Source organism: Tateyamaria omphalii (assembly GCF_019802125.1).
In the GTDB taxonomy this organism is placed as follows: Bacteria; Pseudomonadota; Alphaproteobacteria; order Rhodobacterales; family Rhodobacteraceae; genus Tateyamaria; species Tateyamaria omphalii_B.
Map to the genome: position 1 here is coordinate 1 of NZ_JAHVHT010000007.1, position 56,577 is coordinate 56,577.

Annotated in this window: 55 protein-coding genes (1 of these 55 only partly in view); 29 read left to right on the forward strand and 26 right to left on the reverse strand. The window is 62.9% G+C overall.

The window, feature by feature from the left end; genetic code table 11:
* The coding region (locus tag KUV51_RS20700; RefSeq protein ID WP_222523366.1) for a TetR/AcrR family transcriptional regulator at positions 1-601 on the reverse strand (601 nt) is incomplete at its 3' end.
* 70 nt (positions 602-671) lie between these two features.
* Here KUV51_RS20700 and KUV51_RS20705 point away from each other — a divergent pair.
* Positions 672-1,241 (forward strand): NAD(P)H-dependent oxidoreductase, encoded by a 570-nt coding sequence (locus tag KUV51_RS20705; protein ID WP_222523367.1) that lies wholly within the window; start codon positions 672-674, stop codon positions 1,239-1,241.
* Between the two features lie 40 nt (positions 1,242-1,281).
* The gene (locus KUV51_RS20710; RefSeq protein ID WP_222523368.1) at positions 1,282-2,382 is read left to right on the forward strand and encodes an acetoin utilization protein AcuC; all 1,101 of its coding nucleotides are present in this window, start codon (positions 1,282-1,284) and stop codon (positions 2,380-2,382) included.
* Positions 2,383-2,425: 43 nt separating this feature from the next.
* Here the strand turns inward: KUV51_RS20710 and KUV51_RS20715 are convergent, their stop codons facing one another.
* Both KUV51_RS20715 and KUV51_RS20720 read right to left on the reverse strand, forming a co-directional pair.
* A complete protein-coding gene (locus tag KUV51_RS20715; RefSeq protein ID WP_222523369.1) occupies positions 2,426-2,821 on the reverse strand; it encodes a cupin domain-containing protein in 396 nt (131 codons plus the stop codon).
* A 107-nt stretch (positions 2,822-2,928) separates the two neighbouring features.
* Positions 2,929-4,380 carry an ABC transporter substrate-binding protein gene (locus KUV51_RS20720; protein WP_261385988.1) on the reverse strand — a complete coding sequence of 484 codons (1,452 nt, stop codon included), beginning with the start codon at positions 4,378-4,380 and terminating at the stop codon, positions 2,929-2,931.
* 162 nt (positions 4,381-4,542) lie between these two features.
* Between KUV51_RS20720 and panB the strand changes: the two genes are divergently transcribed.
* Both panB and panC read left to right on the forward strand, forming a co-directional pair.
* Positions 4,543-5,376 (forward strand): 3-methyl-2-oxobutanoate hydroxymethyltransferase, encoded by an 834-nt coding sequence (gene panB, locus KUV51_RS20725; protein WP_222523371.1) that lies wholly within the window; start codon positions 4,543-4,545, stop codon positions 5,374-5,376.
* Positions 5,373-6,227: a pantoate--beta-alanine ligase gene (gene panC / locus KUV51_RS20730; protein WP_222523372.1), complete on the forward strand. Its 855-nt coding sequence runs from the start codon at positions 5,373-5,375 to the stop codon at positions 6,225-6,227. The genes panB and panC overlap by 4 nt, the downstream gene beginning before the upstream one ends.
* Before the next feature lie 40 nt (positions 6,228-6,267).
* Here the strand turns inward: panC and KUV51_RS20735 are convergent, their stop codons facing one another.
* From KUV51_RS20735 to KUV51_RS20755, 5 genes are all read right to left on the reverse strand, one after another.
* A complete protein-coding gene (locus KUV51_RS20735; RefSeq protein WP_222523373.1) occupies positions 6,268-7,542 on the reverse strand; it encodes an acetylornithine deacetylase/succinyl-diaminopimelate desuccinylase family protein in 1,275 nt (424 codons plus the stop codon).
* A gap of 104 nt (positions 7,543-7,646) precedes the next feature.
* Positions 7,647-8,522, reverse strand: coding sequence for an MBL fold metallo-hydrolase (locus tag KUV51_RS20740; protein ID WP_222523374.1), 876 nt, complete (start codon positions 8,520-8,522; stop codon positions 7,647-7,649).
* The gene (locus KUV51_RS20745) at positions 8,519-8,917 is read right to left on the reverse strand and encodes a rhodanese-like domain-containing protein (RefSeq protein ID WP_222523375.1); all 399 of its coding nucleotides are present in this window, start codon (positions 8,915-8,917) and stop codon (positions 8,519-8,521) included. Before KUV51_RS20745 ends, KUV51_RS20740 begins: the two co-directional genes overlap by 4 nt.
* Before the next feature lie 90 nt (positions 8,918-9,007).
* Positions 9,008-9,397, reverse strand: coding sequence for a type II toxin-antitoxin system VapC family toxin (locus KUV51_RS20750; protein ID WP_222523376.1), 390 nt, complete (start codon positions 9,395-9,397; stop codon positions 9,008-9,010).
* Positions 9,394-9,639, reverse strand: coding sequence for a type II toxin-antitoxin system Phd/YefM family antitoxin (locus KUV51_RS20755; RefSeq protein WP_222523377.1), 246 nt, complete (start codon positions 9,637-9,639; stop codon positions 9,394-9,396). Before KUV51_RS20755 ends, KUV51_RS20750 begins: the two co-directional genes overlap by 4 nt.
* Positions 9,640-9,781: 142 nt before the next feature.
* On the opposite strand from KUV51_RS20755, the gene KUV51_RS20760 reads away from it, so the two are divergent.
* Positions 9,782-10,477 (forward strand): fumarylacetoacetate hydrolase family protein, encoded by a 696-nt coding sequence (locus KUV51_RS20760; protein WP_222523378.1) that lies wholly within the window; start codon positions 9,782-9,784, stop codon positions 10,475-10,477.
* Here KUV51_RS20760 and glpK read toward each other — a convergent pair.
* The 9 genes from glpK to KUV51_RS20805 form a co-directional block, all read right to left on the reverse strand.
* Positions 10,474-11,946 carry a glycerol kinase GlpK gene (glpK, locus tag KUV51_RS20765; RefSeq protein WP_222523379.1) on the reverse strand — a complete coding sequence of 491 codons (1,473 nt, stop codon included), beginning with the start codon at positions 11,944-11,946 and terminating at the stop codon, positions 10,474-10,476. The two genes, KUV51_RS20760 and glpK, sit on opposite strands and share 4 nt — an antisense overlap.
* Positions 11,943-13,478 (reverse strand): glycerol-3-phosphate dehydrogenase, encoded by a 1,536-nt coding sequence (gene glpD / locus KUV51_RS20770; RefSeq protein WP_222523380.1) that lies wholly within the window; start codon positions 13,476-13,478, stop codon positions 11,943-11,945. Before glpD ends, glpK begins: the two co-directional genes overlap by 4 nt.
* A 68-nt stretch (positions 13,479-13,546) precedes the next feature.
* Complete coding sequence (locus tag KUV51_RS20775) at positions 13,547-14,173, reverse strand: LysE family translocator (protein WP_222523381.1); 627 nt, start codon at positions 14,171-14,173, stop codon at positions 13,547-13,549.
* Positions 14,170-14,712 (reverse strand): isopentenyl-diphosphate Delta-isomerase, encoded by a 543-nt coding sequence (gene idi, locus KUV51_RS20780; protein WP_222523382.1) that lies wholly within the window; start codon positions 14,710-14,712, stop codon positions 14,170-14,172. Before idi ends, KUV51_RS20775 begins: the two co-directional genes overlap by 4 nt.
* Positions 14,709-15,887 carry a geranylgeranyl diphosphate reductase gene (locus KUV51_RS20785; RefSeq protein ID WP_222523438.1) on the reverse strand — a complete coding sequence of 393 codons (1,179 nt, stop codon included), beginning with the start codon at positions 15,885-15,887 and terminating at the stop codon, positions 14,709-14,711. Before KUV51_RS20785 ends, idi begins: the two co-directional genes overlap by 4 nt.
* Positions 15,888-15,894: 7 nt before the next feature.
* Positions 15,895-17,160, reverse strand: coding sequence for an MFS transporter (locus KUV51_RS20790; RefSeq protein WP_222523383.1), 1,266 nt, complete (start codon positions 17,158-17,160; stop codon positions 15,895-15,897).
* The gene (chlG, locus tag KUV51_RS20795; protein ID WP_222523384.1) at positions 17,157-18,056 is read right to left on the reverse strand and encodes a chlorophyll synthase ChlG; all 900 of its coding nucleotides are present in this window, start codon (positions 18,054-18,056) and stop codon (positions 17,157-17,159) included. The genes KUV51_RS20790 and chlG overlap by 4 nt, the downstream gene beginning before the upstream one ends.
* A gap of 51 nt (positions 18,057-18,107) precedes the next feature.
* Positions 18,108-19,523 (reverse strand): transcriptional regulator PpsR, encoded by a 1,416-nt coding sequence (gene ppsR, locus KUV51_RS20800; RefSeq protein WP_222523385.1) that lies wholly within the window; start codon positions 19,521-19,523, stop codon positions 18,108-18,110.
* Entirely contained in the window at positions 19,520-20,302 is a 783-nt protein-coding gene (locus tag KUV51_RS20805) for a cobalamin B12-binding domain-containing protein (protein ID WP_222523386.1), read from the reverse strand. Before KUV51_RS20805 ends, ppsR begins: the two co-directional genes overlap by 4 nt.
* 305 nt (positions 20,303-20,607) lie before the next feature.
* Here KUV51_RS20805 and bchF point away from each other — a divergent pair, with 305 nt between their 5' ends.
* The 17 genes from bchF (at position 20,608) to KUV51_RS20890 (ending at position 39,354) form a co-directional block, all read left to right on the forward strand.
* Complete coding sequence (gene bchF, locus KUV51_RS20810) at positions 20,608-21,108, forward strand: 2-vinyl bacteriochlorophyllide hydratase (protein ID WP_222523387.1); 501 nt, start codon at positions 20,608-20,610, stop codon at positions 21,106-21,108.
* Positions 21,105-22,391 carry a ferredoxin:protochlorophyllide reductase (ATP-dependent) subunit N gene (locus KUV51_RS20815; RefSeq protein ID WP_222523388.1) on the forward strand — a complete coding sequence of 429 codons (1,287 nt, stop codon included), beginning with the start codon at positions 21,105-21,107 and terminating at the stop codon, positions 22,389-22,391. Before bchF ends, KUV51_RS20815 begins: the two co-directional genes overlap by 4 nt.
* A gap of 91 nt (positions 22,392-22,482) precedes the next feature.
* The gene (gene bchB / locus KUV51_RS20820; RefSeq protein ID WP_222523389.1) at positions 22,483-24,036 is read left to right on the forward strand and encodes a ferredoxin:protochlorophyllide reductase (ATP-dependent) subunit B; all 1,554 of its coding nucleotides are present in this window, start codon (positions 22,483-22,485) and stop codon (positions 24,034-24,036) included.
* Positions 24,026-27,583, forward strand: coding sequence for a magnesium chelatase subunit H (locus KUV51_RS20825; RefSeq protein WP_222523390.1), 3,558 nt, complete (start codon positions 24,026-24,028; stop codon positions 27,581-27,583). Before bchB ends, KUV51_RS20825 begins: the two co-directional genes overlap by 11 nt.
* Before the next feature lie 94 nt (positions 27,584-27,677).
* On the forward strand, positions 27,678-28,577 hold the full coding sequence (gene bchL / locus KUV51_RS20830; protein WP_039688759.1) for a ferredoxin:protochlorophyllide reductase (ATP-dependent) iron-sulfur ATP-binding protein: 900 nt from the start codon (positions 27,678-27,680) through the stop codon (positions 28,575-28,577).
* The gene (bchM, locus tag KUV51_RS20835) at positions 28,577-29,257 is read left to right on the forward strand and encodes a magnesium protoporphyrin IX methyltransferase (protein WP_222523391.1); all 681 of its coding nucleotides are present in this window, start codon (positions 28,577-28,579) and stop codon (positions 29,255-29,257) included. The genes bchL and bchM overlap by 1 nt, the downstream gene beginning before the upstream one ends.
* A complete protein-coding gene (locus tag KUV51_RS20840; protein ID WP_222523392.1) occupies positions 29,254-30,678 on the forward strand; it encodes a PucC family protein in 1,425 nt (474 codons plus the stop codon). The genes bchM and KUV51_RS20840 overlap by 4 nt, the downstream gene beginning before the upstream one ends.
* Positions 30,679-30,703: 25 nt before the next feature.
* Positions 30,704-31,474, forward strand: a complete 771-nt coding sequence (gene puhA, locus KUV51_RS20845) for a photosynthetic reaction center subunit H (protein ID WP_222523393.1) — start codon at positions 30,704-30,706, stop codon at positions 31,472-31,474.
* Positions 31,475-31,542: 68 nt separating this feature from the next.
* Positions 31,543-32,175, forward strand: coding sequence for a photosynthetic complex putative assembly protein PuhB (gene puhB / locus KUV51_RS20850; protein ID WP_222523394.1), 633 nt, complete (start codon positions 31,543-31,545; stop codon positions 32,173-32,175).
* Between the two features lie 4 nt (positions 32,176-32,179).
* Positions 32,180-32,707 (forward strand): photosynthetic complex assembly protein PuhC, encoded by a 528-nt coding sequence (gene puhC, locus KUV51_RS20855; protein ID WP_222523395.1) that lies wholly within the window; start codon positions 32,180-32,182, stop codon positions 32,705-32,707.
* On the forward strand, positions 32,691-32,987 hold the full coding sequence (locus KUV51_RS20860) for a hypothetical protein (RefSeq protein WP_039688750.1): 297 nt from the start codon (positions 32,691-32,693) through the stop codon (positions 32,985-32,987). The genes puhC and KUV51_RS20860 overlap by 17 nt, the downstream gene beginning before the upstream one ends.
* On the forward strand, positions 32,984-34,096 hold the full coding sequence (gene acsF, locus KUV51_RS20865) for a magnesium-protoporphyrin IX monomethyl ester (oxidative) cyclase (RefSeq protein WP_222523396.1): 1,113 nt from the start codon (positions 32,984-32,986) through the stop codon (positions 34,094-34,096). The genes KUV51_RS20860 and acsF overlap by 4 nt, the downstream gene beginning before the upstream one ends.
* A 133-nt stretch (positions 34,097-34,229) precedes the next feature.
* Positions 34,230-35,033: a putative photosynthetic complex assembly protein PuhE gene (gene puhE, locus KUV51_RS20870; RefSeq protein WP_222523397.1), complete on the forward strand. Its 804-nt coding sequence runs from the start codon at positions 34,230-34,232 to the stop codon at positions 35,031-35,033.
* A complete protein-coding gene (hemA, locus tag KUV51_RS20875; protein WP_222523398.1) occupies positions 35,023-36,237 on the forward strand; it encodes a 5-aminolevulinate synthase in 1,215 nt (404 codons plus the stop codon). Before puhE ends, hemA begins: the two co-directional genes overlap by 11 nt.
* A gap of 113 nt (positions 36,238-36,350) precedes the next feature.
* A complete protein-coding gene (locus tag KUV51_RS20880; protein ID WP_222523399.1) occupies positions 36,351-36,797 on the forward strand; it encodes a c-type cytochrome in 447 nt (148 codons plus the stop codon).
* Positions 36,798-36,968: 171 nt separating this feature from the next.
* On the forward strand, positions 36,969-38,537 hold the full coding sequence (locus KUV51_RS20885) for a glucan biosynthesis protein (protein ID WP_222523400.1): 1,569 nt from the start codon (positions 36,969-36,971) through the stop codon (positions 38,535-38,537).
* A gap of 268 nt (positions 38,538-38,805) precedes the next feature.
* Positions 38,806-39,354, forward strand: coding sequence for a hypothetical protein (locus KUV51_RS20890; protein WP_222523401.1), 549 nt, complete (start codon positions 38,806-38,808; stop codon positions 39,352-39,354).
* 217 nt (positions 39,355-39,571) lie between these two features.
* Here KUV51_RS20890 and KUV51_RS20895 read toward each other — a convergent pair whose 3' ends face one another.
* Positions 39,572-40,042, reverse strand: a complete 471-nt coding sequence (locus KUV51_RS20895) for a DinB family protein (RefSeq protein WP_222523402.1) — start codon at positions 40,040-40,042, stop codon at positions 39,572-39,574.
* Positions 40,043-40,064: 22 nt separating this feature from the next.
* Positions 40,065-40,748: a hypothetical protein gene (locus tag KUV51_RS20900; protein ID WP_222523403.1), complete on the reverse strand. Its 684-nt coding sequence runs from the start codon at positions 40,746-40,748 to the stop codon at positions 40,065-40,067.
* Positions 40,749-41,236: 488 nt separating this feature from the next.
* On the opposite strand from KUV51_RS20900, the gene KUV51_RS20905 reads away from it, so the two are divergent.
* Both KUV51_RS20905 and KUV51_RS20910 read left to right on the forward strand, forming a co-directional pair.
* Positions 41,237-42,541 (forward strand): AAA family ATPase, encoded by a 1,305-nt coding sequence (locus KUV51_RS20905; protein ID WP_222523404.1) that lies wholly within the window; start codon positions 41,237-41,239, stop codon positions 42,539-42,541.
* On the forward strand, positions 42,538-43,599 hold the full coding sequence (locus KUV51_RS20910; RefSeq protein ID WP_222523405.1) for a ParB/RepB/Spo0J family partition protein: 1,062 nt from the start codon (positions 42,538-42,540) through the stop codon (positions 43,597-43,599). The genes KUV51_RS20905 and KUV51_RS20910 overlap by 4 nt, the downstream gene beginning before the upstream one ends.
* Before the next feature lie 106 nt (positions 43,600-43,705).
* On the opposite strand, the gene bchO is transcribed toward KUV51_RS20910, so the two are convergent.
* The 4 genes from bchO to crtA all read right to left on the reverse strand — a co-directional run bounded on the left by bchO (position 43,706) and on the right by crtA (position 48,076).
* Complete coding sequence (gene bchO, locus KUV51_RS20915; RefSeq protein WP_222523406.1) at positions 43,706-44,572, reverse strand: alpha/beta fold hydrolase BchO; 867 nt, start codon at positions 44,570-44,572, stop codon at positions 43,706-43,708.
* Positions 44,573-44,575: 3 nt separating this feature from the next.
* Complete coding sequence (locus KUV51_RS20920; RefSeq protein WP_222523407.1) at positions 44,576-46,219, reverse strand: magnesium chelatase subunit D; 1,644 nt, start codon at positions 46,217-46,219, stop codon at positions 44,576-44,578.
* A 145-nt stretch (positions 46,220-46,364) separates the two neighbouring features.
* Positions 46,365-47,372 (reverse strand): magnesium chelatase ATPase subunit I, encoded by a 1,008-nt coding sequence (gene bchI, locus KUV51_RS20925; RefSeq protein ID WP_222523408.1) that lies wholly within the window; start codon positions 47,370-47,372, stop codon positions 46,365-46,367.
* Positions 47,369-48,076, reverse strand: coding sequence for a spheroidene monooxygenase (gene crtA / locus KUV51_RS20930; protein ID WP_222523439.1), 708 nt, complete (start codon positions 48,074-48,076; stop codon positions 47,369-47,371). Before crtA ends, bchI begins: the two co-directional genes overlap by 4 nt.
* Before the next feature lie 97 nt (positions 48,077-48,173).
* On the opposite strand from crtA, the gene KUV51_RS20935 reads away from it, so the two are divergent.
* Genes KUV51_RS20935 through tspO form a run of 3 tightly spaced genes read left to right on the forward strand, consistent with a single transcriptional unit; the run spans position 48,174 to position 51,249 of the window.
* Positions 48,174-49,712 carry a phytoene desaturase gene (locus tag KUV51_RS20935; protein WP_222523409.1) on the forward strand — a complete coding sequence of 513 codons (1,539 nt, stop codon included), beginning with the start codon at positions 48,174-48,176 and terminating at the stop codon, positions 49,710-49,712.
* A 14-nt stretch (positions 49,713-49,726) separates the two neighbouring features.
* Complete coding sequence (gene crtB / locus KUV51_RS20940) at positions 49,727-50,761, forward strand: 15-cis-phytoene synthase (RefSeq protein WP_222523410.1); 1,035 nt, start codon at positions 49,727-49,729, stop codon at positions 50,759-50,761.
* A gap of 5 nt (positions 50,762-50,766) precedes the next feature.
* Positions 50,767-51,249, forward strand: a complete 483-nt coding sequence (tspO, locus tag KUV51_RS20945) for a tryptophan-rich sensory protein TspO (RefSeq protein WP_222523411.1) — start codon at positions 50,767-50,769, stop codon at positions 51,247-51,249.
* A gap of 82 nt (positions 51,250-51,331) precedes the next feature.
* On the opposite strand, the gene KUV51_RS20950 is transcribed toward tspO, so the two are convergent.
* The 3 genes from KUV51_RS20950 to crtD all read right to left on the reverse strand — a co-directional run bounded on the left by KUV51_RS20950 (position 51,332) and on the right by crtD (position 54,670).
* Positions 51,332-52,063 carry a leucine-rich repeat domain-containing protein gene (locus KUV51_RS20950; protein ID WP_222523412.1) on the reverse strand — a complete coding sequence of 244 codons (732 nt, stop codon included), beginning with the start codon at positions 52,061-52,063 and terminating at the stop codon, positions 51,332-51,334.
* Between the two features lie 199 nt (positions 52,064-52,262).
* The gene (crtC, locus tag KUV51_RS20955) at positions 52,263-53,135 is read right to left on the reverse strand and encodes a carotenoid 1,2-hydratase (protein ID WP_222523440.1); all 873 of its coding nucleotides are present in this window, start codon (positions 53,133-53,135) and stop codon (positions 52,263-52,265) included.
* Entirely contained in the window at positions 53,132-54,670 is a 1,539-nt protein-coding gene (crtD, locus tag KUV51_RS20960; RefSeq protein ID WP_222523413.1) for a 1-hydroxycarotenoid 3,4-desaturase CrtD, read from the reverse strand. Before crtD ends, crtC begins: the two co-directional genes overlap by 4 nt.
* A 96-nt stretch (positions 54,671-54,766) precedes the next feature.
* Here crtD and KUV51_RS20965 point away from each other — a divergent pair, with 96 nt between their 5' ends.
* Positions 54,767-55,648, forward strand: a complete 882-nt coding sequence (locus KUV51_RS20965; RefSeq protein ID WP_222523414.1) for a polyprenyl synthetase family protein — start codon at positions 54,767-54,769, stop codon at positions 55,646-55,648.
* Positions 55,645-56,577, forward strand: the 5' portion of a protein-coding gene (locus tag KUV51_RS20970; RefSeq protein ID WP_222523415.1) for a methyltransferase. 183 nt of this gene lie beyond the right edge of the window; the window shows 933 of its 1,116 coding nt (coding positions 1-933); its start codon is at positions 55,645-55,647; its stop codon lies beyond the right edge, outside the window. The genes KUV51_RS20965 and KUV51_RS20970 overlap by 4 nt, the downstream gene beginning before the upstream one ends.

A 56,577-nucleotide genomic window follows, 5' to 3' on the forward strand; every position in this document is an offset into this window, starting at 1 on the left:
CCGTCAGCGCGCCCAGGTCGCGGGCGATGGTGGCCATGGCAAGACCACGGATCGTGGCGATGTAGCAGTCCTGTGACCAGCCGCAGGTTTGGGTCAGGTTCTCCCAATTGCGGACCGAGAGCAGCGTCCAGAGCAGGTCGGTGGCCTGTTCGATGTCGGTGTCCGGGGGCAAGGAGCCGTCCTCGGCCAGCGCGTTGATGGCGGCGGCGCAGCCCTCGCGCATGTCCTGCATGCGGGTGTTCCAGGCTGCGGCCGCCTCGGCATCCGTGTCTGTCACCGCCATGATGGCCCGCGCCACGCCATAGATCTTGGGGATGTAGTTGCCCCATGCGGTGACAAAAGCGTCGAGCCGTTCTGCACCCGATCGAGCGCCCCGGCTGGGGGCGAGAGCGGCGTCCACCTGGTTTTGCCGGTCCTGATAGCGTGTCGCAGCGACCAGCAGGTCGGTGCGGCTGGGAAAATGCAGGTAGACCGCCTGCCGACTGATCCCTGTCGCCCGCGCAATGTCGGACATCGTGGGCAGCTTGGCGCCCGGTGTTTCCAGCAGGCGTAGCGCCGCTTCGAGAATTTTGGTCGGGGTATCGATTGTTTCACTTGACATGGTGTCAAGAAGCACATAGTTGACACGCTGTCAATTGACACTGTGTCAAGCAAGCGATGGAGTTTTCGAAATGACCAAACGTGTTTTCATCTGGGTGGCGCATCCAAAGGCCGGATCGCTGAACGCTGCACTGGCCGAGCGCTATGCCAAGGGCGCCCGCGCCAAGGGAGCGGAGGTGCGGATCATGCACCTGTCGGACATGGCGCCCGAAGCAGGCTACAGCGAGGGGCAGGACCTCTCACCCGACATCCAGGTTTGGCAGGACAACATCCGCTGGGCGGATCACGTGATGATCGTGCACCCTTACTGGTGGGGCGCGATGCCTGCGCAGGCCAAGGCCGTGATGGACGCGGGCCTGCAATCGGGCTTTGCCTACAAGTACCACGGGCGCGGCCTTGGCTGGGACAAGCTGCTGGATGGACGGACGGGTGATGCGATTATCACGGCGGATACGCCGACTTGGCTCGACACTTTGCTCTATCGCAGCCCGGGGCGTCGCGTGATGCGCAACCAGGTGATGAAGTTCGTAGGTGTCAAACCCCGGAACGTCGTGCTGTTCGGGTCCGTCAAACTCGCCAAACCTGAAAAGATCGACCGCTGGTTGTCGCGCGCCGAGACCATGGGCGCCGCGGCGGCTTGATCCCCCTCGTTTTGAGCGGCGCAGCCCCTATCTATGGGCGATGCTGCCCCGCCCGCTGTTCATCGGATCGGAGATCTATCGCGGATCGTCCTATGGCCCGTGGCACCCGCTCAGGGTGCCGCGGGTGTCGACCGTCATCGACCTGAGCCGGGCCATGGGGTGGTTGCCACGCGACGCCTATGTCCCCAGCCCGCGGGCGAAGCCCGATACCCTGACGATCTGGCACACACCCGACTATGTTGCAGCGCTTCACGCGGCAGAGGCGGCACAGGCCGTAACTGCCGATGTCAGATCGCGGCATGCGCTTGGCACCTCGAACAACCCGGTGTTTCCGGAAATGTACCGGCGTCCGGCAACGGCGGCGGGCGGGTCGTTGTTGGCCGGGGAACTTCTGGCAGATGGTGGTATTGTCTACCACCCGGCGGGGGGCACGCATCACGCAATGCCGGATCGGGCAGGGGGGTTTTGCTATCTTAACGACCCGGTCCTCGCGATTCTGTCCTTGCGCCGCAACGGCGCGCAAAGGGTGGCCTATGTGGACATCGACGCGCATCACCCCGACGGGGTCGAGCTGGCCTTTGCCGATGATCCGGACGTGCTGATGATCTCGGTCCATGAGGGTGGGCTTTGGCCGCGTACGGGGCCGCTTGGGGCGACTGATACGCTGACAAACCTACCCGTTCCGCGTGGTCTGAATGATGACGAGATGGCGCTGATCCGGGATGATTTGATCTTGCCTCGCGTTTTGGCCTTTGGGCCTGACGCCATTGTCCTTCAATGCGGCGCGGACGGGGTGGAGGAAGACCCGCAGGCGCATCTGTCGCTGTCCAACAACGCGCATTGGGCCGTGGTGCAAGCGCTGATCGGGGTGGCGCCGCGCCTGCTGGTGTTGGGCGGCGGCGGATACAACCCGTGGTCAGTTGGCCGGCTTTGGACAGGGGTGTGGGCGACCTTGAGCGGCTACGAGATTCCCGATCGTATCGAACATGCGGGCGAGGACGTGCTGCGAGCGCTGCGCTTTGATGGCAACCGGCGGGGCAAGAACCCACCGGGTCATTGGTTCACAACCCTGCGCGACAAACCACGAAACGGACCCATCCGGGACGAGGTGCGCAACAAGATCCTTCATCTTGCCAGATAAACTCCGGGGGGAGGCGCAGCCGGGGGGCTGGCCCCCCTCCCACCTATCCACCGTAGTCAGCGTCACTGACCTGTTCGAGCCATGTTGCGGCCGTGCCGTCCTGCGCTTCCTGCATGGCGATGTGGGTCATGGCGGTGTCCGGGCCTGCGCCGTGCCAATGCTCGACCCCCGGCGGGATCCACACGGTGTCTCCTGCGCGGATCGTCTGCGGTGTCTCGCCGCGTAGGCAGATCAGACCGGTGCCTTGGATGACGTGAAGTGTCTGACCTAGCGGATGCGTATGCCATGCCGTGCGGCCACCCGGTGCGAAGTGGACGGAGAGGGCATGAAGCCGGGCGGGTGCTTCGGCTGAGATGATCGGGTCCTGCCAGACGTCGCCTGTGAAGTAGTCGGGGTTGGCGCGTATGCTGGCCCGGCTGCCTGCGGGATGAATGATCATTGGGTGTCCTGACATTGTCGCGGTGGACTTTAATTTCCCGAACAGCCCCTTTGCGAAACGGCCCTTCGGGGAGGATTTTTTGGAACAGAGACGTTGGGACCTTGCGCTTATTCGGCCCAGCTTACGCCTGTGAGGTCTGTCGCCTGTGTTGGCATATTGGTCCAGAGGCCTTGAAGCTCGGCCTTCGCCACCGCCAGTTGGGCGAGCTGGAACAGGTAGCCGTTGACCGCGTCGTTGGCGATCATTTCCTGCGCCTTGGCCATCAGGTTGGTGCGCGTGTCGGGGTCCGTGGTGCTGTTGAGCGTCGCGATCAGTTCCTGGAAGGCCGGATTGTCGTATTGGAAGTAGTAGTCGGGGTTTGCATAGATCCCGATGTCCATCGGTTCGGTGTGGCTGACGATGGTCAGACCGAAATTCTTGCCGCGGAACACGGTTTCCAGCCACTGGGCCCATTCGACATTGATGATCTCGGCCTTGATCCCGACCTCGGCCAGTTGGGCGGCGATGATCTCACCCCCGCGGCGGGCGTAGGAGGGCGGCGGCAGGTGCAATGTGGTCTCGAACCCGTCGGCCATGCCCGCTTCGGCCAGCAGGGCGCGCGCTTTTTCCGGGTCGTAGGCGGAGCCGCCGGCGAAATCGACATAGGCCGGGTTGTGCGGTGCAAAATGGGTGCCGATGGGCGTGCCGTAGCCGAACATGGCCCCGTCGATGATCGCCTGCCGGTCAATGGCATGTGCCACTGCTTGCCGCACGCGCAGATCGTCGAAAGGGGCCACCGCATTGTTGGTCGACAGGATGGTTTCGCCTTCGGTGGAGCCGATCAGGACCTGAAAGCGCGGGTCCGCTTCGAACTGCGGCAGGTTTTCGGGGGCGGGGAAGCCGATGAAGGCATCAATGTCCTCTGCCATCACGGCGGCAAAGGCGGCCGTGGGGTCGGAGATGAATTTGAACGTGGCCTCTGTCAGGGCCGGGGTGTCGCCCCAGTAGCCGTCATATTGGCTGATCCGAATGCTGTCGCCTTGGGTCCAGGTGTCGAATTTGAACGGGCCTGTGCCGATGGGTTGCTGTTTGATGGTCTCAATGCTCTCGGGCGCGACAATCACTGCGTCCCCCCAGGCGAGGTTGAAGAGCAGGTTGCCGTTGGGTTCGGACAGCGTCATGCGGACGGTTTGTGGGTTCACGACCTCGACCGCGCTGATCGCGGCATAGAGTGCCTTTTGCGCGTTTGCGCTGTCTTCGGCGAGGATGCGGTCGAAGGTGAATTTGACGTCTTCGGCATCCATGGTGGTGCCGTCGTGGAAGGTCACGCCGTTTTGTAATGTGAAGGTGTAGGTCAGCCCGTCATCCGAAATCTCCCAGCTTTCGGCGAGGCCCGGTACCACGGATCCATCACCCATGAAGCGGGTGAGCCCCTCGAACACGTTGGAATAGAGCACCGAGTCGATGGCCCCGGCAGCAGCGGATGTTGGGTCGAGATGCGGGGGTTCGAGCTGGATCGCCACGGTGATGTCGGTCTTTGCCCATGCGTTTGAGGCCAGAGCGATGGCGGCGGTGGTCATCAGCAGTCGGTGGAACATGGCGGTCTCCCCTGTCGATACGGTTCAAAGACAGCTTTCCCGCAAACGTGGCGTCGCGCAAGGGTGGTGCGCCTTTTGTTCAGTGGCGCAGAGGGCGGAAGGCTGGTATCTGCGCCCACGAAAAGACCAGCGAAAGGCCCGAAGATGAGCGCCACCGCCCGCAAGACCGCCCCGTTGCCCGATGACATTCGCGCCATGAAAGGGGGCACGCCCATTGTCAGTTTGACCGCGTATACAACGCCCATGGCGCAGATGATGGATGCCCATTGCGACTTTGTTCTGGTGGGCGACAGTTTGGGCATGGTGCTGCATGGCTTGCCATCAACCCTGGGGGTCACTATGGAGATGATGGTGATGCATGGGCAGGCTGTCGCGCGAGGGCTGTCGTCTGCGATGATGGTCATCGACATGCCTTTTGGCTCTTACGAAGAAGGTCCGGAACAGGCGTTTCGCAACGCGGCGCGCCTGATGGCGGAGACAGGCGCGGGGGCTGTGAAGCTGGAAGGGGGCGTGGCGATGGCCGATACCATCGCGTTCCTTGTGGCGCGCGGTATTCCGGTGATGGCGCATGTGGGTCTGACCCCGCAATCCATCAACACGCTGGGCGGCTACAAGGTGCAGGGGCGCGGTGACGCCGGGGCTGCGCTGAAGGCGGATGCAGAGGCCGTTGCCGCGGCGGGCGCCTTTGCGGTGGTGCTTGAAAAGGTTCCGGAGACCCTTGCCAACACCATCACCGAAGCGCTCGACATCCCGACCATCGGCATCGGTGCGTCCGCAGGCTGCGATGGCCAGATCCTCGTGGTGGACGACATGTTGGGCCTGTTCACCGCCTTCAAGGCGAAGTTCGTCAAACGCTATGCGGAACTTGGCAAGGACGGTGAAGCGGCCATCGCAGCCTATGCCGAAGACGTACGCGCGCGCCGCTTTCCGGGACCGGAGCATGTGTTTGCCGACACGGTTCCGGGGGCCAAGACATGACGGCGCCCATCGTGCGCACATTGGCCGATCTGCGCGAGATGACGCGCGGCTGGCAGCGGGCGGGCGAAACCATCGGCGTTGTGCCCACCATGGGCGCGCTGCATGATGGACATTTGAGCCTTGTGGCCCGCGCCAAGGAAATGAGCGACCGGGTGATCGTGACGATCTTTGTGAACCCCAAGCAGTTCAACAACGCGGAAGATCTGGCAAACTACCCCCGGACCGAGCATGAGGACGCCCGGAAGCTGGAGCGCTTCGTGGTGGACGCGATCTACGTTCCGGATGGACCGCAGATGTATCCGGATGGATTTGCGACAAACGTCAGTGTGGATGGACTCACCAACGTGCTTTGCGGCGCGCATCGCCCCGGCCATTTTGATGGGGTGGCGACGGTTGTAACCAAGCTCTTTACCCAAACCTCGGCCGATCTGGCCTTTTTCGGGGAAAAGGACTTCCAGCAACTGCAGGTGGTTCGGCGGTTGGCGCACGATCTGGACCTGGGCGTCGAGGTGGTTGGGTGCCCGACCATTCGTGAGATTGACGGACTTGCCATGTCATCACGCAACCTGCTGCTGTCGGATCAGGCGCGCAGCCGGGCATCGGCATTGAACGAGGTGATGGAGCAGATGGCCGATGCGCTTGGGCAAGGAGCCCCGATCGGCGATCTGCTGCCTGATGCAAAGGCAAGGCTCGCCGCGGCAGGGTTCGGTGACATCGACTATCTGGAGATGCGAACGAATGATGCGCTGGCGCTTATCGAACGTGCCGAGGCGCCCGCACGTCTGTTTGCAGCAGCCTACATGGCGGGTGTGCGGCTGATAGACAATATCGACGTGCCAGTGGTTCGTTAGCGGTAAATTGAGCCGATTTCCATTGAGCCGCCAGAGATGGCTACGGCTTGGGGAGCAGCAACGTTTCAAGTGCGTGGCCCATCACCTTCGCGCTGTCGAGCATATCGGTGATGCCAACCCACTCATCAGGCTTGTGGGCCAGTTCCAGTTCGCCGGGTCCGTAGGCAATGCAATTGTGCAGCTTGCCGATGCGGTCGATGTGTTTCTGATCATAAGAGCCCGGCGAAGCGACATAGGTCGGTTCCACCCCAAGCACGCTCTCGATGGCGGCATGGATCGTTTCAACCACCGGCGCCGATTTGTCAGTCATCGACGGCAAAACGACATTCAACTCCCGCATCTCATATTCAAAGCGATCCCGGCTGACCTTTAGCCCTTCAAGCAGTTCGACCACCTCGCCACGCACCTGCTCGACATTTTCCTCTACCAGAAAGCGCCGGTCGATGACGATACGGCAACTGTCGGGCACACAATGAGCGGGCAGACCATCATAGTCGGGTGCCTGTTCCGGCTGACCCCCGTGGATTGAGTTGATGTTCATCGTCGATTGCCGCGCGCCTTCCGGCACAACAGGCATGTCCGTGCGCCGCGCAGCCATGGCGGGGTAGAGGTCTGTTTCGAACTTGTCGAGTACGGCCCCCATATGCCGCACGGCGCAATCCCCCAGGAACGGCATGGAACCATGGGCGATCTCGCCCTTTGTCTCGATCTCGGCCCACCAGCCACCGCGGTGACCGAGACAGATACGATCCTTGTTCAGTGGCTCGGGAATGATGACATGCTGCACCCGTTCGGGCGCAAAAAAACCGTGTTCGGCAAGGTAGGCGACACCCCCATAGCCGCCGGATTCCTCATCCGCCGTGGCGCTGATTTCAATGGCGCCCGCATAGTTCGGGTGTTCTTCGATGAAAGCCTCTGCGGCGACGATGGAGGCCGCGAGCCCGCCTTTCATGTCGCAGGCCCCGCGACCGTAAATTCTATCTTCTTCCACCTCTGCTCCAAATGGATCGCGGGTCCAACCGTGGCCAACCTCGACCACGTCATGGTGGCTGTTGAAATGCACGCATTCCCCCGCGATGGTGCCGTCGCGCCGTGCAACGACATTCCAGCGCGGATAGGTGTCGCTGTCGCCGGGCGTCCCGTGGGCACGGGTCATCTGTACCTCGAACCCGTGTCCTTTCAACCGGTCACTTACCAGCGCACATATGTCATGGTAGTGCCGACCGGGCGGATTCAGCGTCGGAATGCGGATCAGGTCCTGTGTCAACGCGATCAGAGCGTCGCGTTGGCTGTCGATACGGTTGGCGAGCGTCATGAGCCGAGTGTCGGGTGGAGCGCGTCAATTGGCAAGGGACGGCCGGAAAGAACACCATCCTTCGGGAAGGATTTTTTGAAAACAGGAAAGACCCAGGCTTTGCCTCAAAGCTTGCCGAGTGGCACTTTAAGCGCCATGTCGCCCGCATCATCGCGCGGGATTTCACCAGCGCGCATGTTCACCTGAAGGGCAGGGATGATCAGGCTCGGCATGGCAAGCTGCTTGTCCCGCTCGGTGCGGAACTTTATGAACTCCTCCCGCGTCTTGCCTTCTCCTACATGGATGTTGGCCGCGCGCTGTTCGGCGACTGTCGTCTCCCATGCAATGGCCCGCCCACCCGGGCCGTAGTCGTGGCAGATGAAAAGGCGCATGGCATCGGGCAGGGCGAGTACCCGCATGATACTGTCATAGAGCTGACCCGCATCGCCGCCCGGAAAATCGGCGCGCGCCGAGCCGCCATCAGGCATGAAAAGAGTGTCGCCCACAAAGGCCGCATCACCCATCACATGCACCATGCAGGCGGGCGTATGGCCCGGCGTGTGAAGGGCGAAACAGGTCATGGAGCCGACATCGTAGCTGTCGCCATCCTCGAATAGCGCATCGAACTGTGACCCGTCGCGCTGAAATTCGGTCCCCTCGTTGAACACCTTGCCAAAGGTATCCTGTACCTCCGTGATCTTCGCGCCAATGCCGATCTTGCCGCCCAGGGCCTCTTGGATGTAAGGCGCACCCGACAGGTGATCGGCGTGCACATGGGTTTCGATGATCCAGTCAAGCCGCAGATCATTGGCTCGGATATGCGCGATGATCCGGTCAGCACCGTCGAAGTTCAGGGCGCCGGCCGCATAGTCGATGTCCATCACCGCATCGATCACGGCACAGCCGATGCCGTCCGGTTCCTGCACCACATAGGAAATGGTATTGGATCGCGCGTCAAAGAACGGCGTCACGCCCGGATGGCACGTCATGTCGGGGGTCATGTCTTGTCCTCCTGTTCCACGGGCCCACCTTGCGCACCCCAGGTCGAGAACCCTTCGCGCAAATGCGCCGCATCGAAGCCCATGTCCTGCAATGTGGCGACGGTCAAAGCCGAACGCCAGCCCGAGGCGCAATGGAAAAGATATGTCTTGTCCTCTTGGCCGAACACATCCTTGTAGTACGGGCTGTCGGGGTCGACCCAGAACTCGATCATGCCGCGCGGTGCGTGAACCGATCCTGGAATATAGCCGCTGCGCTGGCGTTCGCGTATGTCACGGATGTCGACGATGACAACATTCGGGTCATCGACCATCTTTATCGCATCGATCGTCTCGACCTCTTTGATGCGGGCACGTGCATCGGAAACCATTTTGGCAGCAGTCGTCTTTAGCGGCATCAGCACCTCCCATACATCTGTTGAAGTGTGGCAGCGCCTTGCATGCACGGCAAGTCTGCACAATGCCACGTAATCTGTCTTATGTAAATTTCACCAAAGCATGCGAATCCCATGCAAAGGGATGAACGCGGTATCAATCGACACAAGCGTCAGATCCGCTTCGGCCGCCGTAGCGGCGATCAACCTGTCAAACGGGTCGCGGTGCGCCCAATCCCATGTTGCCGCACGCAAACAGATTTGCGGGGTCAGTGGCGCCGCGAGCCCCCCTTGGTCCAACAGGATACGAGGCAAATCGTCCACCAGAGGTTCCATCTCTGGCCACTTGCCAATGCGCACTTTCTGGCCGATCTCAAAAAAGCTGATGGGACTGACAAATACGGCGTCAGCTCCTGCAATGGCCTGCCGCGCGCGATCCGACAGCAAGCGATCATCGGCAAAAGACCAGACCCATGCATGAGTATCGAGGAGGACGGCCGTCATTCCCGCACGGGGGTGTCGCGACCTTCCCAAAGATCAAGGTCGGTGTCATCGACCGGCGCCAGGAAATCCGGCACGTTGCCCAACGCACCCCGATGTGTCCCAAGCGCAAAACCTGATTGACGGATCGGCACCAACCGCACCACAGGGCGCGCGCCCTTGGCAATCACGACCTCTTCGCCGGACAAAGCCGCATCAATCAGTTTGCTCAACTGTGTTTTCGCCGCGTGGACACTGAACTGCATAGCGTTCCTCAAATCTACTTAGCTAAGTTAGTCCATCCTGCGGGAGCAAACAAGGTCCACACCGTCTGCAAGGCACAAAAGCGCTGGACGTCGTCGAGTATCTCCTGTGATCTTGGCAAAACACTGCAGGAAAGCTCACCCGATGCCCTTTGTCTTCGACCCTACACCGCAGGCGAGTGTTGCAGTCGCCAACTCGCCCGACCGCTTCCCGGTGCGGCGTATCTTCTGTGTCGGCAGAAATTACGCCGCCCATGCACGTGAGATGGGCAAGGACCCGGATCGCGAACCTCCGTTTTTCTTCACCAAGCCAGCCGACGCAGTCGCAGATAGCCCGTGCACCGTGCCCTACCCGCCGCTGACGGAGGATCTGCACCACGAAATCGAACTGGTTATCGCCATCGGCAAGGGCGGCGCGAACATCGCGCCGGACGCCGTCACGGATCACATTTGGGGCGCTGGCGTCGGCATCGACCTCACCCGCCGTGATTTGCAGGCCGAGGCGAAGAAGATGGGCCGCCCATGGGATTGGGCAAAGGCTTTCGACTTCTCCGCACCTATGTCACCGCTGGTGCCTTTCGCTGATGTGGCCAGCATTGAGGCGGGACGCATCTGGCTCGCTGTAAATGGCGAAACACGGCAAGACGCAGATATCTCGGACCTGATCTGGCCGGTGCGCGATCACATTGCCTACCTTTCGCAGGCCATGTCCCTCGCTCCCGGTGATCTGATCATGACGGGCACACCCGCCGGTGTCGGCGCAGTACACCTGGGCGACGTGATGACCGGTGGTGTGGACGGGATCGGAGAGATCGAGGTAACGATCGGCGATCGAGACTAGACGCTCTGCGTCGCCGCAATGGCCCGCTGCCAGCGGGCATATCCGGCCTCGCGATCCTCTTCGGGCATCTTCGGGTCAAATCGCGCCTCGCGCGCCCAGGTGGCGGCGAAACCGTCCATGTCCGGGTAAAGACCCGCGCGCATACCCGCCAGCCAAGCCGCGCCGAGGGCCGTCGTCTCAAGACCCGCCGGACGATCAACAGGCGCGCCCAGCATGTCCGACAGGAATTGCATGGCCCAATCGTTGGCGCTCAAGCCACCATCCACGCGCAACACGGCCTCTTCCCCGTCGGGCCAGTCGGCGCGCATGGCTTCCCACAGATCACGGGTCTGGAACCCGATACTTTCCAACGCGGCACGCGCCATGTCGGCAGGCCCCGTATCTCGGGTCAAACCAAATGTCGCGCCACGACAATCCGGGTTCCAGTACGGCGCGCCAAGACCGGTAAAAGCTGGCACGAGGGTGACATTCCCGCTGCCCTGTTCTGCGAGCGCCTGCGTCTCCGCCGCCGTCGTGATAACGCCCAACCCGTCGCGCAGCCATTGTACCACGGCCCCGGCAATGAAAATCGACCCTTCGAGAGCGTATGTCGGCTTGCCATCCAACTGATAGGCCACGGTGGTCAGCAAACGGTTCTTCGATACCACTGGCCCATCGCCGGTATTCAACAGCGCAAAGCACCCTGTTCCATAGGTAGACTTCAGCATCCCAGGCTCGAAACAGGCTTGGCCAATGGTCGCGGCCTGTTGGTCGCCTGCCACGCCGTAGATGGGCGTTTCACCGCCCAACAGGTCCGTCACTCCGAAATCCGACGCGCAATCGCGCACCTCGGGCAGCATCTCCATCGGGATGTCGAGCATGGCGCACATCTCAGGGCTCCACGCGCCCTTGTGGATGTCGTACAGCATCGTCCGCGCTGCGTTCGTTGCGTCGGTCACATGGGCTTTGCGCCCGGTCATGTGCCAGATCAGGAAACTGTCGACCGTACCGAAAAGCAGCTTGCCCGCCTTGGCCCGCTCCCGTGATCCCTCGTTCTGGTCAAGGATCCACTTCACCTTGGTGGCGGAGAAATAGGGATCCAGCAAAAGCCCGGTGATCGCGGTAACCTGATCACCATGCCCCTCGGCCCGCAGCGCTTCGCACATCTGTGCGGTACGGCGGTCTTGCCAGACAATCGCGTTGTGCAATGGTTCGCCCGTCTCAGCATCCCAGATCACGGTCGTTTCGCGCTGATTGGTGATGCCGATGGCGGCAATGTCCCCAGCACTCAGGCCCGCCTTGTCCATGGCGGCTTTGCACGTCGACTGCACCGTGGCCCAAAGGTCCGCAGGCTCATGTTCTACCCAGCCGCTGTTCGGGAAATGCTGCGCAAACTCCTCTTGGGCCGAAGCCACCGGCTTCATGTCCCCATCAAAAACAATCGCGCGGGACGACGTGGTGCCCTGATCGATGGCGAGAATATGGGTCATGCGGCGTTTTCCTTCATCCAAGTATCAACGGCCGCACGCTGATCAGGCGTCAGCCGCAGACCCAACTTGGTCCGCCGCCACAGCGCATCCTCCCCCGCAACCGCGTATTCGCGGGCCATCATCCATTTGACTTCCGCCCCGGTCAATGTCGCCCCGAAGTCCGGCCCCAGTTCATGTGCCGATGTGGCATCGCCCAGAACGTCCCACGCTTCGGTGCCGTATGCCCGGATCAGCCGGCCCGCCCATTTGTCATCGATGAACGGGTAGTCCGCCGCCAGCTTCGACGTCAGCGTCGCTACCTCCGACACCTTGAAATCGCCACCCGGCAGCGCGACACCGGCGGTCCAAGGTTCACCCAGCCCCATCTTGGCCAGGGCCTGTTCCGCCAGCTTGCGATAGGTGGTGATCTTGCCGCCAAAGACGCTCAGCACCGGCGGGCCGTTTTCATCCAGCGCCAGCACATAGTCGCGCGTCGCCGCAGTGGCCGAAGACGCGCCATCGTCATAAAGCGGACGCACTCCGGAATATGTCCAGACGACATCCTCTGCCGTCACCGGCTTTTCGAAATACTCGGACGCAAAGGCGCATAGGTAATCCCGCTCTTCACCCGTGATGGTCGGCTTTATATCCGCATCCGTATGTTCGGCATCCGTCGTCCCGATCAGGGTGAAATCCTGCTCATAGGGAATGGCAAAGATGATCCGCCCGTCGGTGCCTTGGAAGAAATATGCCTTATCATGGTCATAAAGCCGCTTGGTCACGATGTGCGAGCCCCGCACCAACCGGATGTTATGCTGCGAATTCTGCCGCATCACCCCGGTCAGAATGTCCGCCACCCACGGACCACCCGCATTCACCAGCGCCTTGGCGCGGAAGGTGCCTTTCTCGGTCTCGATCCGCCACGCCCCGCCGTCACGCGACGCCTCCTTCACCGCGCAGCGGGTCAGGATCGTCGCCCCGCGCGCCTCCGCATCGCGGGCGTTCAGCATGACCAGCCGAGAATCCTCCACCCAGCAGTCACTATATTCATAGGCCATCTTGAAACGCGACTTCAGGCCCTTGCCCTCAGGCGCAGTGGTCAGATCCAGCGTCTTGGTCCCGGGCAGGATCTCACGACCCCCCAGATTGTCATAAAGAAACAGCCCCAAGCGCACGAGCCACGCAGGCCGCCGCCCCTTCTCGATCCACGGCATCATCACGCGCAACAGGCGCGAGGTCGGCGTGTCGCTGTCGAACCTCATGTCGGGCGCGTATGGCAGAACAAAGCGCATGGGCCAGCTGATATGCGGCATCGCCTTCAGCAGCACCTCACGCTCTTTCAGCGCAGACTTCACCAGCCCGAACTCAAAAAACTCCAAATACCGCAGACCGCCATGGAACAGCTTGGTCGATGCGCTCGACGTGGCGCCGCCCAGGTCACCAGCCTCGGCCATCGCAACGCTCAGCCCGCGCCCCGCAGCATCACGCGCAATCCCGGCCCCGTTGATGCCCCCACCAATCACAAACAGATCAAAGACTTTTTCGTCGGCCAAGCCCGCGTCCTCCGCATACAATACGTGGACGTCTTAAAAGCATAGTAGATGGTTATCAATCGTTAGCGTTAACGTTGCGGCGTGATGTCCTTGAGGCCCAACAGGGCAGCAGCCCCGATCATCAGGCCTCCACAAACCCGGTTGATCGTGGCAAGCGAAGCGTTCAGGCGTGCCGCGACCCGGTCACCTGCCCAACCCCAAAGCAGCAAAGTGGCGCCATCCACGGCAAGATATGTGGCCCCCAGGATCAGCAGTTGCGGCAATACCGGTGCGTCCACCACGATGAACTGTGGAAAGAGCGCGGCAAAAAACACAACGGCAAACGGGTTGGTCATGGACGTGACGAACCCCAGGCGGAACAACCGCGCGGGGCGCCCGGCGACATCCGCTTTCCCCCGGTTCGCACCACCACGCGATAGCATCATGCGAACCCCAATCCAGACCAGATAGGCAACGCCAAGCCACTTGATCACGCTGAACGCGGTGGCCGACGTGGCAATCACAGCCGCCAACCCAAAGGCAGCCGCCGTCATCTGCAGAACATTCGCGCTCAGATCACCCGCCACGACCCACAGGCTGTGGCGCAGCCCATGCTTCATCGCGTTTGCAATGATCAGAAGCTGGCTGGTATCCGGAGGCGTCGCAAAGAAGACGGCCACAGCCGCCAGATAAACAAGGTAGAGCTCAACGCTCACACCCGGGCGGCCTGCGCCAGATCAGCGCCAAAGATCGTGCCGGAATGCTCAGCCAGATAGATGCGCAGCCACGGGGTAAAGCGATCCGGGTGTCGGCGCACTGTCGCCATCAGGTCGTGATAATCGACCCATTCATAAGCCATGACCTCATCCGGGTTCGGCGTGATCGACAAGTCGCCCCGCACATGGCCCAGATACACTTCGACCACTTCATGTTCGATCAGACCATTGCCCACATCGGCGCGGTATTCCAGGTGGTGACGATGCTCCAGCGGTACACCGGTGACGCCAAGCTCTTCGTTCAGACGACGCGCGGCACAGACCGACGGCGCCTCGTCCCAGTCGGGATGCGTGCAACAGGTGTTCGCCCACAGACCGGGCGTGTGGTACTTGCTCATCGCACGCTGCTGCATCAGCACCTCGGTGCCGCGGATCAGAAAAACCGACACCGCCTTGTGCTTCAGCCCACGCTGATGCGCTTCCAGCTTTTCCACCGGGGTCAACGCGCCGTCGACCCAGGCGGGGATCATAATACTCATACGTGTTCCGCCTTCACCAACCCGGTCAGATGCGCCAGGTTCTTCAACCCGATCTTGACATGCGCCATGGGCCGCGCCTTGACCAGCTTCTTGTTCATATACGCTTCAAAGGTCAGCCGCTGCACATCGATGTCGTGACATAGTGACACAAAGCGTTCGCGCCGGTCGTCGCTCCGGTAATATGCGTTCTGCATTGATGCCAGCACGCGGAACACCGTCTTGTGCTCGCGCATGAACAGCTTGCGGGCCAGCTTCAGGTCCTTCACCCGTCCCGACGCCAAGGTCGCAGCACAGGCGGTCGCCGCCACCCGGCCACCGACCATGGCATAGTAAATCCCCTCACCCGAGGACGGCGCCACGACACCCGCCGCGTCGCCAGCCAGCACGACATCCTTGCCATTGTCCCAGCGGTCCATGGGCTTCAGCGGAATAGGCGCACCCTCTTTTCGCAACGTCTCGCACTCGCTCAGCCCGGACGCGGCGCGCAAGGCCGCCGTCGCCTCTTTCAAATTGACCGACGATTGCTCCGACCCCATCCCGACACTCGTCGTACCCCCGTGCGGGAACACCCAGCCGTAGAAATCGGGCGAGATCGCGCCGTCATAGATCACGTCGCAGCGCATCGGATCGTAGGTATCGGTGGCCTCGGGCGCCTTGATGATCTCGTGATAGGCAAAGACCAGCGGCACCTTGTCGGCGCCCTCAACCTCGGCCTGCCCGACGCGAGACTTCGCGCCATCAGCCCCGATCACCAGCTTGCAGGGCAGTTCGCGTTCCTCTTGCGTAGCCTTGTCGCGGTAGATCACCACCGGATGCCCATCGGGCCGCTCGATCCGCACAAAGGTGCCGGTGAAATACGCAGCCCCCGCATCGACCGCGCGCTGGCGCAGGAACGGGTCAAAGTCCTTTCGGTCGACCATCCCGACATAGCCGTTCTCGATGGGAATATCGACGCGCCGCCCAGTGGGCGAGATCATGCGAGCCGTCGTGACCTTGGTCAGCAACTGTTCTTCACCGATGTGAAAGTCCTGCATCAACCGCGGCGGGATCGCTCCACCACATGGCTTGATCCGCCCCTCGCGGTCCAACAGGGCGACGTTATGGCCCGACCGCACCAGATCTTCGGCAGCGGTGGCGCCGGACGGCCCCCCGCCCACTACAACGACGTCATACATCATCAGATCATTCTCCCGGAACCAGGGTTGCATCAGAAGTCTCGGCCGCCCGCATCACGCGGGAAGCGACAATGGCCGCGCACAGGAACAGCGCCGCCTCTATCGTAAATACCGTGCCATAGGCGGCCGCATCGGGCAGGATCATACGGGTCACATCAAGCATGCCAGTGGCGACCAAACCGGCCAGACCGGCGGCAATCGCCTGCGCTGCGCCAAAGACCCCCATGCGCACGCCGGTGGAGCGTGCATGCGCCGCCGCAAGCTGCATCATCGAACCGACAGCGCCGACCACAAACAGCCCGTTGCCGAGGCCAAGTACTATGGTGAATGGCGTCACTGACAATCCGGCCGCCAAACCCAGCAAGCCGATCGCGGAAATGACACATCCAACAACCGCCCAAAACCTCAAGCTTCCAAGTCGGAAGTGAGACAAAGCACCCGCGCCAATCATACCCAAAAGTGCGGCACCATTCTGTGCACCGGAAAGTATCGTGCTTTCCGCAGGTGACAGTCCATGAACATGACCCGCAAAGGGTTCGAGCACTAGCTCGGACAGGTAGTAGGCCAAAATAGATAGGAAAACGAAGCCGGTAAAGCGCCGAGCAACTTGATCATGCCAGGTTAGCCTCAGAGCGTCGAAGAATGGCATGTCGTCTTGGCAATCGACAATGCCCGGCTCACGAGTGTGTCGTTCAACCCCATAGGTGGCCATCACACACAGCGAAATCGCGACAGCAGCAACCAATCCGACGGCCCACATAAGTGCTTCAGCGCTATAGGGTTCAATCAGTCGCGCCGTGCCAACAGACGCAGATATTGCGCCAATAATAAGCATCAACCACGCCAAAGTAGCGACAGCACCTTTGTTTTCACCAGATACATTGGCCAACAAAGCGAGAAACGACGTCCCAGCGGCACCTATGCCGAAACCAATCACAGCGTACGATAAGACCCAAACGAACATCGCAACATTTGCGGACGTCTCGGCCATAGAAATACCCCAAGCAGCGCCCAGTACACCCAGACCCACCAGCGCAATGCCACCGAGGATAAACGGCGTCCGTCCGCCTTTCACATCCGACCGATGCCCCCAAACGGGCCGCGTCAACTGCACACCGTAGTGCAACGCCACCAGCAAACCGGGCAGCAACGCGGGCAAGGCCAGCTCGACCGTCATCAACCGGTTGAACAGGTTCACGGGCAAGGCCGCGAGGCCCCCGATGGCGGCATTCACCAGGCACAGGCGCACCAACATGCCCCACCCCGCCGTCATGCCAGCCCCCTCAGAGCAAAGGCGGCGACCATCATGCCGGACACGTAAAGCAGCACGCCCGTGCCGTTGTACCAGGGTGCCTTGGCCTTCGGATCACGGAACATGATCGTCATAGCCCAGAACTGCAGCAACAGGACAATCGCGACTCCGGCGGCGTGCGCTGGCCGATCCCAAAGCGCCAGCAAGCCGATCACCACAGCCTGCGGCACCGCCATAACGACACAGGCCACCTGAGCCGCCCGACGTGGACCAAGAGTGACTGGCAGTGAGTTCACACCCATCTTCCGGTCGCCCTCCAAAGCCTTGAAATCATTCAATGTCATGATGCCATGCGCACCAAGCCCATAAAGCAGCGCCACCAACAGCACCTCCCACCGCGGCGCACCGGCAGCCAGCACGGCAGCGCCTGTGATCCACGGCAACGTCTCATAACTCAGGCCAACCAGCCCCGGACCCCACCAGCCTGACCGCTTCAAGCGCACAGGTTCAGCGGAATAGGCCCAGGCGGCCAGCACACCCGCAATCGTCGCGGCAAAGCCCCAAGGGCCAAGCTGCCAGCCGACGAACAAGGACAGGGCGGACATCGCCAGCGCTATCCACAATCCCCATCGACCCGGAATACGGCCCGACGGGATCGGGCGATCAGGCTCGTTGATGGCGTCCACATGCCGGTCGCACCAATCGTTGGCGGCCTGGCTCATCCCGCAGACAATGGGACCGGCCAGCAGAACACCCAAAAGCACCAGATGCCACTGCCCCGCAGGCGACGCGCCGGACGAAATCACACCGCAGACATAGGCCCACATCGGCGGAAACCACGTGATCGGTTTGATCAGGCGCAGAGCGGCGGCAGGCTCGGGAAATCGGCGCGCAGGTAAAGAAGGGCTGACATCCATGTGTCAACTATGGCTGACACTTTGAGTCGGCGCAAGGGTGGCGCAGTGTCGCTACCCGTTCTTGCTCAGCAGTCCGTACTTGCGCAGTTTGACATAGAGCGACTGCCGCGACAGGCCCAGCATCTCGGCCGCAGCAACCCTGTTGTTGCGGGTCAGGTTGACGGCGGTCTCGATACACATCTTCTCAACCACATCGGTGGTTTCGGCCACGATCTCCTTGAGCGATGCCGACCCGACCAGGTCCATCACATTGCGCCCCGGCTCCGGCACACTGGCACTGCCATTGTCGGCCTTGCGCACACCCTCCAACCGGCTGACATCGCGGATGATCAGGGCGACGGCAGGGTTGTCCGCATCCTGAAGGGCGGTTGCGGACACCTCGACCGGCATACGCGCGCCAAGGTCATTCACCAGGCGGGTCGCATAAACACGCATCTGACCGCTGCGGGCCGCGTTTTCCAGCAGAACGCCCAGATCAATCTGACCGCGGGCCAGATACTCGGCCAGCGACTGGCCCACCACATCCGACAGATGCGTGGCGCCCACCAGATCCAGAAAGGCATCATTTACTGACAGAGTCGTGCCACGCGGATCCATGAACACGATGGCATCGGTCGTCGCCCGGAACAGCGCCGACGCGTGATTGGTGGCTCCGTCCGCAACAGGCATGGCGCCGGACCCGATCAGCCGACACATCAACACGCGCTGACCCGACGCCCGGAACAGCACGGGATACAGCCCGATCTCCTGCCGGGTGCGCGATGTGACAACATTCACCGGTGCGCTGTCGTCAGACAGGGTCGCATTCATCAGGCTCTCGGTCAGCTCCGCAACGGACCGATCCGCAAACAGGCTGGCCAGCGCAACGCCGGTCAAGGCGTCGGGCTTCAAACCCAACATCGCAGCCGCCTGCTTGTTCACATCCTCGATCCTGCCGCTCTGAACAGAGACGAACACGACGGCATCATCGACATGCGACATGACCACACGGTAGCGCGCATCGAATTCGCGCCGCGCCTCGTATCCCTGCTCCAGCGCGATCTGCGCCTGAACCAGCTGTTGCTGCGTCTCGGCAATCGGGCGCAGGTCACGGCCCAGCAGCAGAACGGCATTCTCCTGTCCGAACCGATGAAACGTATAGCGAACCGGATACTGCCAGACTGCATTGTCGGAATGGTTCAGCTCCAGCGGCTTCTTGGGCAACTGCCCAACCATATAGGCATCATGCGCAACCTGGAACTTCTCGATGCTTTCTTCGGTCAGGAACTCGACAACCGGGCGTCCTTCCCAATGCTTGAGATTGCCAAAGCTGTCATCCTGCGTGTTCAGCAACACAGACAGGATCGTACCCTCCGCCGATACCACAAGCGCGATATCCGAAGCCGCCGCGATGATGCTGCTTAGAAACTCAGGCTCAATGAGCGGAACAGAGCCGCTTGTCCAGAAACTGCTGCCGCCTGTCGTCATCTAGGGCCCAACGCCTTCTGGCGCTTTGTCGTAAACCCGACAACATCCTTGGCCGTATTCGTCACCAGATCGACGCCTGTTTGTTTTTTTATACCGTCGGTGAAGCCAGAAAACGCGCCCCCCAAGGCAAGCACGGGTGTCGGATCACCATTATGTCTGATCTTTTTAACTGTTCCGCGAATGGTTTCAAGACCCACAGCCCGGGCGCAGGAAAACAGAACCATGTCCGGACGGTCGTACCCCACGCGATCAACAACCTGTTGCTGCGACTCGTTGATACTGACGCTCACATCGCATCCCAGACGTCGAAGCTGTGCTGCAACGACACTGGCGCCCAAAAAATGCTGCTCGGATTCCGGCACGATGACCAAAGCGTTCAGAACATTGGTCATATCTGCATGGTTGCGCGACAGTGACTGTGCGGCCTCACCCAGCAGGGCTTGCAGACGGAGCGCGCCAATCGTCACGGCGGCAAAATCCAGATCGGACGTCATCCAAAGCTCGCCCAGATGCTCCGCCGTCCTGGGTATATAGATGTCAATCAGCGCGTCATTGGTCAGCCGATACGCCCGCATCTCATCCAGTACCAGCCGCGCGTCAAAATCCACGCGCTTGATCACTGCCCGCACCAGATAGTCCAGCGCCACTTGGCGCGCGCCGGATGCGCCAACAACCTGACGGTCGTTCAAAATCGAAATCACCTCACTGGCGAACGCCGCTTGGTCGCAAGCGCGCCCAATCGGGTGGCGGGTCGGGCCAAATGGGTCGTCCTGCGTCATGGATTACCTCGATCCGTGAAAACGCACTGAACGGTTCTGGCGCGTCAGAGCCGTGGGATGTCGAAGTTTCGGCCTGAACACCAAAGATGTCAACTGGATTTGACAGTTTTTGACCAGTCAAGGAGCGGCGATCCGCACCTGCAGGCCGAAATTCTCCGTTTTCCAAGATGCTTATTGGAAAACAGGCCCGATTGATTCAAATCAACGTCCCTCTGACTGACAGGCATAGTGTAAGTTCTAATTGACACTTTTTACCCGCAACCGATACGCTGGCCATGGACAGCAAAAGGGAGAGGCGCAGGCACATGTCCACACGGACATCTCCACAGACCGCACCGCTCGGGCTCTACACACCCGAGGAACGCGCGCGACGCGACGCGACAATCTGGACCCCGGTTCAGGGGGTGCTGGCGCCGTTGCAATTCGTGGTCTTTCTGGTCTCCCTCGCGCTGGTCATTCGCTACCTGATGACCGGCGAAGGATACGCCGTCGCCACATGGTCGATCGTGATCAAGACAGGCGTGCTCTACATCATCATGGTCACCGGTGCGATCTGGGAAAAAGTCGTTTTTGGCCAATACCTTCTGGCCCCCGCCTTTTTCTGGGAAGACGTGTTTTCCTTCCTCGTGATCGCGCTGCACACCGCCTATCTCTGGGCGCTCTTCACCGCCGCTCTGGACCCTGTTCCGCTCATGTGGCTCGCCCTTGCTGCCTACGGCACCTACGTCATCAACGCCGCGCAATTCGTGCTCAAACTGCGCGCCGCCCGACTGCAGGCCACAGCCCTGCAGGAGGCCACGGCATGACAGAGCTTCCCCGCCTTCCCGCCGCCGGTGGTTGCCGCGAAACACCGATTCTCAAACAGCGCGGCCAGCGCGAGGTGTTCTGCGGCCTGACAGGAATCATCTGGTTGCACCGCAAGATGCAGGATGCGTTCTTCCTCGTCGTGGGCAGCCGCACCTGCGCCCACCTCCTGCAATCGGCGGCGGGCGTAATGATCTTCGCCGAACCCCGCTTCGGCACCGCGATTCTCGAAGAAACCGACCTCGCCGGTCTGGCCGACGCGCAGGACGAGCTCGACAAGGTGGTGGATGAACTCCTCGCCCGCCGCCCCGACATCAAACAACTGTTCCTTGTCGGCTCCTGCCCCTCCGAGGTAATCAAGCTGGACCTCGCCAAAGCGGCTGAGCGCATGACCCAGCGCCACGCGCCGTCGGTCCGCGTCCTCAACTTCTCCGGCTCCGGGATCGAGACGACCTTCACCCAGGGCGAAGACGCCTGCCTCGCCTCCATGGTCCCGGTCCTGCCCAAAACGGACGAACGACAACTCCTGCTGGTCGGCGCGCTGCCGGACGTGGTCGAAGAACAGGCCATCGGCCTGCTTGAAGCGATGGGCATCGGCCCGATAAAGGTGCTGCCCGCGCCTCGCGCAGGCGACGACCTCGGCATCGGCGAAAACACAGTCTACGCCCTCACCCAACCGTTCCTGGGCGACACACACGACGCGCTCACCCGCCGCGGCGCGCGCCATCTCCCCGCCCCCTTCCCGTTCGGCGAAGAGGGCACCACCCAATGGCTCGCCGCCATCGCCGCCGAATTCAAAGTCTCCCCCGACCTCTTCGAAAAAGTCACCGCCGCCCCCCGCGCCCGTGCCCGCAAGGCCATCGCGCAGGCAGCCGAGGCGCTGAACGGCAAGACCATCTTCTTCTTCCCCGACAGCCAACTCGAAATCCCGCTGGCCCGCTTCCTCACCCGCGAATGCGGCATGGACGCGATCGAAGTTGGCGCACCCTTCATCCACAAGGGTCTCGTCGGCCCAGATCTGGACCTCCTCGCCGCAGGCCCCACAATCTCCGAAGGGCAGGATGTCGACCTGCAACTCGACCGTGCCAAGGCCGCCAAGCCCGACCTTACCGTCTGCGGCCTCGGCCTCGCCAACCCGCTGGAGGCCGAAGGGCTCGCCACCAAATGGGCCATCGAACTGGTCTTCACCCCCGTCCATTTCTACGAACAGGCAGGCGACCTCGCCGGCCTCTTCTCTCGCCCCATCCACCGCGCCGACCTGCTGAAGCTGGAGGGAACGGCATGATGGCCCGCCCAGAATTTCAGGGGTGTGCGCCCGCCATCGGCTTAGCCGATGACTTCCGCGCACCGTTCACCTCGCAAAGCGAGGTGACGAAATGAAGCTCACCGTCTGGACATATGAAGGCCCACCCCATGTCGGCGCCATGCGCGTCGCCACCGGCATGCGCGACCTGCACTACGTGCTGCACGCGCCGCAAGGCGACACCTATGCCGACCTGTTGTTCACCATGATCGAACGGCGCGACCACCGCCCGCCCGTGACCTACACCACCTTCCAGGCCCGCGACCTTGGCGCCGACACCGCCAACCTGTTCAAGACGGCGGCACAAGACGCCTACGACCGGTTCAAACCCCAGGCCATTATCGTCGGTGCCTCCTGCACCGCCGAGCTGATCCAGGATGACCCCGGGGGCATGGCCGAAACCATGGGCCTGCCGGTGCCGACCATCCCGCTCGAACTGCCCAGCTACCAGCGCAAGGAAAATTTCGGCGCGGACGAGACGTTCTTCCAGATCGTCAAGGCGCTCGCGAAACCGATGGAGCGCACGAAACAGATCACCGCCAACCTGATCGGCCCCACCGCCCTCGGCTTCCGCCACCGCGACGACATCCAGGAAGTCACGGCGCTGCTCTCGGACATGGGGATAAGCGTCAATGTCGTGGCCCCCATGACATCCTCACCGGCAGACATCGCGCGCATGGGTGCGGCCCATTTCAACGTCCTGATGTACCCCGAAACCGCCGAATCCGCTGCGCGCTGGATGGAACGCGAACTCGACCAACCCTACACCAAGACTGTGCCCATCGGCGTCGGCGCCACCCGCGACTTCATCGCCGAAGTCGCCGCGATCAGCGGCAATGAGGCCTACCTCGACACCTCCCGCCTCCGCCTGCCCTGGTACTCCAAATCCGTTGACAGCACGTACCTGACCGGCAAACGCGTCTTCCTCTTCGGCGACGGCACCCACGTGCTGGCCGCCGCCCGCATCGCACAGGACGAGATGGGCTTCGAAGTGGTGGGCATGGGTTGCTACAACCGCGAAATGGCCCGCCCCGTGCGGGCCAAGGCCAAGGAAATGGGCCTGACCGCCACGATCACCGACGACTACCTGGAAGTTGAACGGGTCATCGAAGCGCTGCAACCCGAAATGATCCTCGGCACCCAGATGGAGCGCCATATCGGCAAGCGCCTCGGCATTCCCTGCGCCGTCATCTCCGCCCCCGTCCACGTGCAGGACTTCCCCGCGCGCTACTCCCCCCAGATGGGGATCGAGGGCGCCAACGTCATCTTTGACACCTGGGTCCACCCTCTGGTCATGGGGCTCGAGGAACACCTCCTGCACATGTTCCGCGAGGATTTCGAATTCCACGATGCCGCCGGTCCCTCGCACCATGGCGGCCATGCGCGCAAGCCCGAGGACGGAGGGGGGCCAGCCCCCCAGCCTGCGGCTTCCCCCCGGAGTTTATCCGGCAAGATGAATGAAGGATCAGTCATCTGGTTGGCCGACGCCGAGAAAGAGCTGAAGAAGATCCCGTTCTTCGTGCGCGGCAAGGCGCGCCGAAATACCGAGCTATTCGCCACCGAACGCGGTGTCGCCGAGATTTCAGTCGACACCCTCTACGAAGCCAAGGCCCACTATGCGCGATGACACGCATATAAACGGGCGCCTGCCAGGCTATCGCGTGGTGATCATCACGCTGGACAGCCACGCCGCTGGCCCGGCCCGGCGCGCGATGGATGCGCTGGCCGTCGACTATCCCGGCCTCGATCTGCAGATCCACGCCGCCGCGGAATGGGGTGAGACCCCGGGCAGCTTCGAGGCGGCGGAAGACGCGGTGATGAACGCCGACATCATCATTGCCAACCTTCTCTTCCTCGAAGAACACGTCTCTCGCATCCTCCCCGCCCTGCGCGCGCGCCGCGACGATTGCGACGCCATGATCGGCGTCGTGGCCGATGCCGAGGTGGTCAAGCTGACCCGCATGGGCACACTCGACATGCAGGCCCCGCCCTCGACCATGGGCAAGCTGATGAAGCGCCTGCGAGGCTCCTCCAAACCCTCGACCGAGGATGGGGCCAAGAAGATGGCGATGCTGCGCCGCCTGCCCAAGATCCTGAAGTTCATCCCGGGCAAGGCGCAGGACCTGCGCGCCTGGTTCCTCGTCATGCAGTACTGGCTGGGCGGCTCGGACGACAATGTCCGGGCCATGATCCAGTTCCTGCTGAACCGCTACGCCACCTCCGCCGATTGGAGCGTGCGGCCCGAAGCCGCCTTGCCCATCGACTACCCCGATGTCGGCCTCTACCACCCTGACCTCAAGGGCCGCATCACAACGGATGCTGCCGACATGCCCGGCCCACAAGGCGCGGAAATGACGGTCGGCATCGTGATGTTGCGCTCCTACGTGCTGGCCGGCGATACCGCTCACTATGACGGCGTAATCCGCGCGTTCGAAGCCCGCGGCATGCGCGTCCTGCCCGCCTTTTCCGGCGGCCTCGACGCCCGCCCTGCCATCGACGCTTACTTCAAGGATCAGGTCGATGCGCTGGTCTCCCTGACCGGCTTCAGCCTCGTCGGCGGCCCCGCCTATAACGATAACGAGGCAGCGATCAACGTGCTGGCCGACCTCGACGTGCCCTACCTCGCCGCCCACGCACTCGAATTCCAGACGCTGGGCCAGTGGGCAGGCAGCACCGGCGGCCTCGGCCCCATTGAGACGACTATGCTCGTGGCACTGCCGGAGCTTGACGGCGCCACCTGCCCCACCGTCTTCGGCGGACGGCTTGGACCCGAAGGTTGCGACGGCTGCGCCCACACCTGCGCGGCAGGTGAACCCAAAGCCATGGTCCCCTGCCAGGAACGCATCGACAGCCTGGCCGAGAAAGCGCTGCGCCTGGGCCGTCTGCGCCGGAAAGAGAACGCCGAGAAGAAGGTCGCCATCGTCCTTTTCGGCTTCCCACCCAATGCCGGCGCCGTCGGCACAGCCGCTTATCTCTCCGTTTTCGAAAGCCTTTTCAATACGTTGAAAGCCATGCAGGCACGTGGCTACCAAGTCGACCTGCCCGACAGCGTCGACGCCCTGCGCGCCCAAGTCCTGCAAGGCAACGCCGCCCAGTACGGGCAGGAAGCCAACGTCGCCGCCCACGTGGACGCCGACACCATCGTGCGCAACACGCCCCCGCTTCACGCCATTGAAGCGGTCTGGGGCCCCGCCCCCGGGCGCATCCAGTCCGATGGGCGCGGTGTGTTTGTGCTGGGCAAGGAAATGGGGAACGTGTTTATCGGCGTCCAGCCAGCCTTCGGCTACGAAGGCGACCCGATGCGGCTGCTCTTCGAAAAAGGCTTCGCACCGACCCACGCCTTCACCACCTTCTACCTCTGGCTGCGCAACACCTATCAGGCCGACGCGGTGATCCATTTCGGCATGCACGGCGCGCTCGAATTCATGCCGGGCAAGCAAGCGGGCCTTGGCGCGCGCGATTGGCCTGACCGGCTGATCGGCGAGATGCCCAACATCTACCTCTACGCCGCCAACAACCCGTCTGAGGCGTCACTGGCCAAGCGTCGCTCGAACGCCGTGACGGTGACGCACCTGACGCCGCCCCTGGCGCAATCCGGTCTCTACAAAGGGCTGGCGGAGCTGAAAGACTCCCTCACCCGCTGGCGCGAGATGGACAACGCCGATGACGCGCGGGCCGACCTCGAAGAGCTGATCGCCGAACAAGCCGACGCCGTGGACATGTGCGGCACACCCCCCGACGCACTCTGGCTGAAGCTGCTGGAAACCGAAGACGCCCTGATCCCCGATGGCTTGCACATCGTCGGCCAACCGCTCAGCGATGCAGCGCGCGAAGAGTACCTGAACCTCATGCCCCACGCAGACGATGACACGCGGGCCCGCGTGGAAGAGTTGCTGCGCAATGAAACCGAGCTCGCCGCCCTGATGACAGCGCTCGACGCGCGCTACATCCGACCCGTCCCTGGCGGCGACCTGATCCGGTCGGCCGAAATCCTGCCCACGGGCCGCAACATCCACGCCTTCGACCCCTTCCGCATGCCAACGGCCTTTGCCTGCCGCGACGGGATGAAACAGGCGCAACTGCTGCTCGACACGCACCCCACCCTGCCCCGCTCGGTGGCACTGGTCCTCTGGGGTTCGGACAACATCAAATCCGACGGCGTGCCCATCGCGCAGGCGCTCGCCCTCATGGGCTGCACCCCGCGCTTTGACAGCTTTGGCCGCCTCGCCGGGGCCGACTTGATCCCACTCTCCGACCTGGGCCGCCCACGCATCGACGTGGTGATGACACTCTCAGGCATCTTCCGCGACCTCCTGCCCCTGCAAACCCGCATGCTGGCAGAGGCCGCGCTCAAATGCGCCGAAGCGGACGAACCGCTGGACCAGAACTACATCCGCGCCCACGCGCTGGCCTATGCGGACGCCCAAGGCGTCGACCTCGCCACCGCCGCCCTGCGCGTGTTCTCGAACGCCGAAGGGGCCTATGGCTCGAACGTGAACCAACTCGTAGACAGCTCTGCCTTCGGAGACGAGGATGAGCTGGCCGACGCCTACGAGACACGCAAAAGCTTTGCCTATGGCGTCGATGGCAAGTCCGCTGCCAACCCTGCGCTGCTGCAAAAGGCGCTGGCGGATGTCGAGGTGGCCTACCAGAACCTCGAATCCGTCGAACTCGGCGTGACCACCGTCGACCACTACTTCGACACGCTCGGCGGCATCGCCCGCGCAGTGAAACGCGCACGGGGATCCGAAGCGTCGGTCTATATCGGCGACCAAACGCGCGGCAACGCCAAGGTGCGCACGCTCAAAGACCAGGTGGCGCTCGAAACCCGCAGCCGCGCGCTGAACCCCAAGTTCTTCGAAGGGTTGCTCAAGCACGGTGCCGAGGGCGTGCGACAGATCGAGGCGACCGTGACCAACACACTCGGCTGGTCCGCCACGACCGGGCAGGTGGACGACTGGGTCTACCAGAGGATCTCGGAAACCTTCGTGCTGGACGAAGAGATGCGCAAACGCATCGCGGACCTCAACCCAACGGCTTCGAGCCGCATGGCAAACCGCCTGCTGGAAGCATCGGACCGCGACTACTGGGCGCCGGACGCAGACACGCTGGCCGCACTCCAGGACGCGGCCGATGCGCTTGAGGACAAGCTCGAAGGGATCGCAGCCGAATGATCCGTTCCGCAAACACATACGACAGGAGCCTCCGGCGGGAGTTTTCTTTGCAAGATGAAGCAGGGGATCTTTCCCCGTTCGAAAGGAGGGGCGCATGAGCCCACTGGACAGAAATCCACCCATCCTGCGCGGGCAAGACGGCGAAGGATCGGTTCAAGTGCATCAGGACGCCGACGCCAAGATCGAAGGGGCCAAGGTGTTTTCCGTCTACGGCAAGGGCGGGATCGGCAAATCGACCACCTCATCGAACCTGTCGGCGGCCTTTTCCAAACTGGGCAAGCGCGTGTTGCAGATCGGGTGCGACCCGAAACATGACAGCACCTTTACGCTGACCGGGCACCTGCAACCCACGGTGATCGACATCCTGAAGGAGGTCGATTTCCACCCCGAGGAACTGCGGCCCGAGGACTTCGTCACAACCGGCTTCAATGGCGTGATGTGTGTCGAGGCGGGCGGTCCACCCGCGGGCACCGGCTGCGGCGGTTACGTGGTCGGCCAGACCGTGAAGCTGCTCAAGCAGCACCACCTGCTCGAAGAAACCGACGTGGTGATCTTTGACGTGCTCGGCGACGTGGTCTGCGGCGGCTTTGCCGCGCCGCTGCAACACGCTGACCGCGCCCTGATCGTCACGGCCAACGACTTCGACAGCATCTACGCCATGAACCGCATCATCGCCGCGGTGCAGGCCAAGTCGAACAACTACAAGGTGCGGCTCGCGGGCTGCGTCGCCAACCGCTCGCGCGAGACGGACGAGGTCGACCGCTACTGCAAAACCGTCGGCTTCAACCGCATCGCGCACATGCCCGACGTGGACGCCATCCGCCGGTCGCGCCTCAAGAAAAAGACCCTGTTCGAGATGGACGACGAGGAAGACATCGTGCGCTGCCGCGCCGAATACATCCGCCTTGCCGAAACCCTCTGGAACGGGACCGAGGGGCTGGCCCCCGCCCCCATGGAAGACCGCGATATCTTTGAACTGCTGGGATTCGATTGATGGACTACGGCTCCACCCGCGCCCGCGTCGAAGACTATTTCGACCGCACGGCGACCAAGACATGGGAGCGTCTGACCTCAGACGTGCCCGTGTCGCGCATTCGGGAAACCGTGCGTGCGGGGCGGGATCGGATGCGCGACCTGATGCTGAGCCGCCTGCCGGATGACCTGCGCGGCGCGCGTATCCTTGATGCAGGTTGCGGGCCAGGCATGGCGACGATCGAACTCGCCAAGCGCGGCGCCACCGTCGTGGCCGCCGACATCTCGCCGCAACTCATCGACATCGCCCAACTGCGCTTGCCGCATGACCTGCAAAAGCAGGTGACCTTCCACGCGGGCGACATGCTGGACCCGAAACTGGGCACCTTTGACGCCGTGATCGCGATGGACAGCCTGATCTACTACACCGCACCCGACATCGGCGACGCGCTGGCCAAACTCGAACCTCGCGTCGGCGGCCCCATCGTCTTCACCGTGGCCCCCCGCACCCCTGCCCTCATGGCCATGTGGTACGCGGGCAAGGCGTTCCCCCGTTCCGACCGCTCGCCGGTCATGATCCCGCACGCGCATCCCAAGCTGGCACTCGCGGCCACGGCCGCAGGCACCCGCCGCCTCCTGCGCCCGGTGGACAGGATCACCAGCGGTTTCTACATCTCCGAAGCTCTGGAGCTGCGCCCATGAGCGCACTCAAGCATCTCTCGCTGAAGGCGCTGCCCTTCGCCGATGCAGCGTCCGAAGACTTGCCCATGGGCCAGCTTCTGCGCCTGTCGCTCTTCCAGGTCTCGGTCGGCATGGCCACGGTCATGCTGCTCGGCACGCTCAACCGCGTGATGATCGTGGAACTGTCGGTCCCGGCCATGATCGTCGCGATCATGATCGCGCTGCCGGTGCTCTCCGCCCCCTTCCGCGCGCTTCTGGGCTTCCGCTCCGACACCTACCGCTCCGCCATCGGGTGGAAGCGCATCCCCTACATCTGGTTTGGCGCGCTCTGGCAGTTCGGCGGCCTCGCCATCATGCCCTTCGCCCTGCTGGTCCTGTCGGGCGACACGGTCCACGACATCCCCTTCGCGGGCGAAGTCCTCGCCGGTCTCGCCTTCCTGATGACCGGCCTCGGCATCCACATGACTCAGACCGCAGGCCTCGCCCTCGCCAGCGACCGGGCGACGGACGAAACACGCCCCCGCGTGGTGGCAATGCTCTACGTCATGTTCCTCGTCGGCATGGGTATTTCGGCCCTCATCATCGGCGGATTGCTCAGCAATTACAGCAGCTTGACGCTGATCCGCGTGGTCCAGGGCTCCGCCGTTGTCGGCGCCATCCTCACCTTCATTGCGCTCTGGAAACAGGAAAGCGTCACGCCCATGAGCCGCGAAGAGCGCGAGGCGCCCCGCCCGCTCTTCCGCGACGCCTGGAACGACTACGCCCGCGGGGGCAAGGCCGGGCGGCTCCTCGCTTGTGTCTTCGTCGGCACCATGGCCTTCAACATGCAGGACGTGCTGCTGGAACCCTATGGCGGCGAAATCCTCGGCCTCTCGGTCTCGGCCACCACGATCCTCACCGCCCTTTGGGCTGCAGGGGCGCTTGCCGGGTTCATCTGGGCGGGCCGACGCCTCGCCAAGGGCTCCAATTCCTACCGCCTCGCAGGCGGCGGCATCCTCGCCGGCATCTGGGCCTTCTCGCTGGTGATCTTCGCGGCACCCATGCAGGCCAACATCCTGTTCTACGCAGGCGCCACCCTAATCGGCTTCGGCGGCGGGCTCTTTGCCGTCTCAACCCTCACAGCCGCAATGGCCATGCCCGCCCAAGGGGTCGCCGGTCGCGGCCTCGCCCTCGGCGCCTGGGGCGCGGCCCAAGCCACGGCAGCGGGCGTCGCCATCGCCCTCGGCGGCACGCTGCGCGATTGGGTCGGCGCCATCGCCATGTCCGGCGCATGGGGCGAAGGCCTCGCCACACCCGCCACCGGATACTCCTTCGTCTACCATCTCGAGATTGGCCTCCTGTTCGTCACTCTCGCCATCCTGGGACCGCTTGTGCGCACTTCGGGTCCCCTCACCGAACGGAAGGACGCACGGCCTCTGGGCCTCGCGGATTTCCCCACATGACCTTCTCCAGGAAAGGACATCTGTCATGACCTCAACATTCTTTGGCGAATTCGACCTCGCGTCCCTGTCGCTCTGGTTGTTCTACTTCTTCTTCTTCGCCCTCGTGGTCTGGATCCAGCGCGAAAACATGCGCGAGGGTTACCCGCTGGAAGATGACGAGGGGAACAAATCCTCGAACCCCAGCCTGTTCCCCCTGCCCGAGGACAAGACGTTCGAACTGCCCCACGGGCGCGGGTCGGTCACCGTGCCATCGGGCCAGCCGCCCGAGCGCGAGGACATCCCGATGAAGCGCACTGGCCCCGGCAACGGCTACCCGCTGGAACCTACGGGCGATCCCATGCTCGACGGCGTTGGCCCCGCCTCCTGGGCACCTCGCCGCGACGTCCCGGAACTGGACGGCCACGGCCACCCCAAGATCATCCCGATGTCGGCCAATGACAGCTTCCGCTTCGCCACGGGCCGCGACCCGCGCGGCCTGCCACTGATGTCCGGTGACGGCGAGGTTGTGGGCAAGGTCGTCGACATGTGGATCGACGAGCCGGAACAGCTGGTCCGCTACCTCGAATACACGCTGGACGCCAAATGGGGCACAGGCAACCGTCTGGTGCCGCTCACGCTCGCGCGGATCAAATCCGACCGCGTGGTGGTACGCACGCTCTATGGCAAGCACTTCGCCACCGTGCCGCAGCACGCCAGCCCCACCCAGGTGACCATGCTCGAGGAAGAGAAGATCAGCGGCTACTACGGCGGCGGCATCCTCTACGCCGACAGCAAACGGCAAGAGCCGAAACTCTGATGAACCGCGGGGCGCGCCACGCCGTGCGCCCCGCATGACCCGAAACCGAAAGAAAGGGAACGTGCGCCATGTCCCATGATGATTTCGCAGTCGAGCCGGTCAAAGGGCTCCCCGAAGCCCCGCCCGAGGGCGAACAGATCCTGTGGCAAGGCAGGCCAGACACCCGCGCGCTGGCGCGCGAGGCGCTGAACATCAACTGGGTCATCGGGTATTTCGCGGTCCTGGCCGCGTGGCGGTTCATCTCGGTGGTGGACCTGATGCCGATCGGGCAAGCGATCGGCGCCACCCTTCCCTATTTCATCCTGGGCGCGGTGGTCTGCGCCCTGCTCTACGGCATCGCGCTGATCCAGGCACGCGCCACGGTCTACACGATCACCACATCGCGTATCGCCATGCGGATCGGCGCAGCGCTGACGATGACGATCAACCTGCCCTACAAGGAGCTTGGCAACGCAGCCCTCGACCTGCGCAAGAACGGCACCGGCACCATCGCGCTCGACACGACCGGTGCCACGAAAATCAGCTACCTCGTGCTCTGGCCCCATGCCCGTCCCTGGACCTTCGGCAAGACGCAACCGGCGCTGCGCTGCATCCCGGATGCTGAACATGTGGCCCAAATCCTCGCAGACGCGGCAGAGGCGCGGATCAACATGCCCGAGGTCACACGGATGCCCACAACCGACCCTGTGGCGGCGGAGTAAGCAGATGTCCGACGCACACAGCCCCCGCATCCACGCCAAGGAAGACGAGCTTGTCCCCCGCGTCCTGATCCGCGCGGTCCTCGCCCTGCTCCTGATCGTCCTGTCGCTCGTGACCATCGCCACACTCACGGACCGCCCGCTGGAAAGCACACCGGCACAAACCGAAGTCATCGCCGAACGAGCCATTTACCTCTCAGGCGACGCCTCGGGCGCGGCCCGCGTGATGGACCTTAACGGCGCGATCCTCGCCGACTTCCCATCGGACAAGGGCGGCTTTGTCGCCGGCATCGAACGGGTGATCGCCCGCGAACGGGCCAAGGCGCGCATAGACGCGACAGCGCCCGTGATCCTGCGCCTGCGCGCGGGCAACCGCCTGTCGATCTACGACCCCGAAACCAATTGGTCAGCCGAGCTCATGGGCTTCGGCGCCGACAATCTCCGCACCTTCGCCAGGTTGCTGGAGCCACCCCGGGCCAACACTTCGGCCCCCAACCAGACCCAGGGAGGAAGCCACCATGGGACTACTGACTAAGGACGTCGAACGTGCCCCCTGCACGGTCGAAATCAGCCACAAGTTCGAAAGCCTGCACGCGCATGTGCGGTTCAACAACGGCGCCGTCGTTTATCCGGGTGACGAAGTGCAGGTGCAGGGCCCCGAAATCATGGCCCCCTTCGGTGAAATCGTGACCGAAGACCGCGAGGCCGTCATTGTCCGCGCCTCGAAACTCGAACGGCTCTGGACCCGCCTGACAGGCGATTTCGAAGTCATGGAACTCTGCGAATTCTCCTTCTCCGAAGAGGTGACGCTATGAACATCCAGAACACAGAAAAGCATACGGCAGACGCAACTTCGGTCGAAGAGGGTCTGGCCATCGCCCAAGCCCAGGACGAAAAGTTCACGTCCGAGTTCGCCACCGAAACGGCGATGCAGAACACCCTGCTGACCCCGCGCTTCTACACCACCGACTTTGACGAGCTTGACGCCATAGACGTCTCTTCCGTCCGCGAGGACTGGGACAAGCTCATCGACCAGATGGAATCCGACCCGAACAAAGGGCATTTCAAGAAAAACGAAGACTGGGATCACGTCGATTGGGACGGGATGGAGCCGGAGTTGAAAAAGGAATTCATCGACTTCCTGATCTCTTCCTGCACCGCCGAATTCTCCGGCTGCGTGCTCTACAAGGAAATGAAGCGCCGCGGTGCCAACAAGGACATCACCCAACTCTTCCAGCTCATGGCACGGGACGAAGCACGTCACGCGGGCTTCATCAACGACGCCCTGCGCGAGGCCGGTCTGCGCGTGAACCTCGGCTTCCTGACGCAAAAGAAGAAATACACCTACTTCCGACCAAAGTTCATCTACTACGCGACCTACCTGTCGGAAAAGATCGGCTATGCCCGCTACATCACCATCTTCCGGCACCTGCAGGCGAACCCGGAACACCGCTTCCACCCAATCTTCAAATGGTTCGAAGAGTGGTGCAATGACGAGTTCAGCCATGGCGAAGCCTTCGCCCTTCTGATGAAAACCGATCCCAAACTGACGTCAGGCATCAACGTCTACTGGATCAAGTTCTTCCTGACGGCGGTCTACGCAACCATGTACGTCCGCGACCACCAGCGCCCCGCCTTCCACAAGGCCCTCGGCGTCGATCCCGACTGGTACGCGCACGAGGTGTTCACCAAAACCTCGAAACTGTCGGAACAGATCTTCCCGATCACGCTCGACATCGACCACCCCCGCTGGCAGCGCGGGCTGGAACGTCTGCAAAAGGCCAATGTCGACATGGCAGAGGCAAAGGGGCTGAAAAAGATCGGCGCGCAGATCCGGGCAGCGGCAGCCTTCGTGTCGCTCTACACAATCCCGGCGAAAAAGCATGTGGTGCCTGCCTCCACCCGTCTGGAGCCCGCCTACTGATGCCGTTTTCTGACGCAGAAAACGTCTGGACCGCGACGCGCGGTCCAGCAGCACCGTTCCCAGGACAGTGCCCATTTTCCGCGTCGGAAAATGCACGGAAACTGCGTCAGTTTCCGGCCACCGGGGGGATCAAATGACCCCCTGGATTGCCGCCCTCATCGCCCTCTTCATCTGGTGGTTCTCCACCGGCACCATCCTGATGGCGGTCAAATACGCCGACCGCGCGGGCGAAAAGGCACGGCGCACCACCACATGGGTGGGCCTCCCGCTCGTGGTGCTCGGCGCCTATGGCACATACTGGTCCATGACCCAAACCGACATCCTCGGCACCTACGTGGCCTTCCTGTCCGCCCTTGCCCTCTGGGGCTGGATCGAACTGGCGTTCCTGACCGGCATGATCACCGGCCCGAACCGCCGCGCCCTGCCGCCCCACCGCCCCGAATGGGAACGGTTCATCCGCGCCTGGGGCACGATCGCCTATCACGAGATGCTGCTCACCGGCACCCTGATCGCCCTCGGCATCGTCCTCTGGACCGCAGACAACCCCTTCGCCTTCTACACCTTCGCGGTGCTGTTCTTCGCCCGCATCTCGGCCAAGCTGAACCTCTTCTTCGGCGTCCCCCGCATCCACGTGGACTTCCTGCCCGAAGCACTCGCCCACCTGCCCAGCCACTTCCGCGTGGCCGGCATGAACTGGCTCTTCCCGATCTCGGTGACAGCACTCACCTTCGCCGCCGCCTGCTGGCTCGAACGGCTCTACGCTGCCGAAACCTCCGGCGCGGTCACAGGCTTTGCGCTGCTCACCGCCCTCACGGCCCTCGCGGCCCTCGAACACTGGGTGATGGTCCTTCCCATCCCCGACGAACGGCTCTGGCGCTGGATGCTGCCAGAGGCAAAACCAACCAAAAACACCACAGGGGGACATCATGGACTTTGATGCTTTGTTCCAAACCCAACTCGACGCACTGAAAGAGGAAGGGAACTACCGCATATTCGCCGAATTGGAGCGCCAATCAGGCGCCTTCCCACGGGCCAAATGCCATGACGAAGACGCCCCCGATCAGGTGACGGTGTGGTGCTCCAACGACTACCTCGGCATGGGCCAGCACCCGTCAGTGACCAAGGCGATGAAAGACACCATCGACGAATGCGGCGCAGGCGCGGGCGGCACGCGCAACATCAGCGGAACAAATCACGCCCACAAGCTGCTGGAAGAAGAACTGGCCGACCTTCACGGCAAGGAAAGCGCGCTCCTCTTCACCTCCGGCTACGTGTCCAACTGGGCCGCGCTCTCCACCCTCGGCTCCCGCCTCCCCGACGCGGTGATCCTCTCGGACGAGCTGAACCACGCCTCCATGATCGAAGGCATCCGGCACAGCCGCGCCTCCAAGGTGATCTGGAAACACAACGACCCCGAAGATCTCGACCGCAAGCTGGCCGCCCTGCCCGCCAACGCGCCCAAGATCGTGGCGTTTGAGTCGGTCTACTCCATGGACGGCGACATCGCCCCCATCGCCGAAATCCTCGACGTCTGCGAAAAACACGGCGCGATGAGCTACATCGACGAAGTGCATGCTGTCGGCATGTACGGCCCCCGCGGCGGCGGCGTCGCAGAAGAGTTGGGGCTGATGGACCGCATCACCCTGATCGAAGGGACGCTCGGCAAAGCCTACGGCGTCGTCGGCGGCTACGTCACCGGCTCCGAAGCGCTCTGCGACTTCATCCGCTCCTTCGCCTCCGGGTTCATCTTCACCACCGCCCTGCCCCCGGCCGTGGCGGCCGCGGCCCGCACCTCGATCCGGCACCTCAAACAGTCGGACCAGGAACGCATCGAACAGCGCAAGCGCGTCGCCTACCTGCGCAAGCGTCTGGACCAGGAGGGGATCCCGCATATGGACAACCCCAGCCACATCATCCCCGTGATGATCAAGGACCCGGTCAAATGCCGCATGTTGTCGGATTACCTGATGCAGCAATACGGAATCTACGTCCAACCCATCAACTACCCGACCGTGCCCAAGGGGACCGAACGGCTGCGCTTCACCCCCTCGCCCCTGCACTCGACCGAGGACATCGAGCACCTGGTCATGGCGCTGAAAGACCTATGGAAACAGTGCGCTATCGCCCACGCGGTCGCGTGACAGGGGAAAACACCCGAGCATTTCCCGCCGACATCCCGGTCAAGTCAAAGTTACTGTTGACTTGACCGCTATCCCGCTACGTTCTGTCCCGAGAACTCAGGAAGGAGACCTACATGTTCCGCACATTTGCCATCGCAGCCACAACTGCCACGCTGGCCGTGCCCGCATTCGCTGACGGCCACGCCGCCTCCGGTGACGCCGCCGAAGGAGAAAAGGCGTTCCGCCAGTGTATCTCGTGCCACGTCGTCCAGAACGAGGCTGGCGACACCCTGGCAGGCCGCAATGCCAAAACCGGACCAAACCTCTACGGCATCGTCGGTGGAAAGTTCGGGCAGGTGGAAGACTTCCGCTACTCCGACATCAACCAGCTGGCGGCAGAGGCTGACACAACCATCACCGAAGAGGTGTTCGTCACCTACGTTCAGGATCCCACCGGCTACCTGCGCGAACTGACAGGCGACAACGGCCGCTCGAAAATGACCTACAAGGTGCGCAAGGAAGAGGATGCCGTGAACCTCTACGCCTACCTCGCCTCGCTGCAGGCGGAAGGCGACAGCTAATTCACACGCGCAGTCACACGCGATCAGGGCCGTCGGACATTCCGGCGGCCCTTATTTGTTTCCGGCACAGCCATATGTGACACCAAACCAGCGCAAAAGTGACATGCCAGCACTGGACGCAGGCGCACGGACACCGCATGTCTGGGGCTGACATCGCACCCAAGGACGGCCATGCCCCCATCTGCCCACATAACGCGCCGCAGCGTGCTTGCCACGCTCCTGGCCAGCGCCGCCCTGCCCCGAACAGCATGGGCCCAGGACCTCGGACAGCCGTTCTCCTTCGCGTGGCTCAAGGCCCGGATGGAAGCCCGCTCCAAAGAGCCCGACGCGCCACCCCCCGCGCTCGACAGCTTCCTGCAAGACCTGACCTACGACGACTACCGCAACATCTACTTCCGGCCCGCAGCCGCGCATTGGTCGGACACCCCCCTGCCCTTCCACGCCTCACCCTTCCATCCGGGCTGGCTGTTCAAGGACCCCGTACAGATCCACGAAGTGCAGAACGGTCACGCTTCCCCCATCACCTTCACCACGGACGATTTCGAATACCGCAACGATGTGGGTGACCGCGTCCCAGACAATGCGGAACTGCCGGGCATCGCAGGGCTCAAACTCACGCATCCGCTGAACCGTCCCGACAAGTTCGACGAGGTGGTCACCTTCCTTGGCGCCAGCTATTTCCGTGCCCTTGGGCGCGGCAACAGTTACGGCCTGTCGGCCCGCGGCCTCGCCATCAACACATGGCTCCAGGGGCCCGAGGAGTTCCCCCGCTTCTCCGAGTTCTGGGTCCAGCGGCCACAGGCGCTGGACACCTCCATGAAACTCTATGCCGCCCTCGACAGCGCCTCTGTCACCGGGGCCTACAGGATCACGATCACCCCCGGCGACGACACCACCATGGATGTCGAGGCGACGCTCTTCTTCCGCGACAGCGTCCCGCAACTGGGCCTCGGCCCGCTCACGTCCATGTTCTATTTCGCCGAACACACCGAGCGGGACTTCGACGACTTCCGCCCGCAGGTCCACGACAGCGAAGGGCTGCAGATCATCCGCAAGGACGGCAACACGCTCTTCCGCCCGCTGAACAACCCGCACCGGGTCTCAAGCTCCTATTTCAACGAACCGCAACTGGCCCAGTTCGGCCTCATCCAACGGGATCGCCGGTACGAGGACTATCTCGACGCAGGCGCCCGCTACCACGACCGCCCCTCGGTGATGGTCGAACCCCTGAACAACTGGGGCCCAGGCACGGTCCGTCTGGTCGAAATCCCGGCAGAGCTTGAGATCGACGACAACATCGTCGCCTTCTGGGTGCCCAAAGACGCCCCCCAGGCGGGCGAGACGCGCACCTACGCCTGGCGCATGCACTGGGGCGCCCTTCTCCCTTCCGGCGATCTGGCATGGGTCCAGGGCACGCTCGCAGGCGTCGGCGGCCCCTCGGGTGTACCACTCGAAAACCCGAACCTGCGCAAATTCGTCATCGACTTCGAAGGGGGCGCATTGGCAGACATGGACAAAGACGCCGACCTCACCCCGGTCATCACCCACTCCGCGGGCGAGATCGTGAGCACCGTCCTGCACAAGGTCGACGGCGCCGCCCACCCCACATGGCGGCTGTTCATCGACATCGACGGCGGTGATACCGAACTGATCGAACTGACGGCCCACATCACGGACGGCGCGGACCGGCTGTCCGAAACCTGGCTTTACCAGTGGCTGCGGGACGTCACGCCGACCTGAGGTGCTCCCGCGCACCGTTTGTGATCGCAAGTACAGCAGATTGGTATTCTCCTGATCTCACTACATTTCGCCAAACACCCCCCGGAGATCGATCGCCATCCACGCTTGGAAGCAGAACAGGTTCAAAAAGCGTGGTAGACATCGCACAGGCCAAAAAGAAGGCGGATAATCGTTCAAGTAGAGTTGAACTGAGGTTCAAACGATCACAATTTGCAGCCCGACTGTCCAACGCTCTGGAACGTGGCCATCTGGTTGAAATCGAAAGGAAATGACGTGCGCAAAAAATCTTTGTATCATCGCGATTGCAGCCATGGGTCTTGCGGCGTGTGTAACGCCTCCGCCGGCAGGCAAGATTAGTGACACCGCCATCAGTCAGACCACCCTCTCTGTTGCCGCACAGGCGGTCGACATTTGTGGCCGAACTTTCCCAAATGTGACTGGAACAGCCGAAGCGCTGCAACAGGCAGGATTTTCAGAAACCGCAGAGCGCTTCGAAAACGGCAAAGAGCTGGACGACCCAAGCCGTCAAGTGCGCGTACAAGTGGGCGAGCGGCCCGCAGGCGGCGGTCGCAAAGAACATGTTTGCCTGATTTCGGTTATCGGCATGACTCCCGAGCAAGGCTTTGCACTGGCTCAGCCGTGGGTGCAACGGTACGGCGCCATCACAAATGCCGAGGCAGGTCAGGGGCTGTCGCCTCGTGCAATTCAGGCATGGAGAAGCCAGACGCGCGACCGCATCGTCTTTATTGCAGCCAGAAAAGCGAACAACGCATTTCGTCAAGCAGGTGCATCCGTCCGATTGATCTTTATCCAATAGGTGGTTCAAAAGGGCGGTCCTGCACTGAACGTTGTAACCGTTGAGAAGCCCGCGCCCGCAACCCAAGAACCGCCAAAACTGCAAAGGCAAGAAACATGCGCGTCAGGTGCTAATGCGCAAACCTGAACCGTGAGCAGCCCATCTTTTGCTGTACGTATTTTCGGCAGGAGTTGATGGCAAAGCTCACGGCTCAAGTCGCAGCTTGATCCGCACCACCCTACCCCATTATAGGCAAATCCGTCGGCCCAGGCCGCGCCCCCGCCGCAGTCAACATCCCATGAATCTGCCCCCGGTGGTGGGTCTGGTGATTGAACAAATGCGCAAAGCATACCGTCGCGGGCTTCTCCACTCGCATATCCCCGCCACCCGGATACCAGAAAATCACGCCCTTAAGATCGGTCTGTGACAGCCCTTCGGCCCAAGCAGAAATCTCCGCATCCCGCTCACTGCGCAGGTGCTTGAATGCCTCCCATTCGCGCGGCGCATCCAACGACACAGGCACGCTTAACTCCGGCCGCGCATCTCCTGCAAACCGCGCCAGCCACAACGCATCATCCCACAGCACATGATTGAAAGTCGCCGCAATAGAGCCGAAAAATGCGCCCCGATCCTGCCACCGCTCCGCATCACTCAACGTGTCCGCCGCCGCCACAAGCGACCCGTTCTGCCAAGCATTGTACCGCGCCATCAGCCGCAGGTGCTCGACCAACTCACACAACGATCCGCACCTCGCTTACATCGCCATCCACCTCCCGACACGCCGCCAGCACCCGCCGCTCCAGATGCGTCTGCACGTAAGCCCCGTGAAACCGCGACGGCGCGCGCAGCGTCAACCGCCCCCCTGCCCGTTCCACCCGCTCCAGACCCGCCAGCCAGGACGCATAGATCCCCGCATCCTCCGCGTGCAGCACCGCCTGCGCCAGCGCCCACTCCGTGCCCTTGGACACGTCCGGCGCCACAACAGCCCCCTTCACGGGCAAAGGCACCACTTTTGGCGCCTCCGCCTCGCTAGTCCCCATCCGCAACTCGAAATCCGGCCCCACAGCCGACCAATACGCTTCCGTATCGTGCAGCACCCGCTCCAGGTCCAACCCATGTTCTGAAACACGCCCCCGCGCGCCCTGCCGCTTCACAACCAGCCAGCCGCGCGCGCGCAGCAGCGCCATCTCGCGCTTCACCGTGCGTTCGTCCACCGACCACAGCCGCGCAATCTCGCGCTGCCCCACGGCCAGCTCATCGCGCGCCCAATTGTAGCGCGCCGTGATCAGCGTCATCAGTCGCAAGACCCGCCGCTGCTCATGCTTACCCTGCGCCAACGCGAACGCACCCAAAGCTGTCAGAATATCATATTTGCGCGCAGACGCGCCCCGGCCCACCGGCCTCAGCGTTTGCATCCCTGCCCTCATTTTCTCGAAACTGTCCGGTAGACCGAACATCACCTGCCGACGGTTGTTTTTCCGCAATACTGGCCGCTTTTCCGTCTCTGCCCCTGATTTGCGTCCCAAGCGTCGATTCTGTCAAGGGTCGATGTGGATAAGTCCTCGACCCCAAACCCAATTCAAATGAAAAACAGGTAGATATGGTATTGGGGGACATCCTGACTGTCCCCTATTTTGCGCCTTCTGTCACCCAATAGATGGGGGGTTGTCGAAAACTGTCCCCCAAAATCTGGTCTCACGACCCATTGGGCGCAGCCATCACAGAATCACGGCACAGATGACCATATCCTGACCGCACAGCCCGATCTGTCCCCGCGGGGACAACATTAATCCGCTTTTGCTTTTTCCGCAAAATCGGCGTAAATCTGGAAACGAGCAGAATTAACGTCCCCACGGGGACAAAAAACCAACCTGTCCCCACGGGGACAAACCACAGGCAGCGCATGTTCACGCACACAGACCTCGCCCAGCTTCAGGCGCAATCCCTCAAGATGCAGGGCTTTATCCGCCAGCAAACCTACTCCCCCGAAAGCGAAAAAACCCTCCGCCGCTTTTCAAGCTGGGAGGTGGCGGAGCTTATCTTCAAGGCCAACCAAAGCACCCTGCGCGGCCGCCTCGCCGCCGACCCTTCCCTGCCCCAGGGCACGGTCGAGGAAGACGGCCGCCAACGCTGGTACTCCCTCGAAGAAATCAACGAGCTGCGCCGCCGCATCAAGGTGAACCGCAAGTCGCTCATGCCTTACCGCCCGGCGAACAAACGCGCGATCCGCGCCGCCATCGCCAACTTCAAGGGCGGGGCCGGCAAATCCACCACCGCGCTCCACTTCGCCCACGCCGCGGCCCTCGACGGCTACCGCGTCCTCTGCGTCGACTTCGACCCACAGGCCACGCTCAGCCACTCGATGGGCCTCTCGGACGTGGCCGAGGAATACACCGTCTGGGGCATCATGGCGCGCGACTTGGGCCATGAAACGGACCGCATGAACTCCGCCCTGCGGGGCGCGGAATCCGGCACCGCCCTGCCCCAGCGCAAACTGCCCGCCGCGATCACGGACATGGGCCTCAATGACCTGCGCGCCTCCGACTTCATCAAGCCAACGAACTGGCCCACCATCGACATCGTGCCATCCTGCGCCAACGCCGCCTTTGTCGAGTTCGCCTCCGCCCAATACCGGCACATCAACCCCGAATGGTCCTTCTTTGCCGCCGTCTCGCGCTTCCTCGACCAGATCGCGCCCGACACCTACGACCTCATCCTCTTCGACTGCCCGCCCGCCATCGGCTACCAGTCCATGAACGCGGTCTTCGCCGCCGACGTGCTCTACATCCCATCCGGCCCCGGTTACTGGGAATACGATTCCACCACGTCTTTCATCGGCCAGCTCTCCGAAGCACTCGAAGATCTCAGCCGCTTCAACGGCCTTGTCCCCGCGGGGACAATGACGCTGCCCAAATCCTTCCTGGACCTCCGCTTCCTGCTCACCCGCTATGAGCCGGGCAATGACCTGCACCGCGCCATGCAAGGCGCCTTCCAAAAAGTCTTTGGCGACCGCGTCTGCGAACACCCCATCGAAATGACCCGCGCCGTCGAACAATCCGGGCGGTTCCTGAGCAGCATCTACGAAATAGATTACCGGGACATGACCCGCGAAACCTGGCGCCGCGCGCGCGCGTCCTTCGACCGGGCTTACGAAGAATTCAAAACAAATCTGGGCGAAGCCTGGGACAAATTGGAGGATGAGGCATGAGCAAGCGCCGCGTATTCGACATCGACTTCGAGCCCGATGCGGGCCCCAGCCCGGATGTGGAACAGCCCGAAGCATCCACCCCCGAAACGCGACGAGGCCCAATGGCCGCCGCCATCTCGGAAAACGCCGACGCCCTGATAGAACGCCAATCGGCCGAGGCGGAAATCCGCGCCGAAAATGACCGGCTCGCCCACGAATATGTGTCTCTAAAAAGGGACGGAGCGATTGTGGCACGCGTTCCCCTCGGGGACGTGGCGATGCGCAAACTCACCCGTGACCGCAGCACCAACCGCGACCCAGACCTCGAAGAACTCAAAACCTCGATCCGCGATCTGGGCCTGTCGAACCCGATCCAAGTCGAAGACACCGGCGATGGCTATGAATTGATTCAGGGCTTCCGCCGTCTCAGCGCCTACAAGGCCTTGCTCAAGGAAACGGGCGATGAGCGTTACGCCACCATCCCTGCCGTGCTCGTGGCCAAGGGCGAGGCGCTGGAAAAGCTCTACCGCCGCATGGTCGACGAAAACATGGTTCGGCGCGACATCTCCTTTGCCGAGATGGGACAACTCGCTGCCAGTTACGCCCGCCAGATGGACCTTGAGGTGAACGACGCCATCGCCGTTCTCTTCGCCTCCGCTGGACGGCAAAAGCGTCACTATATAGGCAGTTTCAGTCTCTTGATGGACAAGCTGGGCCACCTGCTCCAATACCCCGAAGCCATCCCTCGTGCCCTCGGCCTCAAGCTGGTCAAAACGCTCGAGGATCAACCCCGCGCTGCCTATCACCTCAGTGCGTTGCTGGAGCACCAGAAACCCACCGATGCGGTTGCCGAACTGGCCGTGCTGAACAAGGTCGTGGCACCCAAACCGGTCAGCGAACAGGCGGCGCCTTCCACATCCTCCAAGACAACGATCAAGCTCAATCGCAAGTCCGGCGCCGCCAAGGTCATCGGCTCGAAAGGCAAGATCGAATTGCAGATGAACCGCGACTTCGGCGCTGTCGATGCCCGCAAGCTCGAGGCCGCCGTGCGCGCCCTTCTGGATCAACTCGACCTCTGAACCTGAGTTTGTCCCCGCGGGGACACATCAAAAAAGCCCGCCAATTCCGGCGGGCTTTTTCATGTCGCGACCCATCTGTCCCCGCGGGGACAAACCGATTTTCGCGTCACTCTCGCTTCAAAATATCCCGGATCAGCGCGGCCGTTTCCTCAGGCCGCTCCTCATGCGCCAGATGCCCCAGGCCCGTCAGGTGATGCACTTGCGCTGCGGGCAGTCTGGCCGCCGCTTTCGCGGACACCTGCGGGCTCACCGTCTTGTCCTTGTCCCCGATGATGAAATGCATCCGCGACGGGTGATCGTTCAGCCGGTCGAGCAGCGGGTTCAGCTTCCACTGCGCCATCATTAGAAGTGTGCCATCCACGTGGTTCCGGTCGGCCACAAGGCGGCGGTAAAGGTCCAGACCTTCCGGGTCCAACTCAGATCCCGACGCGCTGATCAGCGCTCTGATCCGGTCGGGTTTCGAAGACGTGCCAGAGAACAACGCGGCGGTGAACGGCACCGCCGCCAGCGCCTTGGCCATCGCTGGAAACATCATGCCGGCCAGCCCTTTGAACGGCTCCAAGGCGGCGTTGATCCCGATGACCACCGGGGTTTGTCCCCGCGGGGACAGATCGTTTTCGGCCAGCCTCAGCGACACCGCGCCGCCTGCTGAATGGCCGATGATCGCGGCTGGATTCCATCCCTCGTGTGCGCACAATTTGGCGATGTCTATCGCCATGGCGTCCAGCCCGCAGCGATGGCGCGCGCCGAGTTGCGTGAAGCCGTGGCCTGGCAGGTCCAAGGCGACGACGTGGAAGTCTTTCGCCAATTGCGGGATCACGTCGCGGTAGCTGTGGGACGAGGCGCCCGCGCCATGGAGCAGCAGCAAGGTCTCGCCGTTTCCTGCCTCCTGAATGTGCCAGCGGTGCACCGGCCCTTGTCCCCGCCGGGACAGGTGGGCGTTTGGCCAACTATCGATCTGCGCCCAGTCCATCGGTCAGTCGTTCAGCGCGGCTGTCACGGCGCCGCTGAGCCTCTGCGCGTCGGCGCGTGGCAGTGGCACGTAAGACGCATCCATAACCTGGCTGAGATCCTGCAGCGCGCGTTGTGGGCGGTTGGACATGTCGATGACCAGAGCGGCTGTGCCGGAGGCGCGGATGGCGGTTGCCATGGCGGTTGCGTCCTCGGCCGCTTGGGCGCGGTTTGCGGTGCCGTCGAGGGCGATGTTGCTGCGCCCGTCGGTGATCAGGATGATCGTGGGGGTGAGCCCTTTCGCGCCGCTTTGCTGGGCGAGGAGGAGAGCGTGTTGCAGGCCCGATGCGAGAGGTGTGCCACCGCCGCCAGGCAGGGCAGAGAGGCGGCGTTTGGTTTGTACGAGTGAGCGGGTGGGTGGCAAGAGGGTTTCGGCTTCGGCGCCTCGGAACGCAATGAGCGCGACGTGGTCGCGGCTGGCGTAGGCGTCGGCGAGCAGGAGTTCGATGGCGCCTTTGGCCTCGTTCAGACGGGACATGGCGGCGGAGCCTGAGGCGTCGACGGCGAAGATCAGGAGGCGGTCGGATTGCTCGGCATAGCGCTTGAGGCGGATGTCGGAGGGGCGGATGAGGAGCCCGGTGCGATCCGGTTGTTGTGTACGGCGCAGCGGTTGCCAGGGGGCAGCGGCGCGGAGGGTTGAGATCAGGTCAATGCGGGAAGTGCCGTCGAGGCGTCCGGGCCGCGCGGGCAGGGGACGGCCTCGGCGGTTGGAGGTGCGCTTTTGCCCCGCACCGGCGCCGCCGGATCTTCGGGTTGTCCCCGCGGGGACAAGTCCGTTCAGCAGGTCCGGGGGGAGGGCGGATTTGACCGCTTCGACCAGAATTTCGGTGTCGGGGATGGTGTCACTCTCCGATGTGTCCCCGCGGGGACAACTGTCATCTTCCGGTGGGGGAGGGGGGCTTTCTGGCTCCTCCGTTTCCTCGGAGATGATCGTGGCGCGGTGGGGGTAGACGAGGGTAGCGGCGATCTCCAGGTCGGTGTCGGTGAGGTGGTCTCGGCCCATGAGTTCGGCGTGTGCGCGGGCGGTGCGCAGGGCAAGGGTTGGGGCGCGGAGGGAGGCGATGCCGAAGCGGGTGGCGAGCAGGGTGAGTTGGATGATTGCGTCGCTGGTTTCGACTTTTGTCCCCGTGGGGACAGATTGGGTTGTCCCCGCGGGGACAAGTGCGTTTCGGCCCTGTGGTTCGAGGTGGAAGGCGCAGCGGTCGGCGAGGGGGTCGGGGGTGCGTTCGTCGGGTTCGATACCTTCGTCGAGCAGCAAAAAGCCCTGTGTTAGAGACTGATCTGCGGCTTGGGCGAGTTTGGCGGCGAGGGCAGGGGGGCAACGTTCGGCCATGGGGATTTGGGCGATCACTGGATCATAGAAAAATGATTTATTTTCAATGAGTTGCGCGGATGAGAGCGTTGCTGTGAGATCGATGCCGCCGAAGAGTTGGTCGTCGGGGATGGTGATGGGGAGTTTTCGGATGGGTAGGGCAGGGGCAAAGCCCGCGAGCAGGGCGTCGCGGTCGGGGCTGGCGCGCATGCGGATGACGGCGCCGCCGAGGCCTGCGGGGTCGAGGGCCAGGAGTTTGAGGGCGAGGGCCGCATTATGCCAGGTGTCTGCGGTCATGGGATCGGGTGGGGGTTCGGTGCGCAGTGAATGCGCACCCTACGGGGTGTGTCTTTTGGCGCACCTTGGCGGGGGATTGGCGGGGTGAACCCCACCCTACGGTGCGGGGGCAGGCGTAAGGCGGAGGTGTCCTCCGCCCGGGCCATCATGCGAGTACGGCGTCGACCGTGCGGGTGACGCGGGTGGTGCTGCCGGCCTCGTCCAACGGGTCGCGGCGGAGGCGGTGTGACAGGGCGATGGGGGCGATGGCCTTGAGGTGGGAGCGGGTGAGCACCTTTTTCTTGTCATAGGCCGCAAGGGCGCGGGCGGCACGCAGGAGCGTTAGTTCGCCGCGTAGGCCGTCGCTGCCCAAAGCGATGCAGAGCTCGGCGCAGTCGTGCAGGATGTCGTCCGGCGTCTCAATCTGGGGCAGGAGCTTGCGCGCAGCGAGGATCTTGCGCCGGATCTTGGCGTCTTCCTTGGTGTATTTGTCCATGAAGGCGTCGAAATTGCTTTCGAATGCGTCGCGGCGTTTGATGACCTCGATCCGCTCGGCCACGTCATTGGGGCTGCGCACCTCGACCGACAGGCCGAAACGGTCGAGGAGTTGGGGGCGGAGTTCGCCTTCTTCCGGGTTGCCGCTGCCGACCAGGACGAAGCGGGCGGGGTGGCGGATGCTGAGCCCCTCGCGTTCGACCACGTTTTCGCCGGATTGGGCGACGTCGAGCAGGAGGTCGACGATGTGGTCTTCGAGCAGGTTGACCTCGTCAATGTAGAGGTAGCCGCGGTTGGCGCGGGCGAGGAGGCCCGGTTCGAATGCCTTTTCGCCGCGGGTGAGGGCGCGTTCGATGTCCAAAGCACCCACCACGCGGTCTTCGGTGGCGCCCAACGGCAGGTCGATGACCGGGGTTGGCACTTTCCGCGTCTTTTTCGTCTCTACACTGGCCCATTCGGGGCATTCTGCGTGGGATTCCGCGTTGATCGGGCAGCCCTCGACGGCCGTGATCGGGGGCAAAAGGGCGGCCAGCGCGCGGACGGCGGTGGATTTGCCGGTGCCCCGGTCGCCAAACACCAGAACACCGCCGATGCCGGCGTCGATCGCCGTCAGGATCATGGCCCGTTTCATGTCGTCCTGGCCGACGATGGCGGAGAAAGGGAAGGGCGTTTTCGTCATTGCAATTGCAGTCCTTCGAGCGGGCTGGTGCCGCCCCATGTGCCGCTGTCGCCGAGGATGGTGAAGCGGGCGTAGAGTTCCTCGCGAAACCAGGCGCCGTCGCGGACGGCTTTGATGGCTTCGGCGTGCGGGCCGTTGTGGCGGGCGAATTGGGCCATTTCCTGTGCGCCGGGCCAGATGGAGAAGGTGACTTGGTGGAGCATGGGCACCTCGCCGATGCCGATCTTGAACACCACATTGGGGTCGCTGCCGATCATGGCGGAGATGTCGGGGACGCGGTTCCAGAATTTCGCGGCGACGCGGGGTTTGACTGTGGCGCGGGTGAGGGCCGCCAGAGGGCCTGAAGCAGGCTCTGATACTGGGGAAAACGGGTTTTGCCCGCTCCATGCGCCGCGGGCGGAGGTGGGGCAGAGGTAGATGGTCCAGTGCTCGGCCGCGCGGGCGCGGTAGCGTTGGAAAATGCGGGTTTCTGCGATGCTTGTGCGGGCTGTTGCTTCGTCCGGCCAGGTGCAGAGGATGGCGTAGACCTCGGTGTTGGGAACAGGTGTGAACCCTTCGCCCGTGCCGGAGCCGCAGAGTTTCCAGAAGCCGAGGTCCGGCACGCGGGACATTGCCAGCCGTGCGCCGCCCATCATGGTGAGCGCCCATGCCCGGTCGCGCCACCGCGGGAAGCGGAAGAAGGATATGGTGGTTGTCTGGTTCATCATTTCGCACTGGCAGCGTGCACTTGGGCACGGTTTTCAGCCTATCCGTCGAAAAGAAATTGTCAACTAAACTAGACACTCTTATTGTTGGTGGGAGATGACACGCCTTGATCCCATCGAATCGAAGGCCCGAGTGGGGAAACTTGTGGGCAACCGCGCCATTGTGATTGGTGCGGGGCTGGGTGGATTGGCTGCGGCCATGCGCCTGGGTGCCAAGGGCTATACCGTCACCATCATCGACAAGCTGGACGTGCCGGGGGGCCGTGGATCGGCCATTTGGCAGGACGGGCATCGGTTTGATCTGGGGCCGACCATTGTCACGGTGCCGCAGCTTTATCGTGAGTTGTGGGCGGCCTGTGGCCGGTCCTTCGAGGATGATGTGGAGTTGCGGTCGTTGGACCCGTTCTATGAGATCCGGTGGCCGGATGGGACGACGTTTGTGGCTCAGCATGATACCGAGGCGATGCGGTCCGAGGTTGCCAAGATCGAGCCGAGGGATGTGGCAGGCTTTGATCGGTTTCTGGAGGATTCGGCGAAGCGGTACTGGTTCGGGTTCGAGGATCTGGGCCGCCGGTCGATGCACCAGCTTTGGGAGTTGGTGAAGGTTTTGCCCACCTTTGGGATGCTGCGGGCGGATCGGTCTGTTTATGCCCATGCCGCACGGCGGTTCCGGAATGAGAAGCTGCGGATGGCGTTTTCGTTTCATCCGCTCTTTATCGGCGGTGACCCGACCCATGTGACCAGCATGTATATTCTGGTCAGCTACCTCGAGAAGCAGTTTGGCGTGCATTACGCCATGGGTGGTCTGGCTGGCATGGCGCGCAAGATGGCGGATGTGGTGGAAGATCAGGGCGGGACGCTGCTGATGGATACCACGGTCGATGAGATCGTCGTTGAGGACGGGCGTGTGCGTGGAGTGCGGCTGGAGTCCGGGCTGGAGCTGGGGGCCGATGTGGTCGTCAGCAACGCGGATGCGGGCCACACTTATGATCGGTTGATGCGGGCGTTGCCCAAGAAGCGGTGGACGCCGGCGAAGCTGAAGCGGACTCGGTATTCGATGAGCCTGTTTGTCTGGTATTTCGGGACGAAGGGCACGCGCGGTGAGTGGGCGGATGTGGGGCATCACACCATACTGAACGGGCCGCGCTACACCGGGTTGCTGCATGACATCTTCATGAAGGGCAAGCTGTCGGATGATATGAGCCTTTATGTGCATCGGCCTTCGGTGACGGATCCGAGTGTCGCGCCGGAGGGTGATGATACGTTTTACGTGCTGAGCCCGGTGCCGCATCTGGGCCATGGCGGTGTGGATTGGAGCACGGAGGCGGAGGCCTATAAGGCGAAGGTCTTGGACGTGCTGGAGGACCAGCTTTTGCCGGGGTTAGGGTCGAAAATTTCGACCGAGCAGGTGTTCACGCCGGAGACGTTCCGGGATCGGTACCTGTCGCCCCATGGGGCTGGTTTTTCGATTGAGCCGCGGATTTTGCAGTCGGCCTGGTTCCGGCCTCATAACGTGAGTGAGGAGGCTGAGGGGCTGTATCTGGTGGGTGCCGGGACCCATCCCGGTGCGGGTGTGCCCGGTGTGATTTCGACGGCGGAGGTTCTGGCGCAATTGGTGCCGGATGCGGTGACGTGAGGGGTGGTGCAACCATGATCGATCCGCGTGATCTGGAGGCGTGTACCGAGGCGATCCGGCATGGGTCGTTGTCGTTTCATGCGGCCTCGAAGCTGCTGCCGAAGCGTGTGCGGGATCCGGCGCTTGCGCTTTACGCGTTTTGCCGGTTGGCCGATGACGAGGTCGATCTGAAAGCCGAGAAGGTGGAGGCCGTGTTGCGGCTGCGGGATCGGTTGGATTTGGTCTATGCCGGGACGCCGAAGGATGCTGCTGCTGACCGGGCTTTTGCTGCTGTCGTGGAGCAGTTTGATATGCCTCGGGCGTTGCCGGATGCGCTGTTGGAAGGGCTGGCTTGGGATGCCGAGGGGCGGACCTATGCGACGCTCTCCGGCGTGAAGGACTATTCGGCGCGGGTGGCCTCGGCCGTCGGTGCGATGATGTGCGTGCTGATGGGCGTGCGTGATGCGGATGCGCTGGCGCGGGCCTGTGATCTGGGCGTGGCGATGCAGCTCACCAACATTGCCCGCGACGTGGGCGAGGATGCGCTGGAGCGGCGGCTGTACCTGCCGACCGACTGGCTGGCGGAGGCGGGGATGACGCCCGAGGGGTTCTTTGCCGATCCGCGCCCGACCAAGGCGGTGCGGGCGATGACCAAGCGGCTCGTGATGGAGGCAAACCGGCTCTATTACAGGTCCGAAGCGGGGATTGCGGCGCTGCCTGCGTCCTGTCGACCCGGCATTTATGCGGCGCGGTTTATCTATGCAGGCATCGGCGGGCGGCTGACAGGAATGGGATATGACAGCATCTCGGCGCGTGCGCGAACCAGCAAAGCGCAGAAGCTGGGGTGGTTGGCGCAGTCGGTGACGCTGAGCGCCACGAGCACGGTCATGCCGCAATCGGCGGTGCTTTATGCCAAGCCGTTACCCGAGGTGCAGTTCCTGGTCGATGCGGCAGCGAAAGGCGCGCGGACGAGCCGGAGCGACAGCCTGTTTGAAGCGCTTGCCGCTTTGGAAGCGAAACGGCAGGCGGATCGCGCGAGCTTGATCGGTACGCGCGCCCGCGTTACCTAGCTGCCATGTTCTGGCTGCTTTTCTGTATCTTCTTTGCCGCCTGTCTGGGGGCTGGTGTGACCGGTGGACTGTTCCCGCCGGGGCAGTGGTATCGCAATCTGAACAAGCCAAGCTGGACCCCGCCGGACTGGGTGTTTCCCGTCACATGGATGGTGCTTTACGTCTGCATGGCCGTGGCGGGTGCGCGGGCTGCGATGGCCGAAGGCAACGGGATCGCCATGGCGTTCTGGGCGATGCAGATCGCGTTCAACGGATTGTGGACGCCGGTGTTTTTCGGGCTGAAGAACATCCGTCTGGGCATGGCGATCATTGGCGTGCTGTGGGTGACGGTGCTGAGCGCGCTGCTGGCGCTGTGGCAGGTCGATGCGCTCGCCGGGATGCTGTTTGTGCCGTATCTGGTTTGGGTGACCATTGCGGCAGCGCTGAATGCCGAAGTGTGGCGGTTGAACCGTGACGAGGCGGCGAAAAGGTCTGTCGCGGCGGAATGAGCGATGAATCGGGCCGGCCCGGCCCGATTTCAGATCACTTGCACGATGAGATGGATGCCGGGTTTCGCATCGATGACATCGGTTATTGCCTGATTGATATACTTTCAATGGCAGCTACGGGCGTGATGTCGCTTGCCGCTGTGTCGCGAAGATCAAGCACCCTCAGATTGGTCATACTCGCCAGTGGCGAAAGGTCGGTCACCGGCGTTCCGCGCAGGTATAGTTCTTGCAGGCTGGTCATGCCCTGCAAGGGTGTCAGATCAGCGATCTGCAACCCGGTCAGCGATAGGGTCTTGAGCTGAGACAATTCGGCAATCGATGCAAGGTCGGTGACACCTGTATTGGCTAGGTTGAGCGTTTCGAGTTGTGGAAAAGAGGCAAGGTTAGAGACATCTTTGACTTTGGCGTCCTGGAGATTGAGAGACGTCAGGCCCGGAAATTCGACGAGTGGCTCCAGATTGGCCCAACGCGCATTTTGCGCGTCTATCTCGGTCAAATTGGGCAATTGACGCAAGGCTCTGACGGGGATCGTCTCGGAAAACCTCAGGTTCACACTGTAAGAGTCGAAGTGGCGACAGAACCGGCCAATGATGACGCCGGGTTTGCCCATGTCGGTGCAGTCGACCAGTTCTTCTGGTGCTGCTTCGGGTGCGACCTTGTCGAGCAACGCCCGGCTTTTTGGCGGAAGGTCTGCTTGTGCACTTGGTGCGGCAAGCATCTGCGCCAGATCCTTTTGCGAGGTTGGATTGAGATGATCGACGACCACGAAGGTGAGTGCGGCGATCACGGCTGCGCCGATCAGTCGAGATTTCATGGTCTGTACCCCTCAGAATGTCCCGACCCCTGATGCTGTGCGGCGTGCGTGGCGGATCGGCATGGCTGTGATGTCTCAACCAACGAGAGAATCGGGGCAATTTTGAGAACGAAATTTGGAACTATGGTGACCTGCATCGGGACGGCGGAGTGTGTCGCCGTGAGGAAGTTGGTGCGCAGTGAATGCGCACCCTACGGGATCACGAGAAGGTCCATTTGGCGCGTCGTGGCACCCGGACGGCCAGCATCGGTTTGATCAGGGGTGACCGGAAACGGCGCAGGTCGAGGGCTTCGTGTACGCCTTTGGTGCGTTCTCCGTTGAGTGTCGTTTCGACCGCTGAGCGGGAATAGAAGGGCGCGTCGAGCATGTTTTGGACTTGGCGCGCCTGTGCCCCTGCGTCGCCGCGGGTCTCGCGTTTGACGGCCCAGAGGGAGCGGCGCATCGGGGCCTTTGGGGGCAGGGGGATGTCGGTGGCCTGGCCCTGTTCGTCGAAGTGGAAGGCGGCGGCGAGTTCGGAGCCGTCGAGCCGCGTGGCGTCGTAGAAGCAGGTGGCGCCGTTCCCGGTTGGGTAGCGGCCCCAGGTCCAGTAGCTGAAGTCCTCTTCCAGCGCGCGGGTGCCGAAGTTGGCGTCGAAGTATCCTTCGCCTTCCCACTGCCAGCCGGGGCGGTCTATGTCGACCTCGATACGGCTGCGTGGGGCGAAGGGGCGCCAGATATGGGCGTTGTCGTCGGTGAGGGCAAGCTCGACGTTTGTGAGCGCCGAGGGGAGGATGCGGATTTGGCCTTTGATACGGGAGATGAGGGGCGGGGAGGAGATTTCGTCGATGTCGATGATCAGTTGATCGTCTTCCCAGCGCATCATGGAGGGGCCAACCTCGAACCGTGAGGCGGTTTGGCGGAGGGCCGAGGTGCCCCGGTCTGTCATCGTGAACCGCCCGCCTTTGCCATAGGTGGCGACGTTGATGCAGACGTGGTTTTGCGGGTTCTTGCGCCCGGACCAGCGGTACCAGGGCGAAAAGACCGAGCCGATGAAGCCGATGACCGATACGGCGCGGGTGCCGCAATCGCTCAGCCCATCGACATACCACCAGGCATAGCCGTTGGGGCCGACATCGACGTTGAAATTTGGTCGCTCAAGATCGCCTCGACCGCGTGCCGGGCGGAGAGGGTGGCCATGGGCACACCCGCCCCTGGGTGCGTCCCGCCCCCTGCCAGGTACAGGTTCGGGATTTGCGTCCGGGCTGTGGGGCGCTGCAGGGCGGCTGTCAGCCCGTGGGGCGTCTGGCCGTAGAGCGCGCCCTGCGTCGCGGGGAACATCTGCGCGAAGGCTTGGGGCGTCGTTATCGTTGTCGTGTCCGGGGTCGGGCTGAAGCTGATCCCGTGTTGCGCCATCTGGTGCGTGATCTGATGAAGCCATGGGGAGAGATCCTCCGTCGAGGTGTCCGCTGTCGCGGGCGCGTTTGTGATGATTTCGAACCGTTCGAGCTGCGGCGTGTGGGGGCCGTGGCCGCGGTCGAGGGCGCAGATGTAGAAAGACGGGTGGGCCGGGATCCGGCCTGCCATGAGGTCGTTGAATTCGGAAGTCGCGTCGGCGGCGAAGAAGACGTTGTGGTGGGCGAGGTCTGGCCCTTGCGGCTTGGCCGCGAAGCTGAGGACGCGGGCGGAGAAACTGCGTTTGGCCTTGGCCGTTTGCGAGGCGATATGGCTTGTGCCGGAGCCGAGGGCGCCGGTTGCCAGTGCGCGGGGGTCACCTGCGTGGATGAGGACGTCGCAGGGGATTTGCGTGCCGTTTGCCAAGTGGACAGCCTTTGCATGTCCGTTCTGGATTTCGATCCGGTCCACATGGGCGCCCGTGTGTGTCTCGACCCCGTGTTGGTCGAGGAGGGTGCCAAGCGCTTGGGTCAGCTTGTGCATCCCGCCCTCGACCACCCAGACGCCGTTCGCTTCGGCCTGCCAGATCAGAGACAGGATGGCGGGGGCGTGGGTTGGGCTGCCGCCGACATAGGTGGCGTAGCGGCCAAAGAGCTGGCGCAGGCGCGGGTCGCGGAAGCTGCGTTTGAGCAGGGTTTTCAGCGTTGAGAGCGGCGCCATGGCCGGGATGAGGTGGGGTTGGCGCAGGACGTGTTTGGTGAGTGCTGCCAGCTTGGGTTCGGGCGCCTGCATCATGGGCGCGTCGAAGGCGGAGAAGAGTTGCCGCGTGCGTTTGGAGAACTTGAGGAAATCCGCCACGGCCTCGTTTCCGCCAAAGGTGCGGAGGGCGCCGATGGTGCGCTCTTCGTCTGCGTGGAGACTGAGTGTGCTGCCGTCGGGCCAGAAGTGGCGGGCCAGTTCGTCCTGTTTGATGAGGGTCACGTGGTCTTCGACCCGTGTGCCGAGTTGCGCGAAGAGGTCGTCGAAGACGTGGCGCATGGTCAGCACCGTCGGCCCGGCGTCGATGGGGCCAGCGGCAGAGGGAAGGGTGCGGATTTTGCCGCCCACCGTTCCGTGCCGTTCCAGCAGTGTCACTGCAAATCCAGCCGCCCGCAGCCTGACCGCGCAGGCCAGCCCGGCGATGCCCGCGCCGATGATCACGGCGCGTTGGGGGCTAGGTGGATTGACATGAGTCATCGGCGGACATGTTGACTCGTGATACCGCATATGTCCAGTATGGTTTACACTTTGGTGTAGCGCCAGCGTGACAATTATCCGAGAGGAGAGCGGCAAATGGGCCTGAGCACACGGATCGAAGCGGCGGTAGCGGAGGCTGTTGCCGTGGGTCAGGGAGCCGGGCGCGCGACGCCGCCAAAGCTGGCCGAAGCGCTGCATTATGCGACTGCGCCCGGCGGGGCGCGTATTCGTCCGACCATTCTGATGTCTGTGGCCATGGCCTGTGGCGATGATCGGCCCGCCCTGTCCAATGCGGCTGCTGCGGCGCTGGAGATGATCCATTGTGCGTCCCTCGTCCACGACGACCTGCCGTGCTTTGACGATGCGGATGTGCGGCGGGGGAAACCTTCGGTCCATCGTGCGTTTTCGGAGCCGCTGGCGGTGCTGGCTGGGGATAGCCTGATTGTCCTCGCCTTTGAGACCTTGGCCCGGCAGTCGGGGCAGGCGCCCGAGCGTGTGGCGCAGTTGATTATGACCTTGGCCCAGCGGACCGGGATGCCCGGTGGTATCTGCGCGGGACAGGGATGGGAGAGCGAGGAGAAGGTCGACCTGTCCGCCTACCATCAGGCCAAGACGGGTGCCCTGTTCATTGCTGCGACCCAGATGGGGGCCGTTGCGGCGGGGCAGGATGCGGAACCGTGGTTCGAACTTGGCGACCGGATTGGTGAGGCGTTCCAGGTGGCCGACGATCTGCGCGATGCGCTTTATGACGAGACGACGCTGGGCAAGCCTGCGGGGCAGGACGATTTGCATGGCCGACCCAACGCGGTTACGCAGTTGGGTGTGCAGGGGGCGATCTCGCGCCTCAAGGATATTCTGGGCGGGGCTATTGCCTCGATCCCGTCGTGCCCCGGTGAGGCGCAACTGGCCGAGATGGTGCGGATGTATGCGGAGCGGTTGACGCCCGTTGTGTCCCCATCCCGTGTGCCGGGTGAATGAGCGCCGAGGCGCATGATCTGCCTGCGTGGCGTGGTGGCTGGCTGAACCGGCTGGTTGCGCGTCCGGGTTTTCAAAGTTGGGCGAGCAAGTTTCCACTCACGCGATCACGGGCGCGGGCCGATGGGGCCGCGCTGTTCGATGTGGTGCAGGGGTTTGTTCAGAGCCAGGTGCTGATGGCGCTGGTGGAGCTGGACCTGTTTCGGCGGCTGCGCGCCGGGCCGCAGAGTGCCGAGGTTCTGGGCCGGGCTTGTGATGTGCCTGCCGAGCGGATGCAGGTGCTGTTGCAGGCGGGGGCGGCCCTGGGGTTGCTCAAGCGCAAGCGCGATCGGTTTGCGCTGGCCCGCAAGGGCGCCGCGCTGATGGGCGTGCCGGGGCTGGAGGCGATGATCCGGCATCACAAGGCGTTCTATGATGATCTGCGTGATCCGGTGGCGCTGCTGCGCAAACCCGAAGAGACGCAGCTGAGCCAGTTCTGGCCTTACGTGTTTGGGGGCAGCGTCGATGAGGGTGACGCTGCGATCTATTCCGACCTGATGGCCCAGTCTCAGCGGCTGGTGGCCGAGGATACGCTGCGGGCCGTTTCGCTGACGGGTGTGCAGCATCTGCTGGACATTGGTGGCGGCACGGGTGCCTTTCTGGAGGCTGCGGGGCAGGCCAACCGGTCCATGCAGATGACCCTGTTCGATCTGCCGCCTGTGGTGCCGGACGCGCAGGCGCGATTCGAGGCGGCGGGGATGGCGGACCGTGTGACCATCGCGCCGGGATCATTTCGCGACGACACGCTGCCCGAGGGGGCGGATGCGATTTCACTGATCCGCGTGCTTTACGATCATTCCGATGACACGGTGCGCGATTTGCTGGCCAAGGTGCATGATGCGCTGCCCGCCGGTGGGCGGCTGATCGTGTCCGAGCCGATGGGTGGCGGTGTG

Coding starts and splice junctions, on each gene's coding strand:
- KUV51_RS20705 (WP_222523367.1), top strand. CDS start 672: ATGACCAAACGTGTTTTCATCTGGGTGGCGCATCCAAAGGCCGGATCG.
- KUV51_RS20710 (WP_222523368.1), top strand. CDS start 1,282: ATGCTGCCCCGCCCGCTGTTCATCGGATCGGAGATCTATCGCGGATCG.
- KUV51_RS20715 (WP_222523369.1), bottom strand. CDS start 2,821: ATGATCATTCATCCCGCAGGCAGCCGGGCCAGCATACGCGCCAACCCC.
- KUV51_RS20720 (WP_261385988.1), bottom strand. CDS start 4,380: ATGACCACCGCCGCCATCGCTCTGGCCTCAAACGCATGGGCAAAGACC.
- panB (WP_222523371.1), top strand. CDS start 4,543: ATGAGCGCCACCGCCCGCAAGACCGCCCCGTTGCCCGATGACATTCGC.
- panC (WP_222523372.1), top strand. CDS start 5,373: ATGACGGCGCCCATCGTGCGCACATTGGCCGATCTGCGCGAGATGACG.
- KUV51_RS20735 (WP_222523373.1), bottom strand. CDS start 7,542: ATGACGCTCGCCAACCGTATCGACAGCCAACGCGACGCTCTGATCGCG.
- KUV51_RS20740 (WP_222523374.1), bottom strand. CDS start 8,522: ATGACCCCCGACATGACGTGCCATCCGGGCGTGACGCCGTTCTTTGAC.
- KUV51_RS20745 (WP_222523375.1), bottom strand. CDS start 8,917: ATGCCGCTAAAGACGACTGCTGCCAAAATGGTTTCCGATGCACGTGCC.
- KUV51_RS20750 (WP_222523376.1), bottom strand. CDS start 9,397: ATGACGGCCGTCCTCCTCGATACTCATGCATGGGTCTGGTCTTTTGCC.
- KUV51_RS20755 (WP_222523377.1), bottom strand. CDS start 9,639: ATGCAGTTCAGTGTCCACGCGGCGAAAACACAGTTGAGCAAACTGATT.
- KUV51_RS20760 (WP_222523378.1), top strand. CDS start 9,782: ATGCCCTTTGTCTTCGACCCTACACCGCAGGCGAGTGTTGCAGTCGCC.
- glpK (WP_222523379.1), bottom strand. CDS start 11,946: ATGACCCATATTCTCGCCATCGATCAGGGCACCACGTCGTCCCGCGCG.
- idi (WP_222523382.1), bottom strand. CDS start 14,712: ATGAGTATTATGATCCCCGCCTGGGTCGACGGCGCGTTGACCCCGGTG.
- KUV51_RS20785 (WP_222523438.1), bottom strand. CDS start 15,887: ATGTATGACGTCGTTGTAGTGGGCGGGGGGCCGTCCGGCGCCACCGCT.
- KUV51_RS20790 (WP_222523383.1), bottom strand. CDS start 17,160: ATGACGGCGGGGTGGGGCATGTTGGTGCGCCTGTGCCTGGTGAATGCC.
- chlG (WP_222523384.1), bottom strand. CDS start 18,056: ATGGATGTCAGCCCTTCTTTACCTGCGCGCCGATTTCCCGAGCCTGCC.
- ppsR (WP_222523385.1), bottom strand. CDS start 19,523: ATGACGACAGGCGGCAGCAGTTTCTGGACAAGCGGCTCTGTTCCGCTC.
- KUV51_RS20805 (WP_222523386.1), bottom strand. CDS start 20,302: ATGACGCAGGACGACCCATTTGGCCCGACCCGCCACCCGATTGGGCGC.
- bchF (WP_222523387.1), top strand. CDS start 20,608: ATGTCCACACGGACATCTCCACAGACCGCACCGCTCGGGCTCTACACA.
- KUV51_RS20815 (WP_222523388.1), top strand. CDS start 21,105: ATGACAGAGCTTCCCCGCCTTCCCGCCGCCGGTGGTTGCCGCGAAACA.
- bchB (WP_222523389.1), top strand. CDS start 22,483: ATGAAGCTCACCGTCTGGACATATGAAGGCCCACCCCATGTCGGCGCC.
- KUV51_RS20825 (WP_222523390.1), top strand. CDS start 24,026: ATGCGCGATGACACGCATATAAACGGGCGCCTGCCAGGCTATCGCGTG.
- bchL (WP_039688759.1), top strand. CDS start 27,678: ATGAGCCCACTGGACAGAAATCCACCCATCCTGCGCGGGCAAGACGGC.
- bchM (WP_222523391.1), top strand. CDS start 28,577: ATGGACTACGGCTCCACCCGCGCCCGCGTCGAAGACTATTTCGACCGC.
- KUV51_RS20840 (WP_222523392.1), top strand. CDS start 29,254: ATGAGCGCACTCAAGCATCTCTCGCTGAAGGCGCTGCCCTTCGCCGAT.
- puhA (WP_222523393.1), top strand. CDS start 30,704: ATGACCTCAACATTCTTTGGCGAATTCGACCTCGCGTCCCTGTCGCTC.
- puhB (WP_222523394.1), top strand. CDS start 31,543: ATGTCCCATGATGATTTCGCAGTCGAGCCGGTCAAAGGGCTCCCCGAA.
- puhC (WP_222523395.1), top strand. CDS start 32,180: ATGTCCGACGCACACAGCCCCCGCATCCACGCCAAGGAAGACGAGCTT.
- KUV51_RS20860 (WP_039688750.1), top strand. CDS start 32,691: ATGGGACTACTGACTAAGGACGTCGAACGTGCCCCCTGCACGGTCGAA.
- acsF (WP_222523396.1), top strand. CDS start 32,984: ATGAACATCCAGAACACAGAAAAGCATACGGCAGACGCAACTTCGGTC.
- puhE (WP_222523397.1), top strand. CDS start 34,230: ATGACCCCCTGGATTGCCGCCCTCATCGCCCTCTTCATCTGGTGGTTC.
- hemA (WP_222523398.1), top strand. CDS start 35,023: ATGGACTTTGATGCTTTGTTCCAAACCCAACTCGACGCACTGAAAGAG.
- KUV51_RS20880 (WP_222523399.1), top strand. CDS start 36,351: ATGTTCCGCACATTTGCCATCGCAGCCACAACTGCCACGCTGGCCGTG.
- KUV51_RS20885 (WP_222523400.1), top strand. CDS start 36,969: ATGCCCCCATCTGCCCACATAACGCGCCGCAGCGTGCTTGCCACGCTC.
- KUV51_RS20890 (WP_222523401.1), top strand. CDS start 38,806: ATGACGTGCGCAAAAAATCTTTGTATCATCGCGATTGCAGCCATGGGT.
- KUV51_RS20895 (WP_222523402.1), bottom strand. CDS start 40,042: ATGGCGCGGTACAATGCTTGGCAGAACGGGTCGCTTGTGGCGGCGGCG.
- KUV51_RS20900 (WP_222523403.1), bottom strand. CDS start 40,748: ATGCAAACGCTGAGGCCGGTGGGCCGGGGCGCGTCTGCGCGCAAATAT.
- KUV51_RS20905 (WP_222523404.1), top strand. CDS start 41,237: ATGTTCACGCACACAGACCTCGCCCAGCTTCAGGCGCAATCCCTCAAG.
- KUV51_RS20910 (WP_222523405.1), top strand. CDS start 42,538: ATGAGCAAGCGCCGCGTATTCGACATCGACTTCGAGCCCGATGCGGGC.
- bchO (WP_222523406.1), bottom strand. CDS start 44,572: ATGGACTGGGCGCAGATCGATAGTTGGCCAAACGCCCACCTGTCCCGG.
- KUV51_RS20920 (WP_222523407.1), bottom strand. CDS start 46,219: ATGACCGCAGACACCTGGCATAATGCGGCCCTCGCCCTCAAACTCCTG.
- bchI (WP_222523408.1), bottom strand. CDS start 47,372: ATGACGAAAACGCCCTTCCCTTTCTCCGCCATCGTCGGCCAGGACGAC.
- crtA (WP_222523439.1), bottom strand. CDS start 48,076: ATGAACCAGACAACCACCATATCCTTCTTCCGCTTCCCGCGGTGGCGC.
- KUV51_RS20935 (WP_222523409.1), top strand. CDS start 48,174: ATGACACGCCTTGATCCCATCGAATCGAAGGCCCGAGTGGGGAAACTT.
- crtB (WP_222523410.1), top strand. CDS start 49,727: ATGATCGATCCGCGTGATCTGGAGGCGTGTACCGAGGCGATCCGGCAT.
- tspO (WP_222523411.1), top strand. CDS start 50,767: ATGTTCTGGCTGCTTTTCTGTATCTTCTTTGCCGCCTGTCTGGGGGCT.
- KUV51_RS20950 (WP_222523412.1), bottom strand. CDS start 52,063: ATGAAATCTCGACTGATCGGCGCAGCCGTGATCGCCGCACTCACCTTC.
- crtD (WP_222523413.1), bottom strand. CDS start 54,670: ATGACTCATGTCAATCCACCTAGCCCCCAACGCGCCGTGATCATCGGC.
- KUV51_RS20965 (WP_222523414.1), top strand. CDS start 54,767: ATGGGCCTGAGCACACGGATCGAAGCGGCGGTAGCGGAGGCTGTTGCC.